The sequence below is a fragment of the Acidimicrobiales bacterium genome, assembly GCA_041394185.1.
GTDB lineage: Bacteria > Actinomycetota > Acidimicrobiia > Acidimicrobiales > Poriferisodalaceae > JAAETH01.
This window is the reverse complement of sequence record JAWKIQ010000006.1, coordinates 1-57,671: the sequence shown is the minus strand read 5'-3', so window position 1 is coordinate 57,671 and position 57,671 is coordinate 1. Positions and strand designations below refer to the sequence as shown.

Genomic DNA, 57,671 nt, shown 5'->3' with positions numbered 1-57,671 from the left:
CCCTGTGACCGTCCGCGTCGACCACCACACCCCTACCGGGCAACGATCGGTCGAGTTCGCGGCCCAGCCGCACCCCTAGCAGGTCGCCGTCGAAGTCGGGGTCTGGGCGCAACAACAACCCCAGCCGCGAGCGCCGAACCTCGGTGGTCCAGCCCGAGTAGATGGCCCTCAGGCGATCGGCTCGACCGCCCGCCAACACCAGAGCGACCGGGCCTTGTGGCCCCGCATCGGCCAGCCACGACGAGATGATGCCCGCCGGGTCGTCTACGGCATGGGCATCGTCGATCACAACCACCGCACCCGGCCCCGATGCGGCGAGAGCTTCGGCCGCGGAGCCAACGTCGCCGACCACGACAGACCCGGCGGGAAGGTCCAGCTCGGCCAGAGGAGACCTGGAACCTGCGACCACGACGACCCTGCGGCTGGTCGACAAAGCCATTGCCAGGCCACCCAGCGCGCACGACACGCCCGAACGGGGCGGCCCCGCGACCAGAACGTGCTCGCCGGGGTGGATGTCGATTCCCACCTGCGACAGGTCGGTGTCGGCCAAGCCCAACGGCACGTGCCAGGGACGGTTGTCTGTGGACGGCAAGTCGAGCTGATGCCACGAAACCGATGTGGGCAGCCGTCGCATCCGCACGGCGGCAGACGAGGTCCAGTCGGGCACCACCACCGTGTCTGGCTGGATCAGCTGCATCTCGAGGCCGTCGTCGCGCAGGGCGCGGCCCGGCACGAAAACCGGGGCCTTGCGCCTGGCGATCCGTGCGTCACCCAGGAACGAATGAAGGTCCAGCTCGTCAGCTGGCTCGAACAACCAGCGCGAGGCGAAAGCTGCCTGCCAGGCCGCTGGCATGGCGCCCAAACGCTCGACCGCAGCCACCGTGTGGATGCCAACTGCGGGGCCGAAACGAAGCACTTCGAGCAGATGGTCCATGCGCTCCAGCCAGGCGAGGTCTGTGTCGTGACCTCCGAGCACCGAACCCAGGTCGTCTATCAGCAGGACAAGGCGAGGCGCCTCGGCCGCCGACCGGCGACGCGACAGCTCGGCGATGCAATGGTCGAGAATCCGGCGAAGCATCTCCTCATCGCCAGGGCCCGCGAAACCGAACGTGTGGGGCAATGCGCTCAGCTCGCCCAGGGCGCCCGATCGGGTCGCCACCACCAGCAGGCTCACCGTGTCGGGGGCGAGTTGGGCTGCGGCCTTTCGTGCGACGCTGCGGAGTGCGTCGATGGGCCCGCCGCCCGCTCTGCCCACCAGCAACAGATTCGGCTGGTCCAATCCCCAGCCGCCCGCGACCTGGCGCTGATTGGCGGGATCGTCGACCAACGCCACTTCGAAGTGCTTGGCGTCGGGGGTTGTGGTGGTCTCGAGGTTAAGGTCCGACAGCCCGGTGGGCAGCGGATCCAACCACGGCCGCCGCGTCGCAAGCGTCGACATCCGCAGGGCCATGTTGCCGGCGAGCTCGACCAGGGCCTCCAGCTCCGATACCGACACAGAATCGTCGCGACTAGAGCCCACGACCTCGACCTTCAGGGGAATTCGCCTGAGCAGCGGTCCCGTAACCCTGGTGGTCTGCATCACCACCGGCTCGTCGGGACCGATGCGCATGACGGCTCGGCCGGGCCTGGAGCGGGCCAGCCTGGCCGCGTCGGCGACGCCGACGATGTCGAGCGAGTCGGCGTCGTCTTGCACCCGCAGCGCTACGCGGATGTTGGTGTTGGCCCTGATGTTGTCGTTGACAGCACCGGCGGGCCTTTGGGTGGCAAGCACCAGGTGGACTCCGAGGCTGCGACCACGCTGCGCCACCCCCACCAGCGAATCGAGGAACTCGGGCAACTCGTTGGCGAGGGTCGCGAACTCGTCGACCAGCACGACCAGTCGGGCCAGCACACCACGCTGCAACTCGCCCATGTCGCCTACGCGGTGACTTCGCAGGACGGTCTCGCGATGGCGCAGCTCGGCCTCCAACGACAACAAAGCCCTCTCGGCGAGGTTCTCGTCGAGGTCGGTCACCACACCGACCGTATGGGGCAGGGCCGCAGCCCGGTCGAAGGCCGCACCGCCCTTGTAGTCGATGAGGATCAGGTTCAGGTCGGCGGGCGAGCAGCCCAACGCAAGCGACGCGACCATCGAACGCAACAGCTCGCTCTTGCCCGCGCCCGTGGTGCCCGCTACCAGAACGTGCGGACCATCGGCTGCGAGGTCCAACTCGACAGGGCCCGCTGCTGAAACACCCAAGTGCACCAGCGGGCGGGGTGGTCTGGCCCAAGAGCCTGCGATGGTGTCCTCGTCGATGGGTCCGGCCAGCCGAGAAAGCGGCACCTCGGCCGGCAGAGCGGCAACCGGATCGACCGTGTCAGGATCGTCGAAGCGGGCGAGATGCCTGGCGATGCTGAGCGAACGTTCCAGTGTCGATCCGCTGGGCAGAATCCCTTCGAGATTGCGGCGCTGGGCAGGCCACCTGACGCGTGCCCGGCCCGACGGGTCGATCTGCAGTACGACGTCGCAGGCCGAGGGCAGGCGGTCTTCGCGATCGGCCACCACCACGGCGCTCCAGCGCCCACCGCCGGCCGCATCGCCGGTCATCAGGCGTCGGGCTGCGCTGTTTCGGCCCAGCACCAACTCGTCACCGTCGACCACCAGCAAGCGACAACTTCGTCGGTCGGGCACCTCGATACGGCGAGCCAGGGCGTCCTGGGCCCTGACGCCGTCGACATACCAGGGCGAACCCAGAACCTCGCCCTGGTCGGCCGGATCGGACAAGTGGGGCAGCCATCGAGCCCACGACCAATCTGGGGCCGCGTCGCCCGCGCACGCGACGATGATCGCAAGGTCGCTGGGCCCCATCATCGAAGCGGCCGAACACAGGATCGACCTGGCAACCGAGCGGGCTTGATCGGGCCGCCCGACGATGCCGATGACAGCCGGGCCTTCGTCGGCCGCGCCTGTCGCCAGATCGACCTCGACCGGGACGTCCACCAGTGACACGTCGAGAAGGTCGGCTACGTCTGGGTCGACGTTGACCTGATCGGCCACGGGCACGACCGCTTCGACGGTGGCCAGCCCGAGCGCCACCACCATCGCATCGGGGTGGCTCGGACGCCTCTCCCACAGGCTCGACGAAGCGCTGGTCGACCGTCGACCCCACTCGGCGACCGTGGGCGTCACCTGCCAACGCCGATGGCGCTCGGCCGCCACCCAGTCTTCGATGTCGGCGACAACCAGTTGGCGCCGGTGGTCGCGCTCGCCGATCCAGCGCCGCTCGGCTCGCCGCCTGCGCACCCGGTTCTCGAGCCAGCCACCCAACGCCCCAAGCGGGCTCAGCACCGCGAACAAAGCGAACCGCAGATCGCCCATCACCAGCACCAACACGGCCGCCATCAACAGCGGCGCCACCACGGCGGCGATGCTGAGCACACCTACGGGCTCGGAGGGCTCGGCAGGTGGTTGACCGACCTCTACCGGTGCGGTCGGCGTCGGGGGCGCCTCGCGAGGTGGACGGTTGAACGAGATCGTGCCTTCGCTCAAGCGTCTGTCGCCCGACGACAAGAACGCCGTGTCGACCACATCGTCCTCGACCCGAAACGCGCCAGACCCCGCCCACACCACGCTGTCTGGCATCAACGGCGACGACGCAACGACGTGACCACCCACCCTGACGCCGTTGGTCGAGCCCAGGTCGGCGACCGACACGCCTCGATCGTCCACCAGGATGCGGGCGTGGCGCCCAGACAGCGACTGATCCTCCAGCCGCAACTCGACGTCGGGGCTGCGCCCCAACACATTGGCGCCGGGCGACAGGCGACAACGCCACCCGGCGTCGGGGCCTGCGACGGCTACCAGCGAACGACCCGATTGTGTACCGGTCGAGCCGCGACCCGGACGGTCAGGACCATCGTCGGACAGCACGAACTCGATCGTGCAGCCGCGATACAGAGCTGTGTCGACGAGCGGCGTAGCGGCATCGTGGCGACGACCATCGATGGCCAGCGCCGACTGTGGCGCCCCTAGCGCGGCGGCGAGGTCGCCCACCGTTGCATCATCGGATGAAACCTCGATGGAGACCGGCGAACCGATGCCACCTCGGCGCACCACCACCGTGAAAGCCATGGTCAGCCGTCAGAGTCGCCAGCAGCCGAAACCCCAGCAGACGAGAACTGGGCATACCCGGGGTTGTCGATCGCCAGCTCGTCGGCCAGGGTGGCCATGACCGCCTCGATCACCTCGGCGCGCTTGTCGTCGAGGTCGCCACGCCTTATGGCGTCGGCCAGATCGCGATCGGACTCGAAACCCAGCCCGGCCAGCCGGGCACGGTGGGCGTTTACAGACGCACCGCCGTCGACGATCTCGCGCTGCACTATCGCCAACATGTTGGCCGCGACCCGGGCGTGGAACCGGGTGGCACCCTCGAGCTCGTACATGAGCGTCGACTCGATCCAATGGCGCACGGCCCCGACCAGCTCGTCTGAGGTCGGAAGGTCGAACGGTTCGCGGTCGGGGTGTTCGGGCAACGACTCGATCATCTGATCAGCTCCAGCAGATCCCACTCGTTCTCGGCAACCCGCCGGCCGATGGCGGCGTGCTCGTGAGTCCCGCCCGTGTCGAGCAGATAACGCGCCGCCTGGGTGACACACATGATGCCCCACTTGAGGGTGCCCACGACCATCCACCAACGAACCGATTGGGCGTCCACATCGGCGTCGACGCCCAATGTCTGGCACTCGTCGCGGTACGCGGCCACCAGCGAATCGATGTCGCCCATACCGGCCACCACACCCGGCCCGCCGAAGCGCCAAGCCCTGACACACAGCCATCCGAGGTCTTCGGCCGGGCTGCTGATGTGGGCGAGCTCCCAGTCGAGCACAGCGTTCAGGCCGTCGGGCCCAACCAGCACATTTCCCAGCCTGAAGTCGCCGTGCACGACCGTCTGGCGGCGCGCTTGCGGCCGTTGGGCCTCGAGCCAACGAAAGCCCAGTTCGAAAGCCGGCGATGGGTGGCCCAGATCGTCGAGGGCCTCGCGATAGCGCACCAGGGCGTCTTCGGGTTCGAGCACCTCGAGCACACCGGCATCGTCGATCGAGTGGATGCGGGCGAGGGCCCGGGCGCACTGTTCGGTGAAACGTGTTCTGGCGGTCGAGAATGTGTCGTCGCGCAGGATGCGCCTGGCGATGGTTTCCCCCTCGATGTGACTCATCAGCAACCACGACTCGATCGGCACCCCAGCGGGAGGGTCGACGACACGTGGAGAAGAGGCGAGCACAGGCGGCACCGGCACGCCGCGGGCGCGCGCTGCCTCTATGACCAAGGCTTGAACGGCGGCGTCGGAGTTGGCGGGCGGGTCGGGTCTGGACGCCACCTGCAGAACGGCCATGCCAGCCTCGGGTTCGGCGCCGGACCGGCCGAGTTCGACCATCCAGGTGGTGCGAGACGCCCCACCGCTGAGCCGCCTGACCTCGGCCGGGGCCGTCCCCGTCGCCTGCTGGATGATCTGAACAGCGCGCTCTGCCGACCTCGGATCGGCGGTGGGTTCGGACGCGGCCGCTGGCCCGGGGTTCGGCTCAGCCACAAGCGGCCCGCACGTACGGGGTTGGGTTGACGCTGCTGCTGCCTCCGAGCATGACCTCAAAGTGTAGGTGCGGAGACGTGTAGCGGGCATTACCGGTGTTGCCCACGGTGCCGACCACGGTGCCGGCCGATACGTAACCATCGGCGCCATACGAATCGAGGTGGGCACCGTAGTAGCGGTTGCCGTCGTCGCCATCGAGGTAGAAGCTCAGCCCGCCGAGAGAGTTGTTGCGATGCCTCACGGTGCCCGACACGGGGGCCACGACCGGTGTGCCCCGGGTTGCGAACATGTCGACACCCTTGTGTCGTCTGCCCCCGCTGCGGGCCGCACCCCATGTGTCGTAGAACGTTGTCGGGCCGCCGATCGGGCAGAGAAATCCGCCGCCAGCCGAACCGCCATCGGGGGCACCTGCGCCGTCGTCGGGGGCGCCGGTGTCGTCGGGTTCACCCGCGTCGGGCTCGGCGCCAGTGTCGTCGGGTTCACCCGCGTCGGGCTCGGCGCCGGTGTCTGGTTCGCCTCCTGCCGGTTCTTCGGGTGCGACGGTTGTCGTGGTCGTGGTGGTGGTCGTTGTGGTCGTCGTCGATGTGGCCGCGGCTGCCCGGCGGGCTTCCTCCTCGGCCGCCCGTCGAGCCGCCAGCTCGGCTCGCCTCTGCTCTTCGCGACGTCGGCGCTCTTCCTCGATCCGGCGGCGCTCTTCTTCTTCGAGCCTGGAGACCTCTCGTTGGTATTCGGCCTCGCGCTCCTCGGCGATGTCGAGTTGCCGGTTGATCTCCTCGAGCTCGATGTTGAGTTGATCGTTGCGGTTTTCGAGTTCGGCCACTGCGGCGTCCAGCTCGGCCCTCAGCGCCGCGAGTTCCTCTTCTGCGGCTGCCAAGTCGTCCAGAACGGTTCGGTAGCGATCGATGTCGTTGCCCACACCAAAGGTTGCGTAGCGAGCCAGAGCCGAAGCCCTCACCTGCTCGTCGGGGGTAACCGACGACGCGATGTCGCCCTCGACCCGCTCGACGAACACGTATTGCAGCACCAGGAGGTTTTCGACCTCGTCGTGAAGCTCGTCTCGTTCGGCCAGCGCAGCTCGTCGCCTGGCCTCGACCACCGCAACCCTCGAGTCGATGTCTTCGGCCGCGTGAACAGACTCTTCGAGCCGCTCGGCCAGCGCATCGGCACGGGCCTGGGCGTCGGCTGCGGCGTCGCGAGCGTCGTCGGCAGCCGCAGCGGCGGCCTCGGCTCGATCGCGCCTGGTCGAGCTCGGACTGTGCCGAGGCCGGAGTGCCGATCAACAAGACGGCGGCCAGAACGATCAGTGCGACACGACGGAGCACAGTTGGAGGAGCTTACGCCCTGTAGTGGCCGAGCGGTAGGTCGGCCACCCAGAGTGGTGTCACCTTCGACCCGGAAGCCTCACCCATCCCGAACGGACCCAGAAATATGCCGACACGAGCGCAGCCGCGATGTTGGCCTCGGTCGTGCGCCCTAGCCACACCGAGGCGTTGTCGAAGATCGTCCCGTCGAAGACGCCCTGCTCGAACACTTCCGAGCTAGAGATCAACGGAATGGCCAAGAGCCCCACAAACCACATTGCAGCGATGACCGCTCCGCGTGTCCTCGCCTGCCTGCGATCAGATCGAACCACAGAGCGGCGGCCAGAATCGCCCAATGGGCCTCGGCGTTGTCCCTGACCCACCCGATCTGGAAGTCGAACAACACCGCCAGCCCATAGCCGGTCAACACCAGGTACAGGATCACCCGGCGCGAGAAGCCAACCACTGCGGACCCGCCCCGAGGTGATGACCCAAACCCCAGGTATCCGCGGCTCCAAGCCAGGTAGGCAGCAATCACCGCAGACGCCAGGAAGGCTTCGGCCCAGGTCACGATGGCCGGCCCAAGTCCCAGCGCCGCTGCCGCGCATCGATCTCGAGCACCAGCGCCAAACCCAACATGGCCACGACGGTGCCGACCGGAGCAATCGCCCCACCGAAGCGAGGTGTGGCGCCCGGATCGGGAGCGTTCGGGTCGAAGTCGGGCACCAACACTTCCCAGTGCAGCGGCACCAACAGGGCCAGCACCCACGCCTCGGAGTTGCGGCCGACCCATCCCCCCAGCGAATCGCCCAGCAAGATGGTGGCAGCACCCGAGCCGGTCACAACCACCATCAACGCGAGCGCGAACCCATAGACGATCTGGAAGGTGTCTGTGGTCTCACGACCCGGCATCGGACCCGTTGTCGGCGCTCACCAGTTCGGCCAACACTCGATCGAGGCTCACCACGCCGATCGAGCGCCCATCTTCGACGACCAGTCCGAGATGGATCCTCGACCGACGCATCGCCAGAAGCACCTCCGGCAGAGACGAGCCGACGGGTACCCGCACCATGGGTCGCACATGGCGCTGCCGCAGAGGCGCCTGGCGAGACGCGGGGGTCAGATGCAGCAGGTCCTTGCCGTGAACGAAACCGCGCACCGCACCGATGTTCTCTTCGTAGACCACCAGGCGCGCGTGATTGGTGTCGACCATGGTCTGCTCGACCTCTTGGGCCGAAGCCGAGATGGGAACGGCGACGACGTCCTCTATCGGCACCATGACCTGCTCCACCGTCAACTGACCAAAGGCCACCGCTGCGCCGATCAGTGTGACGTCGTCTTCGTCTATGAGCCCTTCGGCGGCCGAGTTCTCGACCATCGAAAGCAGCTCGGCGGTGGTGGCCGCACCGTCGAGCTCGTTCTTCGGCTCGACCCTGATCAGACGCAGGAACAGGTTGGATAGTTGGGTCAGGACCGTGTTCAGAGGTCGCACCAGCCACACGAACGCCCTCATGGGCAGGGCTATGGCCACCAGCGCGCCCTCCGGTGATGCGATGGCCAGGCTCTTGGGCACCATCTCCCCGACGACCATGTGCAGATAGGCCACGATCGACAACGCGACGGCGAACGAGATCGGGTGCACCAGCGCCTCGCCCGCGCCCAAGTCGTGCAACAGCGGCTCGAGCTTGTGAGCGATGGTGGGCTCGGCGATCATGCCCAGCAGCAGCGAGGCCATCGTGATGCCCAACTGGGCACCCCCAAGTGTGGCCCCCAGGTCGGTCTGCAGACGTTGGGCTGCCAGCGCCGACCTCGCCCCAGACTCGGCCCGGCTGTCGATATCTGCGCGGCGGGCACCCAACGCTGCGAACTCGACACCCACGAAGAAGCCGTTGACCACGATCAACAGGCCGCTGATGGCCAGCATCCCGGCGGTCACCGGCTGGCTCCGGGGGTTTGTTCCGGGGCGGGGACGTGACGGATTGCGATGCGCGACACCCGGCGCCGATCGGCCTCGAGCACATCGAAGGCCCAATCGCCCCACGCCAACCTCTCACCCACCGAGGGAATACGCCCCGCCAGCCACAGGGTGAATCCGCCGATGGTCTCGTAGGGTCCGTCTGGCAGCGAATCACCGATCAACTCGCCCACATCGTCGAGGTGCAGCGAGGCGTCGACCTCGAGCAGACCGGCGCGGCGGGTGTGGGTGACGGCGACCTGGTCGTACTCGTCGTCGATCTCGCCCACCAGCTCCTCGAGCAGGTCCTCCAGAGTGACGATGCCTGCGGTGCCGCCATGCTCATCGACCACCACGGCAAATCTGGCATCTGCGGCGCGGAAGTCGTCGAGCAGGCGATCGAGTGCCCGCCCTTCCGGCACGACCAGCGGCTCGCGGGCTATCTGCTCGACGGTGGCCTCAGAACGTTCGCCCAGCTCGATCGCGAGCACATCGGTCACCTCGACCATGCCGCGCAGGTCGTCCAGATCGTCGCCAATGACCGGGAAGCGCGATCGTCCGGTCTCGATGGAAAGCGCGGTCAGGTCGGCCAGCGGCGAAACCGCCCTGACGGCCACTACGTCGGCCCGCGGGATCAAGATGTCGGCCACGTTGCGGTCGCCGAAGCGAATGACCCGCTCCAGGCGCACCAGAACGTCATCTGCCATCGTGCCTTGCACACTGCTGTTCTTGATGACGTAGGCAAGCTCCTCGCGAGACCTGGTAGACGACAACTCTTCCGCGGGCTCGACGCCCATGCGCCTGACGAGCCAGTTGGCCGACGCGTCGAACGACCGGATCACAGGGCTGGCGAACTTGCCATATGCGGCCAGGATCGGAGCCAAGAACAGCGAAACACCCTCGGGCCTGGCGATCGCCAGATTCTTCGGGATCAACTCGCCGAACAGCAACTGCGAAACGGTTGCCACCAGCAGTGCCAGCGCTGCAGTGCTGGCACCGTCGGCCTCGATGCCCGGGATGAATCCCAGGAAGCTGCCGATGGTGTCTTGGGCCACGAAACCCAGGACCAGAGACGACAAGGTGATGCCCAGCTGAGCTCCGGACAGGTGAAAGCTGAGACGCCTGCGCAGGCCGGCGACCACCCGCGCCCGCCTACCCCCCTCGGCGCCGAGCGCGTTGATACGGGCCGCATCTGCAGCCACCAGCGCGAACTCGCCTGCGACGAACAATGCGTTCACCGCGATGAGTAGCGCCACCGCCAGGAATCCGAGCCAACCGTCGATGGGCAAGGATCGTACCGGGCGGCCACTCGCGCATGCGGTGCGCTGCCGCGCCAGTGGCTACCCTTCTGGCCCATGTCGAGCGAGGACACCATGCTGCGAGCGGCCGAGGCGGGTGCCCGGTTGGCACGACACATCGAGCGCACCCTCGCCGATGCCGAGCTGACCCTCCCCCAGTTCCGCCTCTTGTTGCACCTCGAGACCACAACCGACACCGCCAGCGACCTGGCCCGCAAGGCCCAGATAAAGCCGCCGTCGCTGACCGCTCTGGTCGACGGTTTGGCCAACCGCAACCTGGTGCAGCGCATCCCGGACGACTGCGACAGGCGCCGGGTGAACCTGTACATCACAGACGAGGGTCGCGCGGCCCTCGACAACGGTCGTCGTGCCGCTGCGCAACGCCTGCAACAACTGGCCTCCGAACCCGACGGCTACTTCGACTACGAGCTGCTCGAATGGTTGGCGCGCTGGATAGGACCACTGAACCGCGCTCGAGATGCCAATGCCAGATGACTCCAGGATCGGGGCACCAGACCGCGGCTGGTTAGCCAGGCTCGGCCCCCTGCTGGCAACCCATCGCATGCGGTTGTCGCTGGCCTTGCTCGCCGCGGTGGGCTCCATGGCCATCGGAGTTTCGATACCGCTGGTGTTGCGCAGCGCCATCGACACGGCGCTAGAGAGCCAAAGCAGGGCGCTGTGGCCCTTGGTGGTGACCCTGGTCGTGCTGGGGGTCGTGCGGGCACTGTTGACCTTCGGCTATCGCTATGGCCTGTACACGATGGCGTTCAAGCTCGAGTATCAGATGCGAACGCTGATCCAGGACCACCTGTCGCGGCTGTCGTTCTCGTTCTTCGACCGGGTTCAGTCCGGCCAGATAATCAGCCGCGCCAACAGCGACATCCGTTCGATCCAGATGTTCTTTGCCTTCGCCCCGTTGATGGCCGTGCAGTTGGTCAGCTTCGCCATGGCGTTGGTCATCATGTTCAGCATCGACGTCACGCTGACGCTGATCGCTCTGGCCACGATGCCCGGCGTCTACCTGGTGGGCCGACGCCTCCGAGACATCATGTTTCCCCAGTCGTGGATAGTCCAGGGACGCATGGCCGAGATTGCGTCGATCGTCGACGAGAACGTCAACGGCGTGCGCGTGGTCAAGTCTTTCGCGGCCGAGAGGCGCCAGATCGACGCACTGGCCCGGGCGGCCGAGCGGTTGCGGTGGGCCAACCTCGAACAGCAGCGGGCCCGCGCCAACCACAACCCCATCATCGAGAACCTGCCGCGTCTGGCGCTGGCGCTGGTGTTGCTGTACGGCGGGCTGCAGGTCATCGACGGCAACCTGTCCATCGGTGACCTGGTGGCGTTCAACGTGTACATCGTCGTCCTGCAGGCGCCGTTCCGGTTCCTGGGAATGATCATCATGTTGGCCCAGCGAGCCAAGGCGTCTGCCGAGCGCATCTTCGAGATCCTCGACGAGGCTCCCACGGTGGTCGAACGCCCAGGGGCCATCGACCTGATCGACCCCAAGGGCCGCATCGAGTTCCGGTCGGTCGGGTTCTCGTATGGCACCGAGACCATCGGTGGTGCCAGCGTGGCCGAGCCGGTGAAGGTGCTGGATGGCCTCGACCTCACCATCGAGCCTGGCGAACGGGTCGCCCTGGTGGGCGCAACCGGCAGCGGAAAGTCGACGATCCCCAGGTTGTTGCTGAGGTTCTACGACGCCACCGAGGGCTCGGTGCTGGTCGACGGGCAAGATGTCAAAGACCTCACGTTCAAGAGCCTCAGGGACACCGTGGGTCTGGTGCCTGACGAACCATTCCTGTTCTCGGCCAGCGTCCACGACAACATCGCGTACGCCAGGCCAGACGCCACGCGCGAACAAGTCGTCGAGGCGGCTCGTGCTGCACAGGCCGACGGGTTCATCAGCGCTCTCACGAACGGCTACGACACCGTCGTCGGCGAGCGGGGCTATGACCTGTCAGGCGGCCAGCGCCAGCGAATCGCCATCGCGCGGGTGCTGCTGGCAAACCCTCCGGTCGTGGTTCTCGACGACGCCACCAGCGCCATCGATGTGCAGGTCGAAGCCCAGATACACACGGCGCTGGAGGCCCTGCTCGAGGCCCGCACCACCATCATCATCGCCCACCGCCTTTCGACCATCGCGTTGGCCGACCGGGTTGCCCTCCTTGGTGACGGCAAGGTCATAGCCATCGGCACCCACCAGGCTCTGCTGGAAACCGAACCGCTGTACCGTGCGGTTCTCGACAGCGAAATCGAGGTCGCCTGATGGGCATGGGACCTCCCCCCGGGTCGCCGTTCGCGGGGCCCTCCGGAACCCAGACCTCGGCCGCGGCTGGGTTGCCGTTCGCAGGTGTGCCGGCCGAGTTGGAAGCCAAGGCCAACGAGATCCTCGAGCGCGAGCCCAAACACCCCGACCCTCAAATCGACTTCGACCCGGTTCACCCTGGACCGTCGCGTCTGTCGCTCACCCAGTTGTTCCGCGATCGCTGGGGTGCGGTGGCCATCGCTCTGCTGCTGCTCGTCGTCGAGACCGTCACCATGCAACTGGGGCCGATGCTGACCCAGATCGGCATCGACAAGGGCGTGACACCGGGCGACAAGCGAGCCTTGGTGATCGTGGTCATCGTCTACATCGCGGCAGTGGCGGTGAACGCGGTGGTCAACCGAGCCCGCATCATGTTCACCTCACGACTGGGCGAAGGTGTCATGTACAGCCTGCGCATCAGGGTGTTCAGCCACTTCCAGCGCCTGTCACTCGATTGGTACACCGAGTCCAAGGCCGGCGTGCTGATGAGCCGCATGACCAGCGACATCGACGCAATCACCCAGCTGGTCATCGACGGCTTCACCAACCTGTTCGTGCAGGCGCTGACCCTGATCGTGGTCACCGGCATCCTGTTCGCCTACGACCCGGTGTTGGCTGCGGTGGTCATCTTCGTAGTGGTGCCGCCCCTGCTGGCGCTGACGCTGTGGTTTCGCCGGGTCTCAGAGCGCGGCTACGACACGGTCAGGGACCGCATCGCCGAGGTGTTGGCCGACCTGTCCGAGAACCTCGCTGGCATCAGGGTGGTCACCGCTCTCAACCGCCGCCAGCGCAACGCTGAGATTCATCGCGAGATCGTGGGTAAGTACCGCGACGCCAACTTCTACACCACCAAGGTTGGAGCCATCTATGGTCCGTCGTCGGAGGCGGTGGGTGTGGTGGCCCAGGCGGTTGTGTTGGCCATCGGCGGCAAGGCGGTGCTCGACGGCCGACTCGAGCTGGGCGAGTTGGCGGCCTTCGTGCTGTATGTGACGGTGTTCTTCGCCCCCATTCAGCAGTTGGTGCAGTTGTACAACACCTATCAACAAGGCACGGCTGCCATGCGCAAGCTGGCAGAGGTGCTCGACACCGAGCCATCGGTCGCCGAGGTCCCCGATGCCTACGAGCTGCCACCCATCGAGGGTCGCATCGAGCTGCACGGCGTCACGTTCGGTTATGACCCCGCCAAACCCGTGCTGCGCGATGTCGATCTGGTGATCGAGGCAGGCCAGACCGTGGCCCTCGTCGGCGAGACCGGTGCCGGCAAGAGCACCATCGCCAAGCTGGTCGTGCGTTTCCATGACCCCCAGTCGGGAGCCATCACCATCGACGGGCACGATCTGTCGCGGGTGACCCTGCGATCTCTGCGGAGCCAACTGGGTGTTGTGCCCCAAGAGCCGTTCCTGTTCAACGGCACCATTCGCGACAATCTGGCCTTCGCCGACCCCGACGCTTCCGACGAGCGGCTGTTGCAGGCCGTCGAGCTGGTCGGGTTGTCCGAGCTGATCGACCAGTTGGGCGACGGCCTCGACTCGCTGGTGCACGAACGTGGGCTCTCGCTGTCCGCGGGCGAGCGTCAGCTGCTGGCGCTGGGACGGGCTTTCTTGGCGGGGCCGCGAGTGCTGGTGCTCGACGAAGCCACCAGCTCGCTCGACCTTCGTTCCGAAGCCCGAATCGAAGCTGCACTCGACAAGCTGCTAGAGGGGCGGACGGCGGTGATCATCGCCCACCGGCTGGCCACCGCCCGCAAAGCGGATCGCATCGCCGTCATCGCCGACGGCGGGGTGGTCGAGTTGGGCTCGCACGACGAGTTGGTGACCCAGGGCGGGCGCTATGCCGAGATGTTCGCGATGTGGCAGTCACATTCCTAGAGTTCATCTTCGCGAAAGGTGTTCCACCACTCACGCTGAGTAACGTTTCAGCCCTGAGATCGCTTCCACCCATGAATCTCGCGGTCACGGTGGTCACCGTCCGAAGTCTGCTAAACGAATGTAGTGGTGGAAACGACATCAGGCGGCAGCGCCGGTGACGAGTGAGCCTCAACTGACAAATCGTGCAACGCGACGCAGGCGCAGGACTCATCTCGACCTGTTGGGTTCGCTCCGAAGGGAGCTGGCCCAATCGGGAGTAGAAGACCTGACCGTCGGGTCGGTGACCGACCGAGCCGATGTAGCCGTGGGCACGTTCTACAACCACTTCGACGACAAGACGTCGGCGTTGGAGTCGTTAGCTCAAATCGAAGCCGAAGCGCTCGAGATCTCGGTGCTCGACATGATCGAACGCTCGAACGACCCGTCCCCGACGCTGCCACGCCTGGTCAACGCGATGGCGTTGTCGGTGATGCATCGCGCCGCCGTCGACCCCGTTTGGCTCGACGCCATAGCTGCTCTGGTCGACGCTCGCTATCTGCCGACGCCCGATGTCGTTCTGCAGGTTCATGACATCTTGTCCAGCGCCAACCCTGGCACCGCCCGCGAGGTGTGCGCCTGGCACACCAAAGCCTTGGCCGCGGTGGGATGTGAGCTGGTGCGGTCGTTGCGCTCGGGCGACCTGCCCCAGTCGCTCGAGGGCAGGATCGACCTGGTTCTGCCCTCGCTGCTGGGTGTCATCGGCTGTGCCGAGCCCACCGTCGAAGACGAGATCACGTGGGCCAAGAACCAGCCGATACCCACCGAGTGGCCCAGCACCGAATCGATCGTGGCCGCCCACGAGGGTTCAGCTGACAAGGCCTGAACCCTGCCTTTGATGTGAGACGCTGTGGGTGTGAACCAACCCTTCAGCGCGCCATCCGCACGCCTGACCGATGTCTCGGTCGTGTACGACTCGTCGGTAGTGCTCGGTCCAATCGACCTCGAAATCGAGCCGTCGTCACGCTGGGTCGTCCTGGGCCCAAACGGCTCGGGCAAGACCTCTCTGGTGCGCATCCTGACGCTGTATCGCTACCCGAGCACCGGAACGGTCGAGGTGCTGGGCGAACGGTGGGGCCAGACCGATGTGCGAGAGCTGCGAAAGCGCATCGGGGTCGTCAGCTCGGCGTTTCGCGAACAGCTCCGCCCCGACATCAGTGCGTCCGACGTGGTCATGACGGCCAAGAACGCCGCCCTCGAGCCGTGGTGGCATTCCTATGACCTCGAAGACAAGAAGCGGGCTGTTCAGTGTTTGGCTCAGCTGGGCTGCGAGCAATTCGCCGAGCGCCAGTTCGGTTCGCTGTCGTCTGGCGAGATGCAACGGGTGCTGCTTGCCCGCACGCTGATGACCAGCCCTGGCCTGCTGGTTCTCGACGAGGCCGCTGCGGGTCTCGACCTCGCCGGACGCGAGCAGCTGGTCGACAGCCTCGGCTCGTTGGCTTCAGACCCCGCGACTCCGGCGATGGTGATGATCACCCATCACACCGACGAGATTCCGCCGGGGTTCACCCACGCTCTCATGCTGCGCAACGGCAAGCCCATCGCAAGTGGTCCGATCGAGCAGGTGATGAACGCCGAAAACCTGTCGGCCACCTTTGGTCTCGATCTCGAGCTCGAGACACGCCGTGGTAGGTACTTTGCGTTTGCCAGCGGCAGCACCCGCTGAGCAGCTGCGTCATCCGAGGCCCAGCGGCGCAAGACCCTGTTCGGCCAACTCGGCATCGCGGTCGGCCAACTGGCGCAGCAACGGGTAGGGGTTCACCGCCCTGCCTCCACCCGGGTGAACCTGTATGTGGAGGTGTGGCGGGGTGTTGATGGCGTTGCCGGTGTTGCCCACATATCCCAGTTCGGTTCCGGCTTCGACGAACTGACCCTCGGTCACGTCGGCGAACCCTGACAAGTGGGCGTAGTAATAGTGGGTTCCAGATTCGCCGATCAGCCACAGCCGCAGGCCACCCAGGCGGATCTCGCCGATGCGCACGACGATGCCCCTCTCGGTCGCCACCAGCGGGGTGCCTGCGGGGGCGAACACATCGGTTCCCTGGTGCCGGTGGGCATCTGGGGTTCCGTACATCCGCGGAGCCAGGAACGTGTCGACGAAGTTGTAGTCGCCGGCCACCGGGAACACGACGTCGTCGGGCAACGCGGCCAGGCGCTCCAGCTCGGCGGCGGTCGCTTCGGCGGTCTGCAACGCATCGAGCCGCTTGGCGCGCAGCTCGGCCAGAACGGCCTCGGCCTGGATGCGACTTTCGGCGAGCGCCTCGACGTCGACAGCAAGTTCGGTTGCGAGGTAGGCGTCCAGGACCCTCTGCTCGGATGCTGCGAAGACCGAGTCGAGCAAGATGGTGCGCCCCACGGCGTCCAGCACCGACGATCCGTCGAACTCGACCCTGCTGCGAACCGGACCTATCGCGTAGAGCGTGGCCAACTGCAGGTCCAGCACGTCCTTGGCATCGCGATACTCGTCGATCGATTCTCGGTGCTCGAATTGGATTGTGTCCAGCTCGGACCCAGCAACCTGGACATTGGCTGCCATCGAGATGAGATCGTCGTCGGCCACCAGCAGAGCCGACAGGGCCTCGGCGTCCCCGGCTTGTGCGGCCTCGACCCTCTCAGCGGCGCGGGCCTGCACAAAGGCGCGTATGTCGACGGCGGCTCGTTCGCCGGTGTTTGCGGCTTGAGCTTCGGCCGCGGGTGTCACGGCGTCGTTGGCCTCGGCCTGTTGGCCGTCGTCTGCTGCCGTGCTTGCGGTCTGTGCGGCGAACGTCAGCGGCAGTACCAGCAGCCAGAGCGCGCGTCGATGCGACTTGGAGGTCACCTGATGTCAATTCGACCGGCACCGATGCCAGATAACCGTGGGCGGTCGAAACCGCCGCGAAAGGCGGTCGGCTAAGGAGCGCACGACGCGGCGAAGGCGTCGAGACTGTCGATGGCGCTCGAGGCGACATCGCTCTCCAGCTCGTACAGCGCCACCTGCTCGTCGGTGCTGAACTGGGTTTGGGCAGCCAACAGGTCGTAGTCGGCGCGCGACACGGCCGAGCCGTACACCTCGACCGCCGCCGTCACGGTCGCGACGTCGCCTTGAAGGTCGGCGGGAGCCCAGTCAGCCAAAACGCCCAGTAGATTCTCGCTCGCCTCGACATCTGAGCGCAGCTGAGACGGGGTGGGGAGGCTGCTGCGGTGGCGCAGCCGGTCCAGCACCGACGACAGCTCGGTTGCCGCAGCACAGGTCGATGCCTCGTCTGGAGCATCTGAAGCGCCCGAACAACTGCCGGCGACCGTCGCCAACACGACGGCCAGCGCCACTAAGGCGGTCCGGGTGCTGAAAGCGTTCGTCACGGCACACACTGTGACAGATCGGAAGCGCGGTTTACACGCGGATTACCCGCCCAAACCCGTGCCGAGTAGCCACCTTTTGTGGCAATACAAAACCACCTAGGGTGGCGCCGTGCTGGATGAAATGCCGGCCTCGACCCCCATGATGTTCGAGGCGGCCACCGACGACCTGTCGCGCCCGATGGTGGTTCGCGGCGAGCCCTCGTGGACGGTGCTGTTCGACGCCGAGATCGATCGGTTCGCCAACCCTGCCTGCACCAGCACCGATGATGGCGACGACTCCGAGGTCTTGGTGCGGGCCAGTCGACACCGGACGCTCAACCTTTCCATCCACCAGGTCGCATCGGCTTCATCGGCGGCCGTGTTCGCCCCCGGCGATCTGCGCAAGGTGACCAACAGATCACGGCTGCCGACGGCGACAATCGATCGCCTGGCCTCCGACACCAGCTCGCACGAAGACTTGGCGTCCTCGGTGCGAGTACACCTCTCGCTCGAGCCGCACAATGCGACATTGCACCCTGGCGACACATTGTTCGTTCCCGCAGGGTGGTGGGTGCTGCATGCCTACGACCCCGCCAGCTGGGCCGTCAGGGCTGCGTGGTCGACCCAGGGGTCTTCGCGCCGGCTCCTGAGCCTGTTGCGCATGACCAGGCCATGACCTGGGCCAACATGTAGCGATGCAGCCCAAACCCATCAACGTCTTCCACATCAGCACGCCGCAGGCCTGGCAGCAGGCACAACTCGAAGGTGTGTATACCCACCCATCTCTCGAGGCCGAGGGGTTCATCCACATGTCGACGCGCGACGAACTGCTGGCCACGACCGAGCGCCACTATGCAGGCGTCGTGGGGCTCATTCTGCTCGAGGTCGACACCTCGGCACTGCCAGATGGGGCATTGGTGTGGGAGATGGCCCCAACCGTGGGACGCGAGTTCCCCCACAGCTACGGCCCCATCCCCACATCGGCCGTCGTCGCGGTTCACCCGTGGGACGCTGACGCGTCCGGTGGGCGCCAACTTCCGCCCGAACACCGCTCGTGACGCCCGAGCCAACGCCTCACTCGCTCGGGTCGTCCCACCTCGTCGAGATCGATTCGGTTGCGCATCTGAGCGAGGTGCTCGACGCCCGCTCCGATCTGCACGACGTGGTGGTGCAGGGGCTGGATCTCACCCCGTTTGCCAGCGCCCTCACACAACGGCATCTGGGCGGACTGGTCCTCATTGGCTGCACCATCCCTCAGAACTTGCACGCCGTGTTGCTCGATGCGGGCGCAGTCGTGTTTCCCGCACTTCCCGACAAACCCTTCGCCACCTGCCGCCACAGCCTCTATTCGGTCGACGACCTGTACGGCGGCTTCGACCCCGACGACCCGGGTACCTACGCCCAGACCTTCGACGCCCGGGTCTATCGCCACTGGGTAGACACCGGCCGATCGACGGGCGCCGACATCGTTGAAACCCTGGCCAGGCGCCTTCACGACCATTCGATGACCGACGCCTTGGCCGAGTTCGCCCAAGGACGGCGCATCGCGGCGGTCATGGGCGGCCACGGCCTGCATCGCACGACCGAACAGTTCGCCGCCGTCGCCCGGATTTCGAGGGCCCTGTCCCGGCGGGGCATCACGATGGCTTCAGGCGGCGGGCCGGGCGCCATGGAGGCCACCCACCTGGGCGCCTATCTGGCACCGATGCCAGACGAAGCCCTGTCCGAGGCTCTGGGTCTTCTGGCCGTCGCCCCCTACTTCGATCCGGCGGATCTTTGGCTGGCTGCGGCGTTTCGAGTCCGCCATCAGCTCGCATCGGCGGCGACCGGGCCCGAGGTTCACAGCATCGCCATCCCGACCTGGCTCTATGGGCACGAGCCACCGAACGCCTTCGCCTCACACGTCGCCAAGTATTTCGCCAACTCGGTGCGAGAAGATGGCCTGGTCACAATCGCCACCCACGGCATCGTGTTCACCCCCGGTTCGGCAGGAACCGTGCAGGAGGTGTTCCAGGATGCGACCCAGAACCACTACGAGACCGTCGGCGAACCGAGCCCCATGGTGTTCCTGGGTCGGCGCTTTTGGACCCGCGACGTGCCGGTGATCGATGTCCTACGAGCCGTTGGAGCGGGCCGGCGCTGGCTGGACCTGATCGTCATCACCGACGACGAACAGGAAGCGATCGAGGCCATCGCCGACCACAGCCGCGACGCCACCTAGCGCCAGGGCAGGCGGCGTCGGCTGGATGATGGCCAGTCAGACTGGCTTGCCAGTCGTTGTTGGACGCGGACACCCGGCCACTAACCGGGTCGTGTGGTTTGGCTCGGTGGTTTGCCGGCCGGTTTTCGTTGTCGTGGTGGTGGTTTGGTCCATTCGCTGATGACGGTGCCGTGGCTGTCCTCGAGTCGCCAGTGGTCCGGTGTGTCTCCCATGAACAATCGGTTGCCGTTTTGGTGGAGCCGGTCGTGGTGGTGTGGGCATAACAGCGCCAGGTTGTCGAGGTCGGTCGTTCCGCCGTGTTCGCGATGATGCAGATGATGGGCCTCACAGCGTGAGGCTTCGCTGTTGCAGTGCCACCACCTGCATGTGCCATCGCGGATGGCCAGGGCCAGCTTCTGTGTTGGTGTGGCGTACTCGACGTCATATGCCAGATCCAACAGCCGCCTGTCCGCCTGCTGAAACCAAGCATTGATCTGAGCCCTGCACAGCATCGAACGTGCGATAGATGCCGGCACCTGGGCGCCGTCGATCGTGTAGGCCAGCCCATCCGGCCTGTCGAGTTGGTCGATGTCGACAATCAGGTTCACACAACCCCTGGCCCGTTCCGTGGCCGCTGTGGCGGTGGTGGCTGGTAGGAGTCCGTCTGTGAGCATGCTTGCGATCACGTCAGCACCGCGTTGCTGGTGTGATCTGCGCTTTCGGGGGTCTGTGATGGTGCGCATGTCGTGATGGAACGCGGCACGCTCACGGCGGTCGTATTCGGCTTTCAACGCCGCACCTGTGACTGGGTCGAGGGTTGCGGTGAACCAGATCATGTCGTCACCGTCGATCCCACACGACCCTCGCCTGCGCCTGCGTTGACGCGCTAGGCGTTCTTCAGGGTCGTCGCGGGTTTGTTCGCGTTCGGCCTCACGAACCGCCGCCCTGGTCTCGTCAGCCGACTGGCCCATCGCATCTGCCAGCAGTCGGGTTTTGATGCCGTCGGCTAGGTCGGTGTTGGTCAGGTAGTCGGCTTGTTCGGAGTTGATCTCCCCGGCTTCCAACGCCTCGGCCACATCGGGATTGGCTGTCAGTCGCTGTGACCTGGCTTCGGCCTCACGCTGGGCCCTACGCGACGGCGCAGGCGGCCCAGGATCGGGTGCACCCTGGGACTCCGACCCCGAACCAGCTTCTGGGCCAGGTTCTTTGCCCTTGCGGTTCGCAGCACGCTGACGGGCCTTGGTCAGAGCGGTCAACAAACGGGCTTCGTGACCGTCCAAACGGGCACGCACACGACGAACACCACCGAGCTCGGCCTCGAGCCCGGCCACATCCATCACCTCTAGTTGCTCGGCGCCGCTAAGCACCACCCGCACCTCTGTCACGCCACAAACCCTAAACAGGGGGTGGGACACCCAACCCAGCGTCAACCCCACAACAGAACAAAAACCCCAGTTGTCGCTAAGAGCCGGACGCGAAGACCCACAAACCAGCCGCTGCCGGGTAGTGGTGCCGGGGCCCGCAACCCCTCGGACGAGGTTCAGCTGAACAAAGCGCTCTCCAAGAACGCGGCAACACCGTCCAGGTCGTTCGACGCGGTGACATGGTCTGCGATCGACTTGGTGACCTCACCTGCGTTTCCCATCGCCACACCGGTTCCCGCCCACGTAAGCATCTCGTGATCGTTGACCTCATCGCCGAACACCACACACGATCGGCTCTCGATTCCCAGGTGTTGCGCCAGCCACGCCAGGGCCGATGCCTTCGACACCCCTGGGGCCCCGATCTCGACGAACGGCAGTCCCGAGTGGGCGACCCGCAGACCGTCGGCCACCACACCCAACGCGTCGACCAGCACTGCGACCAGGTCGTGGGGGTCGATGGCGCTGTCGACGGCGATCATCTTTCGCACCGCACGGGGCGCCAGCGCCAGGAGAGCCGCCAACCCGTCCTCGGCCGGATCATCCAGCTTGCGCAAGCTCATGAAGCGCTCGAAACCTCGCTCCCAAATGAGCGATCCGTCGGCCAGGTCGAAGCCCAGCCGCACCGACGGCAGGGTCGCGCGAACGCGCGACGCAGCTGCGACGATGGCCGGGGTTTCGACCAACGAATCAAGGCAGACGACACCAGTGCGGCGATCGACCACCAGCGAACCGTTGGCGCAAGCCAGGTAGCTCATCGACGGCACCATGTCGGCGATGGGCTGTGCCAGTTCGAGCGAGCGACCTGTAGCGCCCACCACCACCCAGCCCATGTCGGCGGCCAGATCGAGCGCGGCGTTGGTTCGCTCTGACACGGTGCGATCCGATCGCAGCAGGGTGCCGTCGAAGTCGAGGCCTATCAACCCGAGCATGGGGGGCAACACTATCCAGAGGTGGGTGCAACCCCGCTGGTTTGGGCCACGGGTTCGGCCAGCCCATCGACCACCACCATCGGGCCCTCCACCGTCGAGCCGTTCCAACCGAAGAACATGATGTCGGCCGCGCAGATAGCGGTGGGGTTGGTCCCGCACGCGATCTCGCCGGCCGAGATGGGGTTTGGTGCCCGCACATCGCGAGCCGCCGACAGATCTCCGCCCGAACGGTCGAGGGTTTGGGTGAGCCTGGTTCCCACCAGCCAGCCTCGAATGGCAAGCGGGTCATCGACCAGTACCGGGTCGTACTGCAGCAGCACCTGGTTGGCCAGCTCGTAGCCGGCCCGCAACTCGGAGTTGACGAAGTCGAGCAGGCGCGGCTCGATCAACTCGAATGCAACGGTGTCATCCATCATGAGATCGCCGTAGTTGTCCAACACCGCCGGTGTGGTGCACCCGGTGCCCCAGATCACAGGTGTTGTCACGCCGAAGTGGCGCCGCGACGCTGCGATGGCCCCGCACGACCTCGTGCTGGTGGCCACCAGCCAAGCCTCACCTAATTCGACGGAGGCCGCGGCAACCACGCCGGTTGCGTCTGTGGTGTTTGGCGGGACCTCGACAAAGGCAGCGACGATGCCGGCGTCCTGCAGAACCGGCCGGGTGAATCGGTTGATCAGCTCGCGCGACACGTCGCTGGCGTCGTGCAGCACGACCACGCTGGTCAATTGTCTGTCCGCCGCCAGCGCGGCGAGAGCAGCGTGAGCAGCTGGCGGACCGCCGATGTCCAAACCCGCATTGCCGGCGTCGGCATCGACAGCCCGAACGGCGACACCTCCCAGAACTGGTAGGCCCGACGCTTCGATGACGGGCAGCGACAGATCCGAATAGAGGTCGACGCCGTGCACCAGAGCGGTGTTCGTCTGGACGAGCTCATCCGCGCATGCGATGGTCGACACCTCGTCGGTGGGCGCACACGAGTCCAGCGCTATCTGCCTCTTGCCCGAAGCTGCTGCCGTGTAGTTCCACCACTCGACTGCAGCTTCTACACCCAACCGGAACGCCTCGTACGAGCCCGAGGCGCTGGCCTCGGTGTTCAACAGTCCGATCTTCCACGGCGGCGGACCGACGAACGTGGTGGTCGGTTGGGCGGTCGTGGAAGAAACCGGTGCTGTAGACGGGGTCGTCACCGCCGTGGTCGTCGGCGCAGCGGTGGTGGTCGACCGGGGCACCTCCGTCGTAGGCTCTGGCCGTGTCGTCGATGTCCTTGCCGGAGGCTGTGTAGATGTCGACAGCGAGCCGAGCAGGTCCGACGATGCACCGGCGCGCGCCGGGTCGTCTGGACTCAGCTGGGTGGTGACCAGCTCGATGTCTGCTCCGTCTTGCGAGGTGCCGCTGGCCGAGGAGGTGCACGCGGGCGCCACCAACGCAATCGCTGCACACACGGCAGCTAGCGCGTTCAGACGATGGCGGTTCATGCGTTGTCGGTCGACCGTGGGTCTGGCGGCTGAACCGGTTGTGCCCGCCATGCTCGACAAGAACTGAAGCCGAACCCTCGTCGGTCGACACTCTCACAAGCGACCGTCCGGCGCGGGGAGGCACCACAGATGACCACGACAGCAACCAGCACCAGCTCGGCCGATCGGGCCTGGGTTGCGCTGCGCATAGTCGACGTCTTGAGATCGGCCGGTATCGACGCGTACTTCGACGCCGGCAAGGTCCACACCGGCGCCGAACTGATCGACGTCGACTCATTGCTTCCTCACCTGGCTCGCACAGACCGAGCCGCGTGGCCATCGGCGGTCCAGCAATACGCCACAGGGGTTGCGGCACGCCTGACCGAACGCAGTACCCAGCCGTCTTCACCGCTGGGTCGCCTGGTCGTCGAAGATGTGGTTCGCTCGCAGCGCAACTCTTCGCCCTCAACCTCGCTGGCCGCCGCCCTCGGTGTCACGCCCCGCAAGGCCTCGCCGATCAGCTCCGGACGCCTCGACCTGTCACCTGCGCCAAACCCGACGCCAGCCCGTCGGCCGGCGACCCCCACAGCGCCGCAGGCGCCCGCCGCCCCGCCTGCACACCAGCCGCCGTTGAGCATCGCCGACGCGCCAACGCCCCGCATCATCGTCAACCCGGCGGCCGGGCCGGGGTACGACCTCGCCGAGCTCGAACGAGCCCTCGAAACGCTGTCGGTGCGAGTTGTGTCGAGCGACATGACCAAGGGCATCCCCGCAGAAGCCCTCGGTCCATCGGCGATCCCGGGCACCGTGACCGCACTGACGCTGGGCGGAAACGACTGGGTCACGACCTCACACCTCGACAGGTGGCGGATCGATCGCGACATCGCCGAGGCGATGGCCGAGGGACGAATCCGCGACGCTTGCCGGCCCGATGTCGACTTGGTGCTGGTCGATTCGACCAGCCGGGTGTTCGTTCTCGAATCAGACCTTCCCGAGATCGGGGCGGCGTTGGCGTACCTGGAACTGCATGTACCGCTTCGTCCCGGCGAGACAGCCCTTATCGCCACCGGTGGCGAGCACGTCGCCATCGTCTCGTTGGGCGACACCCCGACCAAGGCTGCGTTGGCCGCCCTGGTCGACAGCGCCGTTGGTGAACATGCCAAGCGGCCTGGTCGGCTGCGCCCCGCCCTCTACAGGTGGGAGCCCGAAGGCCGCATAAGTCTTGTTGCCGACGACCTCGACACGGCCGCCGGTCGACTGGCGGTTCGCGCCCTCGTCCGTACAGCGGAGCCTTCCGAGCTGTAACGTCGACCCGATGTTGATCGTCGGGTTGACCGGAGGAATCGGGGCGGGCAAGTCGACCGTCGCAGAAGCGCTTGCGCGGCGTGGCGCCGTGGTGATCGATGTCGATGGCCTGGGCCGTCAGATCATCGGCCATGGTGGATCTGCGGTGGAAGAGGTCGTCGCCCGATTTGGCGAACAGGTTCGCAGCTCGGCCGGCGACATCGACAGGGCGGCCCTGGCTTCCATCGTTTTCAGCGACTCGCAGGCGCTTGCCGATCTCAACGCCATCAGCCATCCGCGCATCAACGAACTCATCGACTCGACCGTCGATCGGTTGCCTGGTGATTCGATCGTGGTGCTCGAGATGGCGGTGTTGGTCGAAAGCACCCTCGGCTGGGACAACCGGCACCGATATGAGGTCGTGGTTGTGGTCGAGGCGCCCGTCGAAGTTCGTGTTTCGCGCCTATTGGGGCGGGGAATGTCGACCGAAGACGCAAGGGCCCGTATCGAGAGCCAGGTCTCAGACGAAGAGCGCCGTGCCGTGGCCAACTATGTCATCGGAAACATCGGCACCGTCGACGATCTGTCGCACTCGGTCGGCGAACTCTGGTCTGAGCTGCAGCGCCTGCACGCCGAGAAGATGGGGTGAGCCGCGTTGGATAACCGCCAGGTCGCAACCCTCGCCGCCATTCTGGTGGCCGCCCTGATCGGCCTCGTGGTGGTGGTCAACCTGACCGGCGACGACGAGCCGCCGACGTCGACCACCACGTCGTCGACGTCTTCCACGACCACTCCGACCACCGCCGACACCTCACCCAGCACCACCGTGCCGGCCGACCTCGGCGACCGGGTGTTGGCCCAGCTGGCCGCCCGCACTGCCGACTCGACCGAACGGGCCCGCAGCCTGGCTGCGCCGGGTTCGCCGGCCGAAGCCTATTTCTTGCACCAGGTGGCCGCCCTGTCGATCGTGGGCGACCAGCCGGTCGCCCGCCTCGAGGGAAGCGAGCCCTGGAGGGTCTGCGACCAGGTCGACGGCGGAGCGAGGTGTCGCACCTTCGATGCTTTGACCACCGACGCCGACGGTCGCCTGTTCTCGTTCGAAATCGACGGTCGCTCCATCGAAGGACGCCTGGTCGTCGACGGATACACGGTCTCCGACGGCGGCGTGACCGTGTCGTTGGTTTCGGCCTATCGCACCATCCCAGACGACTCGATGGTCGTGATCGTCGAGATAGAGAACGGCCGCAGCGACGGCATCATCGCGAACGGCTTCGCTGCTGTTTACAGCGATCCGACATTGGGCGACTTCGAGGTCGCCAGTTCGGTGGGCCTGGACGCAATCGCCGGCGGTGGCAGTGCGCGCATGCTGTTCGTGTTCGATGGCGGCGACATCGCCGGCGATCTGGTGCTGCCGTTCACGTCGGACGACTTCACCGAATCGTTCCAGATCACCCTCACGGCAGCAACGCCGTGACTATGGCGTAACCCTCAGCCAAGGCTGCCCGGCGCCACCTCTGCAACGGTGCCGGTGGCTGGGGCTTCGTCCAGCCGCGCCACCCTGATGGTCGCCTGCCGGCCGAGCAACCTGGTTTCGAGAGCCTCGATGAGACGCGAGACACCCAGCGGCTCAGACGTGGCAGCCAGGTCGACAGTCACCGAGCGAGGCGTGGCTGCGGCTGCCACCAAGGTCACCGAATGGCGTGGCCCGATCCATGCCTCGACCAACTCGGCCGCGATGACCTCGGGATCTGCCGAGCCGCCCACGCCCAACCGTTGAACCCACTGCACCGACAGGTTGACCTCTCCGCCTACCGCCAGACCGACCTGCTCGGCCAGCGCCGCGGTCGCCTGGGGTGCCGTCGGCCCCGCTATTTCGAGCACGACCTCACCCCCGGCTGCGTCGATGCCCAGCAGCTCGTAGCCCTCGCCGTACTCGGCGCTGAGCCATGAGGTGACCACCGGATCGACTCGCTCGCTGGTGCTCAGCGAGTCTTCGGCGCTCTGCCCCGCCAAGGCCAGCCCCAGCGACTGCTCGGACCATCTGACCGCAACATCGGTGTCGCTGCCCAGCAGGGGCTCGAGGCTGGTGCGCAGGTCGAAGGCCCTGGGCGGCGAGTCCGGACCGATCAGGTCGACGGTCACGTTTGCGCCATCGATGGTGATGTCGTCGATGATCAGCTCGGCATCGCCGAGCCAGGCCTCGGTTGCAGACCTGACCTCGGAGCGGCGCTGGGCATCCTCGACCGCCGACGCCGACCTGGCCGCCAGCGGCACGAAGATGGCGAAGAAGGCCACCACCACCAGGGCCACCACCGCAGAAACGGCCGGATGCCTGGTGACGAGCTTGATGGTGGGCACCACTCCGGTGGCGAACAACACGCCCATCGAAACCACGACGATGGCCACCAGGTTGGTCAGGTACAGCAACAGTGCACCCGACGCCAGGTCGGTCTCGCCGGCCTGCAATGTGATGCCGACCGCCGCCAACGGAGGCACCAGGGCCACCGCGACTGCAACGCCGGGCAGCGAGGTCGACAACTCTTCGCGCGCCGTTGCATAGGCGCCCGCAGCACCAGCTGCCACCGCCACGACGAAGTCCTTCACGTCTGGCGCCGTGCGGCTGGTCACCTCGCTCTGCAGCTCGAAGTCGGGCAACACCCAGGCCAGGAAGACCGACAGCAGAATCGACCCCAACGTGCTGACCACCACGACAATTCCCGCCCTTGCCATCCGCTGCGGAAGGCCAAGAGCACACGCCGTGGCGAAGGTCATGATTGGCGTCATCAAAGGAGCGACCAGCATGGCGCCGATCACCACGGCCGCCGAGTTGGCGGCCAACCCCACGGCGGCGATGGTCACCGACAACATCAGCATCACGCCATAGCGCAGCAAGGCCCCGCGCCCTTCGCGAGGCAGCAGGCGGCTCATGACAGCGCGCCGCTCGGCGGGGCTGAAGCGGCCGTCGGTGAGGGCCTCTTCGATTATTGCGTCGAGTCGCCTCGTGTCGGTGAGCGGATCGGTCACAGCACAGAAGGTAGCGCCCGGATGGTTGGTGTGGTCGGCGTCGGGCGCATGTACGAACAGCCCCGAGGCCGATAAGTTGCGGTCGATGCCGTCTGCCCAGCACCAGCCGCCGGGACGAGTTGCCGTTCGCGCCGCCGAGCGTTCGTCTGGGCGCGCCGGTCCTCTGGCCCGCATGCAGGCGGTTCTGGTGCTGATCATCGCCGCGGCACCGCTGACGGCCTCAGGGCACTATTTCGCGAACCGGGTCACTGGTCACGGCGGCAGCGCCGGCGTTGCGAGCTTGTTGTGGCTTCCGGTGTTCACAGCCATCGGTCTGGGCCTGGTCGCCGCCGGGCTTGCCGCTCTGGCTCCCGGCTGGCATCGGTCTGGCACCCGCACGACAGTTGCCATGCTGGCCGTGGGCCTCATAGCTGCGACCACCGATTGGATGCGCCTCGTCGGGTCTCGCACCGGAATGGCACTCAACGCCGCCGGCGCAGGGGTTGCCATGGCCTGCCTGCTCGGAGCCGTGGCCAGGCGGCGGGCCGAAACCACACGGATTGCACCTCGTAACAGCGAGCTTGTTCTCGAATGGTTCGGCTCTCTGTTGGTCTTCGGCGCTGCCTTGGCGCTGGTGCTGCCCCACACGGTTTCGATACATGGCGTCCAGAACGATTGCTCACCCATGTGGGCGATACTCGAGACACGCTGCTGGAATCCCGACACGCCATGGTGGCCGCTGCCGGTGGCCGCAGCGGTGATGGGTTTGACCACCCTTGCCATCGTCAGGTCGGCTCCTGTCACCCGCTGAGCTTGACAAGGGCGGCCCAGCGGACGATAGGTCCCCTGTGGGCTTTACTCTCGACGCGAGGGCAAAGGGCGGCCCGCGTGACCGACGAACGGAGACTTGTCAGTGAATTCCAAGCGAGTGGTGGTCGTTGGCCAGGGTTATGTTGGACTGCCCCTGGCCATGTTGGCCATCGAAAAGGGCCATCAGGTCGTCGGATATGACGTAGACAAGGTCCGCGTCGAGGCACTGGCGCGGGGCGAGTCGTTCGTCGAGGACATCTCCGATCAGGAGGTGGCAGACGCTCTCGCCAGCGGCAGGTACCAGGCCACCACAGATTCCGATCTGCTCAGCGGGTTCGACGTGATCGTCATCACGGTTCCGACGCCGCTGCGCGAGACACTTCCGGACCTCTCCTACGTCGAGGCCGCAACCCGCACGCTGGCACAGCACCTTCGCCCCGGTGCAACCGTGATTCTCGAGTCGACGACCTACCCAGGCACGACCGAGGAGATGCTCGGCATAGGTCTCGAGACCATGACCGGCCTCGTCGCCGGCAAGGACTTCCACCTCGGTTTCAGCCCCGAACGGATCGACCCCGGCAACAAGAGGTTCGGCCTGCGCAACACGCCCAAGGTGGTTTCTGGCGTCAACGAGTCTTCGCTGGCCGCGGTCAAGGAGTTCTACGACTCGGTTCTGGACACTGATGCCGAGGGCAATCCGATAACGGTGCCGGTGTCGAGCCCCAAAGAGGCCGAGCTGGCAAAGCTGCTCGAGAACACCTTCCGCCATGTGAACATCGCCCTGGTGAACGAGTTGGCGATGTTCGGGCACGACCTGGGCATCAACGTCTGGGAGGCCATCAACGCCGCCGCCACCAAACCGTTCGGATACATGAAGTTCACGCCAGGTCCTGGTGTGGGCGGGCACTGTCTGCCGATCGACCCTTCCTATCTGTCGTGGCAGGTCCGGCGTCGGCTCGGGCGGTCGTTCCGGTTCGTCGAGTTGGCAAACGACATCAACGAGCACATGCCCGACTATGTGGTGTCTCGGCTCGTCTATGCCCTCAACGAGCGATCGCTCGCGTTGAAAGGATCGCGACTGCTGCTGCTCGGCCTGACCTATAAGGCCAACACCAGCGACGCTCGCGAGTCACCTGCCATCGCGGTAGCCGAACTGCTGCTGAAGCTGGGCGCCGACGTTCGAGCTGCCGACCCTTATCTCAGCGAGGCACACCGACTCGATCCCGCGATCACGTTGGTCGAGCTGAACGACGACGAGTTGCACAGTGCCGATGCCGTCGTGCTGCTCACCGATCACGATGCGTTCGATCTCGACCACATTGCAGCAACGGCTGCGTACGTGCTCGACACCCGCAACAAGATGAGCGGCGAATCGGTCGACCTGTTGTGACCCAGGGCGTGCGGCCCCACGCCAGAGTCCGGGATTATTCGGCATCCAACCGTTGAGCTAGGCTCGCATTGAGCGGCCATCCGTTAACACCGGGTGGTCAGCGAACACGTTTGGAGTGGGTCAATGGTGGAACCTCTCGGCACCCCGGATGTCGGCGACTTGCGGTCGGTTGTGGTCGCGAGCCAACGCGATCTACATCCCAAAGTGGCGCGTTGCTGTGGTTATGAGTTCGAGGACACCATCGCCGAGATCGAGGGCGCTGCCTTCGTCACCGCCAGACACAGCGCGGTCTCCAAGTTCTCGCCCCACGGCCACTTGACCGACCACCTGACACGGCACGTCAGGGCTGCGAGTCATTTCAACCTCGGTCTGCGCCGTCACCACTTGGCCGATGAAGCATCGCTGTTCTTTGCCCAGTTCCAGTTCGGCAAGGACCTCGTCAGCCTGAAAGCCCTGGGACCCTGGCGCTCCAGGAGCACAGCGGCCGTGGCTCTGGTCGAGGAGGTCTGGCCGGGCTACGCACGCAAGCACTGGCGCCAGTTCCGTCCCCTTCGCGATTTCGACCACATCTTTCTCGAGTGTGCCGCCTCTACGCAGATCGTCGAAGAGATCACAGGCGTGCCGACCTCATATGTCCCGCCCGGCGTCGATGCGTTGCGGTTCGCTCCTACCGATCTGCTGGCAGAGCGCCCGATCGACATGACGTGGATCGGGCGACGTTCGGCACCCACCCACGGGGCGCTGATGACCGCGGCCGAGCGAGGCGAGATCTTCTACTACTACGACTCGATCTGGGAAACCTCTGTGCGCTCGGCCCGAGAGCACAGAATCGGTCTGGCCAACCTGCTCAAGAGGTCCCGCTACTTCATGGCGAACACCGCCAAGTTCAACGACGCCAGGGCCGACTCCGAAGAGATCGGCTTCCGGTTCTTCGAGGGTGCTGCGGCGGGCACGGTCATGATCGGTACGCCGCCTCGCACGCCCTACTGGGACGAACTCTTCGGCTGGGAGGACTCGATCTTCCGCCTGCCCTATCACAGCGAAGACGTGCTGGACCTGATGGCCGAGCTCGACGCGCAGCCCGAGCGCATCGAGGCAGCAAGGCGCCGCAACATCGCCTTTTCGATGCTGCGCCACGATTGGGTACATCGGTGGGAGACGATCCTGTCTTCGGTGGGGCTCGACCTGAACCCAGCAGGAATCGCGCGCAAGCGCGAACTACACCGAAGGGCGGCCGAACTGCTCAGCGGCAGTGTCAGTGCCTCGACGCCGGCAGCTGCAGCTGCTGCCAGCTGAGCATCCCCGCGACCGCCTGTGGCTCAGGCGTCCAGGCCCAGGGTTTCCAGAGCGCCAGCCCGGTCGGGCTCGAAACCGGGCGTGTCTCGGCACAACTCGACCATCACCCCGCTGGGGTCCAGGAAGTACACCGAGTGACACCAGCCGTGGTCCAGGTCCATCACCGGCAATATGCCCTCGGCGGCCATGGCGGCCTTGACCTGGTCCTGCTTTTCAGCGGTGGCCCCGAACGCGCAGTGGTTGACCCAGAACGGCAGGCCGACGGCCTCGGAGACGTTGGTCGAATAGTCAGCGGTTTCGCCCACCCCGTTCACCTCGAAGAATGCGATGCAGGCTCCGTTGCCCGCATCGAAGAACAGGTGCTTCAGGCCCGCACTGCCGCTTTGTTGCACCTCGGAGTAGACCAGCGGGAAGCCCATCAGGTCTTCGTAGAAGTGCCTGGTGGCCTCGATGTCGCGTGTCGCGTATGCGACGTGGTGCACTCCGCTGGTTGCCATATTCGCCCCCGCTGTCCGTATGCCTGGCGTACGTTGATGGCCCGATGGCTAGACACCCAACCCACCAGGCGCTCATCCTCGACTTCGATGGCACCATAATCGACACCGAGTGGCCCGGTTATGCGGCGTTCCAGCGGCTCCACGACGAGCTGGGCCTGCCGCCCATTCCCCTGGTTCGTTGGCAGTCGACCATCGGGTTGGCCGACGACGCCGTGCCCATCGACTTCTTTGCCGAGCTGATGAGTCAGCTGCCAGACGCAGACCCGGCCGAGATCACCAATAAACGGCGTCGCTACCGCGACGAGTACGTCGGGGCCGAGCAGGTTCGGCCAGGAATCATCGAGTGGGTGAACCACGCCCGAGATCTGGGATTGCCCGTGGGTGTGGCGTCATCCAGCTCGCCCGGTTGGGTCGTCGGTCACCTCGAACGCCTGTCGTTGCTGCACCTGTTCGACCACATCGAGGGCACATCGGCCGGACAGGTCGGAAAGCCGGCCCCCGATGTGTACCTGCGCTGCGCAGCAGCGTTGGGTGTCGATCCGCGCCGGGCGGTGGCGGTCGAAGACTCCGAGCACGGTGTCACAGCGGCTACGGCCGCTGGTATGTCGTGTGTGGCCGTACCCAACCGGCTTACGGCCGGCTCGACCTTTGCCGACGCAACGCTGCTGGCGCTGTCGTTGGCAGACGTCGACCCCGCGGCCTGGCTCTGCGCCTGAACCTCGTAGCCGGGGCCGGCCCGATGGTCAGACCAGCGCGTCGATGATGTCGTCGATGTCGGCTTCGGTGGTGCGCGGGTTGACGAAGCAGAATCGATACACGGGTCGGCCCAGGTGCCGTGATGGCACCACGAAGGCCCGCTGGGCGTTCATCATCTCGACCGAACGGTCCTGGTATTGCTGCGCGTCCCAACCGACCCGCTCGAACACCACGACCGACAGCGACGGCTCGACGACCAGTTCGAGGTGGTCGGCGGCCCTGATTTTTTGCGCCGCGGCCGCCGCCAGGTCGAGCGTTACCTGCACCGCTTCGGCGTAGGCGTCGGTTCCGTGGGTCGCCAACGAGAACCAGAACGGAAGCCCCCTGACCCGGCGGGTCAGGTGTATGGCGAAGTCGCTGGGGTTCCAGTCGCCCCAGGCGTCGAGGAACTCGAGATAGCCGGCGTGCTGAGCGTGCACCGCCCTGGCGTCGTCGGGGTTGCGATACAGCAGCGCACACGAGTCGAAGGGCGCGAACAACCACTTGTGGGGGTCGACGATGTAGCTGTCGCACAGTTCGATGCCGTCGAACAGCGGCCGGGTAGACGGTGCAGCCATGGCCGCACCGCCATAGGCACAATCGACGTGGAACCACACTCCCCGCTCGCGACACACGCGGCCGATGTCGGCCAGGTGATCTATGCGCCCCAGGTTCGTGGTGCCGCCTGTCGCGACCACACCGGCCACACGGTGACCCTCGGCATCCAACGCGTCGGCCACCGCCTGGCCCGTCATGCGAAAATCATCGTCGACCGGCACGGTTATGACGTCGGCGTCCATCACTTGAGCGGCCGACACCACCGACGAGTGAGCGCCCGCCGACGCCAGGAAGGCCCACCGCTGCGGGCGACTGCCTGCGCTGCGTTCGGCCCTGCCCCTGGCCGCAACCATCGCAGACAGGTTGCCTATGGTGCCTCCCGACACGAACACGCCACCCGAACCCTCCGGCATTCCGGCCAGGTCGATCAGCCAGCCCAGGGCCTCGTTCTCGGCGTGCACCGCGCCGGCTCCCTCCAGCCAACTGCCGCCATAGATCGAAGCTGCTCCAACCAGAACGTCGAACAACACCGCAGCCTCGGTTGGTGCGGCCGGCACGAACGACAGGTACTTCGTGTAGTCCACCGACAGGCAGTTGGGATGCAGGATGTCTTCGAAGATCCGCAGCGCCTCGTGCCCGCCGATGCCCGCTGGGGTGATGGTGGGACCGGCCGCCGCCTCCAACTGCGCCTCGGTGGCCGTCGAGTCCAGCGGCACCGGTTCTTCGCTGATGCGCTTGCGCGCGGCACCGAAGATCGCATCGGCCAGCCGGTCGGTGGCCTCGCTGTAGTGGTGCATGCGGTACTCGGGCCCCGTCGGTGTCACTCGCCCTCCCCGATGATCGACGCAAATCGTTCCTCGACCGCCAACTCGTCGACCTCGGGCATCGAGCCCCACGTGTACAACCGCTGCCTGGTGGTCGAGTCGGGAAACAGAATCGGGTTGTCGGCCAGTTGGGCGGATTCTCCGCCCAGCGCCACCAGTTCGTCACGCACCCCGATGACGGGCGAGATGTACTGCACCCAGGTGGTCAGCTGCGCTGCGTTGGCCGGGTCGTACACGAAGTTCATCCACTCGCCCGCGGCCGCCACGTTGGCTGCGCCTTTGGGAATGACCATGGTGTCGAACCACTGAATCGCACCCTCGTCGGGTATCACGAACTCGATGTCGGGGCGTTCGCGCTGAAGCTGCACGATGTCGCCAGACCACGCCATCGCGGCGGCCAGTTCGCCCGAAGCCAACCCGTCGGCGAACTGGAAGCTGGTGAATCGGTTCACCTGCCCAGACGTCGCCGCGGCCTCGATTCGGTCCAGGGCTTGCATCGCAGCGTCGAGCGTGGGTCGGGTGGGGTCGTTGCCGTCGACCAGCATCGCCAGGCCCACGGTCTCGCGCATTTCTCGAACCATGCCGATGCCGGCGTCGAAACGTGTGGTGAACAGGTCGGCAACCGTAGGCACCCGACCGCCGGTCAGCTCTGGGTTGTAGGCGATGCCCGTGATGCCCGCCTGCCACGGCATGTTGAACCGAGCCCCCCTGTCCCACGACGGCGTCAGGAACGACGGATCGATGTTGACGTGATTGGGCACGATCTCCAGAGGTATGGGCTCGAGCCAGTTGCGGTCCAGCATCCGCGCCGCCAACCAGTAGGTCGGAACGATGATGTCGTAGCCGACCCGCCCTCCCCCGCCCAGAGCCGGGGCGATGACGTCGTCGAACGCGGCCGCGTTGTCTTCGTACGAATCGTCGTAGGAGACGCGTATGCCTGTGTCGGCAGCGAACCGGTCGACCGATCCGACCGCGCCGTCTTCGGTGGGGTCGACGTAGTCAGCCCAGTTCCAGATCGACAGCTCCGAACGCCCGCCCAGGTCGAAGGTGCGTCGATCGTTGGCACATGCGGCCAGCAGCAGCGCAGACGCGGTGGCGATGAAGGTTCGTCGCGACACCGGGCGGCCGGACGTTGAGAGATTCTGCTTCACGAGTACTCACCTATCCGGGCCTGGAAGCCGAACCACGCGGCCAAGGCCGCTGCTGCGGCCAGCACCACCGATGCGACCCTGAGATACCCCAGCGCTGCAGTTGCGGCCTGCACCCCTTCGGCGAATTGGGTCCGGTTGTCCAGCAGCACGCTCTCGACCGCTGTGTTGAACCCATTGAACGCCGAGTTGCCCTCGCCCGATGCGACAACACGGGCCCCTGATGCGTCGCCCGATGCCAACAGCTGCTCGACGCGATCGCTGACCTCGAGGTAGCGATCCCAGCGCACCACCAGTTCGGCAACTGCGGCGTCTTCCCGGTCGGAGTCGGCCAAGGCCCCCGCCTCTGCCAACAGTGCCTGTACCTCGGCGGCCTGGGCGTCGAGGCCTGGGTCGGAGCGACCGTCGACTATCGACACCGCTTCGGCGGTCTTGTAGCTGAACCCGGCCTGTTGGATACGCGCAGTCGCCGCGATGGTGTCGAACCCTCCGGTTTCGGCGTTGTCCAGCTCGGCGCTGCGGCTGGCCGAGGCCACCGCAACCCACAGGGCAAACACCAACAGCATCAGACCGGCTACGACCAGGCCGGGGTTCAACAGCCGGTTGGTGCGCCTGCGGACCACGCCGTTCGCCGCCAGCATGACCACGCCGGCCATTGCGGCCGCCACCACGGCCAGCACCGTGGGCACCAGTCCGCGGCCGTCGTCGGCCAGCTGGGTGTCGGCACGGGCAGCAACCACATCGATCTGGGGGAAGATGTCGTCTCGAACGGTGGCCAGAGCGGCACGCAACAAATCGTCGGCCCCGGCCTCGGCGTTCAGGTTGGCGCCTCGTGCCGCCTCGACCTGGCCTGCGTATCGAACCAGATTCGCAGCGACGTCTTTCAACGACAGGTGGGCCGTGTCGTCGTCGCCAATCAGCCTGGCCACCTCCTCGACCTGCGAGATGGATCTGGCCAATGCCTCTTCGTACAGCAGGCGTTGCGAGCGGTCCTGGTCCTGGCCGGACAAGAAGACGGCGGTGGACGCGGCATCGGCTTCGGCGACGCTGGCGATGACGTCCTGGGTGGCCACCAGTACTGGGCCCGAGTTGTCGCGGATACGTTCGGTCGACGACACCAGGCTCGAGGTGGCGATGAACCCCACCACGCCCGCGACTGCAGCGGCCAGCACACATAGCACCGCCCACAGCCGGAACAGCCGTGGCGTCGAGAGGGTCGGCTTCGACGACATCAAGGCCGAACTCTACTCATCACGGTTAACATCGGCCGCGCCATGAACGGTGACGAGCTGGACGCACTACTCGAGCGCTACCGCGTCGCCCACAGCCGCATCGCCGCGAACCTGGTCGACCTAGACAACCATCGGGCGTACGAGATCTTGTCGAACGGTGATGTCGGCCCCGCCACCGTGGGCCGCGTAGGAGCTGCGCTCGAGGCCGCCCCGTTGTTGTGGCGGTGGTTGACGCAGCTGGGCGACATCGTCGATCGCGCCGGAGAGTTGCGTCAGCAGGGTCGGCCCAGGGGCGAGCGGGCCCAACAACTTCGCGAGCTGCTGGCCGGCCGGTCGGTAGTGCTGTCGACCGACGACGTGCCCCTGGGCGAACGAGGGATGCTCGACCCCAAGACAACCACGAGGTCGATAACCGTCGAAGAGTTGATCGAGCGCATGGGTGCGGTTTATGGCCCGCTTCGAGACGCCGTGGCCGAGATCGACTCGATCTGGTCTGGGGTGCTGCCCAGGCTCGATGCGGCACGCCGTTCGCTCGCGTCGATGGGGCAGCACCTTCAAGAGGCCGGCGTGGGCGAACCAGCCGAAATGGCGGCGGCTCGCCTGGCACTCGAAGAACTCGACCGCATCGTGCTGACCGACCCTTTGGCGGTGGGCCCAAACGCCGGGCGCGACCTCGACGCCGCCGTCGAAGACGCCGCCGATCGGGTCGACGCGCTCATGGCCGAGGCCGCCAGTCTCAGCGCAGAGCTGGCGGGCATCGACAAGCGTCTGGCGTCGCTGAGGTTGCTGCGAGCCCAAGCCGCGGCAGCCTATTCCGAGGCCAAGGCCAAGATCGCCGCCCCCGGCGAGTTGATAAAGCCACCAGGCCCGCAGATCATCGACGGAGTGGGTGGCTTGGCCGAACAGGCCACCTCGATCGCGACGATGGGCCCGGTGGCATTGGCCGAGTTCCGCCGCTGGAATCGCACCGCTCAGGCGGTCGCCGACCAGCTCGAACGGGCGCTGTCCGCCAACCGCGCCGGCCTCGATCGCCGCGACGAGCTCCGCGGCCGCCTTGCCGCATACCGGGCCAAGGCCAGAGCGATGGGAATCGCCGCGGTCACCCACCCAGACCTAGCCGACTTGGCCGACTCGGCACACAACGAACTGTTCACCGCGCCCGTAGATGTGGCGCGAGCATCAAGCCTCGTGGAACGCTACGGCGACGGCCTGCGCAAGGCTTCGGATGGAGGCTCGACGTGAGCACCGCATGCACCATGGCCGGATGCACCGGCACAGTTCTCGACGACGGCTACTGCGACACCTGCGGCAGCCCCGGACCTGTGGTGGGCTCCAGCGCCCCCAGCCCGCCGCAAGCGCCGCCGTCTGTCGTGCCCGCGTCGCCGACTTCGCCCATCGCAGTTAGTGGTGGTGGCGGGTGCACCGTCGCCGGATGCACCGGCACGGTTCTCGACGACGGCTACTGCGACACCTGCGGCACGCTCGCCCCTCAGCCGGTGCCATCGGGCGGCGCGGCCGGCGGCACGGGTGCGCCGGGCTCGTCCTCGACCACCTCGTCCATCGCCCTGGCATCGGCGCCTTCGGTTTCGGCGACCGTTGCGGGCAGCCGGCGCCGCACCGGGTCTTCGCGCACCACCAGCGCTCGCACCAGCCTCGGCGTGGGTCTGGTCTCGGTGGCCCCCACACCCGGTGGCGATCCGGCGGCTGCGGTGATGACCCCCGATGAGATCGCCGAGGTCGTCGAGGTAACCCCCGAAGACGAGCGGTTCTGCCGCTCGTGCGACAGCCAGGTAGGCCGGTCCAGCGATGGCCGCGAGGGCCGTATCAAGGGTTTCTGTTCCAATTGTCGGGCCCCTTTCGACTTTGCGTCCAACGCGCCGGCTCTCGTCGCCGGCGAGTTGGTGGCCGGCCAGTACGAGGTGCTGGGGCCCATCGCCCACGGCGGCATGGGCTGGATATATCTGGGTCGAGACAAGGCCGTGTCAGACCGATGGGTGGTGCTGAAGGGCCTGATCGATTCGTCCGATCCCGACGCGGCGCTGGCCGCAGTGGCCGAGCGCCAGTTCCTCGCCCAGATCGAACACGGCGCCATCGTCAACATCTACAACTTCGTGACCCACGCCGGGTCGGGCTACATCGTCATGGAGTATGTGGGCGGCGAGTCGTTGAACTCGAAGCTGAAAGCCCGCAGGCGGTCGAACGGCGGGGTTCCCCTGCCGCTGGAAGTGCCCGAAGCCATCGCCTACATCCTCGGCATCCTGCCCGCGTTCGGATACCTGCACGACCGCGGCCTGGTTTACAACGACCTCAAGCCCGCCAACATCATGGCGGTGGACGATGGTGTCAAGCTCATCGATGTGGGTGCGGTCATGCGGGCCGACGACCACGATGCGGCCATATTCGGCACCCAGGGCTTCCAAGCTCCAGAGGTGGCTTCGGCCGGACCTTCTGTGCAGTCAGACCTGTACACAGTGGGCCGCACGCTCGCCGTGTTGATCCTCAACTTCGTGTTCCACAGCGGGCCCTACATGCATGCGCTGCCCGGCCCCGCAGACGAGCCGTTGTTCGCCCGGTGGGAGTCTCTTCATCGCTTCTTGCTGAAGGCAACAGCGCCGCATCCAGACGACCGATTCCAAACCGCAGGCGAGATGAGCCAGCAGCTCATCGGCGTGCTCAGGGAAATCGTTGCGGTCGAGACGTCGTCACCGAAGCCGACACCGAGCACCCTGTTCGGGCCCGACCGCGCCCCAGCCCTGTTGCACGAGGGGTCGAACGCTGTGGTCCACGATGTCGAGTGGAGGGCCCTGCCCCGCACGCTGGTCGACCCGGCCGATCCGTCGGCGGCGGCTCTCATCGAGATGGACGAGGTCGAGGGCTCGCAGGCGCTCGACCTCATAGACCAGGGCATCGCCAGCGGTCAGCTGGGCTCGTCCAGAGAGGTCGAGCTGCGCCGAGCTCGGGCCCTGGTAGAGGCCGGACGCGACCCCGGTCCGGTGCTGGATTCGATCGTCGAGGCTGACCCCTGGGAGTGGCGCGTCGATTGGTACAGGGGCCTGTTCGAATTGTCCCAGCAGCGTGCGGTGGTGGCAGCCGAGCGGTTCTCGAACGTCTGGACAGCGGTGCCCGGCGAGTTGGCACCCCAGCTGGCGGTGGCCATGGCCGCTGAAGCCGCCGGCGAAGTGGTGCGTGCCGCCCAGCTGTACGAACGGGTCGTGTCGGTCGACCCCACCGACGTGTCGGCCGCGTTCGGCCTGGCCCGCTGCCTGGCAGCCGGTGGCGACCGGGCGGGAGGGGCCGCCGCACTCGATCGGGTTCCACGCAGCTCGGCCGCCTACGGCGCGGCCCAATCCGAGGTCGCCAGGTTGCTGGCCGCCGTCGATCACGACACAGCGCCGACTCCTGCCGAGCTGGCCCGAGCCGCCGCCACGGTCGAACGTCTGCAGATCGATGCCGCAGAGCGTGCAGCTCTCACCACAGACATCCTCGAGCGTGCCCTGGCACTGGCCGACACCGATCCAGACGCGCTTTCCCGCGGCAGCCAGAACGTCACGCTGTTCGGCCGTCCCCTCGACCGCCGCGAACTGAAGCGAGGGCTCGAGGCCGCCTACCGCGAACGGGCAAGGCTGGCCTCAGATCCAGATCTGCGGATCGAGTTGGTCGACAGGGCCAACAGCATCCGACCAAGGACCCTCTTTTGACCACTTCGACCGGTGCCGACGCCTGCCCTGCATGTGGCGAGCCCGCTGTTGGGGCTGCGTCGTGGTGCGAGGCGTGCGGGGCCGATCTAGACGGGCCTGCGCCGTCACCGCCATGTGCCGATTGTGGTGCGCCGGGCGAAGGCATCGTCGACGGTTATTGCGGTTCGTGCGGCGCCAGACAGCCCGGCGAGCACGATCACGTGGTGGTCGACCTCGGCTGGGTTGCCGCGGTCACCCACAAGGGGTCCAGGCGCGCGGGCAACGAGGACGCGTTCTCGGTCACCGATGCAAACGGCACTGCGGTGATAGCCGTGTGCGATGGGGTGGGCAGTACAGACTCGCCGGCCGCTGCGGCCAGGGCTGCGGCCACCGCGGCCAGCGACGCGTTGTCCGACGACTTGCGTGCGGTGGCGGTCGTCGCCGATGTCGACCTCACCAAGGCAGCGGCGGCGGCCCAGCACCAGGTGATAGCCATCACCCAGGCCGATCCGCCCCGGGCGGGAGACCTTCCGCCCTCCGCCACCCTGGTGGTCGCCGTCGCTCGTGCCGACTCAGACGGTGTTTCGGGAGTGGTCGGCTGGCTGGGCGACAGCCGCGCCTACTGGGTGGGTGCCGAGGCGCTGCGCCTGACCGCTGACCACGTGTACGACGGTCCACCGGGTGACGAACAGTCGGGTTCTATCACCCGCTGGCTGGGCCTCGACGCCGCCGATGTCACCCCATCCAGCGTCGACTTTCGCGCTCAGGCGCCGGGCTTGCTCATCGTGTGCACCGACGGGTTGTGGCGCTATCTGGACGAACCCCAGGCGCTGGCGGCCACCGTCGCCCGGTTGCGAACCGACAACCCCCAACCGGTTCAGCTGGCACAGGCCCTGGTCGATTACGCAAACAGCAGCGGCGGACATGACAACATCACCGTTGCGATCGCCGAGTTCGGGCCCAATCCCGGAGGAGACGCCACATGACCACCAACTTCGCCGCATCGGTATTCCAGAACGAGTACTTGCCCGCGGGCGCCACGTCGGTCGATGCCATCATCACCGTGTCCTCGGGCGAGCTGGGCGCTGCAGGCGGCGCCAACGCCACCGCCCAACCGGTGGGTGGCCGGGTCGAGGTCATCGTCATCGACACGTCCGGTTCGATGATGGGTGACAACGGCGCCAAGATCGAAGCGGCCCGCCAGGCCACCATGGCGGCCATCAACGTGTTGGCCGACGGCACAGAGTTCGCCGTGGTCATGGGCAACCACGAGGCCCGCATGTTGTACCCCTACCAGGGCCTGGCCGTGGCCGACGACCGCACCAGAGAAGCGGCTTGCGACGCGGTAGCCAGGGTTCGTGCCGATGGCGGCACAGCCATCGGGTCGTGGTTGCTGGCAGCGGCGGCCCTGTTCAGCTTGTCGCCCGGCGGTGTGGCGCACTGCACGCTGCTGACCGATGGAAAGAACGAGCACGAGAAGCCGTGGCAGCTCGACCAGGCCATCGCCGCGTCGGTGGGCAAGTTCCAGTGTGATGCCCGGGGCCTCGGCACCGACTGGGAGGTCGATGAGCTGCGCAAGGTCGCCAACGCCCTGCTCGGCACCGTCGACATCGTCCCATCACCCGACGAGCTCGAGGCCGAGTTCAGGGCGCTCACAATGGCTTCGATGTCCAAACAGATCGGGTCGGTCGCTCTGCGGCTGTGGTCGCCGAAGGGGTCACAGCTGGGGTTCGTCAAGCAGGTGTCGCCCAACCTCGAGGACCTTTCCGACAAGGGGGACGTGGTCAGCCCGCTCATCACCGACTATCCGCTCGGGGCGTGGGGTCCTGGCGAGGAGCGCGACTATCACCTGCGTATCGACATCCCGGTCGGCAACGTCGGCCAGGAGCGCCTGGCGGCCAGGGTCATGCTGGTCGTCGACGGGCAAGAGCAACCGGCTGCCCTGGTGAAGGCGGTCTGGACCGACGACGAGGTGCTGTCGACCCGCATCAACGGCGAGGTGGCCCACTACACGGGTCAGGCAGAGCTGGCCGACGCCATCGCCGAGGGCCTCGCTGCCCGTCAGGCGGGCGATCACGACACGGCGACGGTTCGGCTGGGTCGAGCGGTACAGCTGGCCCACGAAGCAGGTAACGACGACACGGTCAAGCTGCTGGCCAAGGTCGTCGAGGTCGAAGATCCCGAGACCGGCACCGTACGTTTGCGCAGGTCGGTCGAGCAGGCCGATGCGATGGCGCTCGATGTGCGCTCGACACGCACGGTCAGGGTCAATCGCAGGCGCGAACCGGGGGCTTCGTCGTGAGCGTCACGCCTTCGCAGTGTCCGGGTTGTGGCTCGGTGCCCGAGCCCGACCATCTGTTTTGCGAGAAGTGCGGTTTCGACTTCATCACGTCCACAGCGGCCGAAGCGCCAGAGGTCGAGGTCGAGGTCGCGGCCGCCGAGCCGGGTGCCGTTTCGCCACCGTCCACGGTTGTAGTCTCGGTCGACCCGCAGCACCACGCGTTCATCGACCCCGACGGGCAGCTCGAATTGCCCGACCCGGTCCCCGAACCCACCCAGGTCACGTTGGCGCCGGCGTCGTTGGTAGGCCGACGCAGCGACAGTCGTGCCGTATACCCCGAGGTGGACGTGGCTGCGCTCACCGGCGACCCTGCGGTGTCTGCTCGTCAGGCGATGCTGCGCCGCCGCGACGACGGGTCGTGGGTCATCTCCGACCTCGAGTCGACCAACGGCACCTACCTGCGACGACCCGGCACCCAGCCGGTGATGCTCGACCCAGGCATCGAGGTGCCCGTCGAACCAGACGCCACCATCCTCGTTGGCGCTTGGACGGCCCTGCGTCTCACCTAGAGCCCGGTCCTGAGCCACCCGGCGCAATTGCCGGTGGGGTTGGTGCGTGTGCGTTCGGGTATGTCTGCGTCCGGCTCTTAGCGACAATCTCGTGTGCTGCCGCCGTCGGAGCTCGGGGGACGAGCCACCGAGGTTCAGTTGTCGCTAAGACCTGGACGCGGGCATGGGGCCGATAGCGGAGCAGCTGATTCGCCATCCAGGCTCTTGGCAGACCAAACTGCGGAGATGCCGACCGGATCCGACATCATGTTCCAGACCGCCCTTGCGGCGGGAATCGACACCTGCTTTGCCAACCCGGGCACGACCGAGATGGCGATGGTGGCCTCCCTCGACCGCGTACCTGGCATGCGTGCTGTGCTGACGATGTTCGAGGGTGTAGCTTCCGGAGCGGCCGACGGCTACTGGCGTGCCAGCGGCAAGCCGGCGCTCGGCCTGTTCCACCTGGGCCCCGGGTTCGCCAACGCCCTGGCCAACAACCACAACGCCCGGCGCGGCTTCTCACCCGTGGTCAACCTGATCGGCGACCAGACGACGTCGCACCTCCCCTACGACGCTCCCTTGACCTCAGACACCGAGAAGGTCGCCACCTGGGCCGGTTGGCACCGCTATGTGCGGTCGACCAACGACATCTCCGCCGACACGGCCGCCGCGATCGAGGCCGCCACCACCGGCCAGCGGGGCCCAGCGTCGCTGGTCATCCCCGCCGACGTCACCTGGGAACAGGCTCCCGACGACATCACCATGCCAACGATCGGCGCCCTCAGCCCGGTGGCCGACGACGTCATAGCCGAGGCGGCCGAGCTTCTGCGACGCCCCGGCACCGCCTTGATCGTGGGCGGCGCCTGGCTCACTGCCGACATGGCGCTCGACGCCACCGCCATCGCGCACGCCACCGGCTGTCAGCTGTTCAGCTACCGGGTGCCCAACGCCGATGTCGGCCAGGGAGTACCTCGAATCATCGAGGTGCCTTACTTCCCCGAACAGGCCATGCAGGCGCTGGCCGATGTCGAGACCGCCGTGATGCTTGGCACCACCGAACCGGTGACCTTCTTCGGCTATCCCGATACCCCCAGCGAAACGCTGCCCGCAGGCTCGCGACGCTTCTCGATGGGCGGTCCCGAAGCCGACGTGGCGGCCGCGCTGGGCGCTCTCGCCCAGACCCTCGGCGCAGCCCGCCAGCCGGTCAGCACACCTGCCCGCCCCGACAAGCCCACCGGCCCGCTGAACGTCGACACCCTGGGCGCGGCGGTCATCGCCGGCATGCCCGACGGCGCCATGATGGTCCAGGAAGGCATCACGTCGGCTGCGGGGCTTCGCCGCTATTCGCTCAGCGCCCCTACCCACCCCAGCTTCTCGCCCACGGGCGGGGCAATCGGCGGCGGGCTTCCGCTGGCGGTCGGAGCTGCCTGTGCCCAACCCGACCGTCGTGTCATCGCCTTCCAGGCCGATGGCTCGTCGATGTACACCATCCAGTCACTGTGGACGATGGCGCGTGAGAACCTCGACGTGACCGTGGTTCTGTGCAACAACCAGCGCTACGCCATTCTCGAGGTCGAGTTGTTGCGCGCCGGCATCGAGAAGCCGGGGCCCAAGGCGGCCTCGCTGACGTCGCTGGGCAATCCGGTCATCGACTTCGCCACCGTCGCCAAGGGAATGGGCGTAGACGCGACCAGGGCCACCACAGCCGACGAATTCGTCGCTGCATTCGACCGGGCAAACGCAGAGCCGGGGCCCCACCTCATCGAGGCCCTCCTCTGACCGCAACGGCCCGCCACCCGGCCCGCGAACTGCTGTCGCGGCCCCTGTTTCGGCGGTTTCTGGCCGCCAACTTCTTGATCATGACCGTGGGCGGCAGCCTGCGATTCCAGTTCGTGTGGCTGACAGAGGAGCTCACAGACTGGGACGGCGCGCCCGGTCTGGTCATCCTGGGGTTTGGGTTGCCCGCCATGATGCTGAGCCTGCAGGCCGGCTCGCTCAGCGACCGGGTCAGCCAGCGCAATCTCATCATCGCCATGGCACTGGCCGCTGCGTGCGTGATGATCACCACGGCCGTCCTCGTGGCCACCGACATCGCCACCCCCCGGTGGGCGGCTGCGGTGGCGATCTTGGCCGGGGCCGCCATCGCCATGATGAGCCCGGCGTTGCAGGCCGCCATTCCCAGGTTGGTCGAACCCGAGTTGTTGATGAGCGGTGTGGCCCTGGGGTCGATGGCGATGAACGTTTCGTTGATGGCCGGAGCCGTCGTCGGTGGTGTGGTGATCGAGGTATTCGACATCCAGACCTCGTTCGCCGTGATGGCGGTGTTCCTGGTGCTGGCCGCCTACTTGATGCGACCGGTCATCATCGCCCAAGCGTCCGGGCAACCGCCTGCTCGTGCCGGTGCAATACGCGATGGGCTGCGGCTGGTACGCAGGCTCGAACCCGTGCGCAGCCTCGTCGCCTGCGGTTTGGTGATGTCGACCGCAGGTGCGCTGGTGCAGATCTCGACGCCCGACATCGTTCGCGACGAGATGGGTCTGGGCGCTGGGCCCGCCAGCTTGCTGAACCTGTTCCTGGGCGTGGGAATGTTTGCCACCACGGCATTCATCGCCAGCCGCAAGACCATCTCGCGCCGGGGTCTTTGGATGGCGCTGGCGTTCTCCAGCATTTCGGGCTCGATGATGGTGGTGCTGGGGTTCAGCAAGGTCTATGCACTGTCTGCGGTTGCGATGTTGGCCTGGGGCCTGGGCGGCGGAATCGTCGTCACCATGCAGCGGACCTTGATCCAAGAGCACACACCCGGCGAGTACATGGGCCGGGTGATGGGCCTGCTGATGTTGACCATGACCGGAAGCCTGCCGTTGGCCGCAGCGCTGGCCAGCTGGCTCAACGCCACCATCGGGCCGCCCAACACGCTGGTGATCACCGGTTTCGTCGTGTCGTGCGCGGCTGCCACCATCAGCCTGCGACCTGCCATTCGCACCGTCGAGTGACCGCGGGCGACACAGATACGGCTTCGGTGACCCAACCGAGGTTGCTATTTGGGGCAGACTCTCTCGGGTGAGTATTCGTTGGCTGTGGTTTCCGGCAGCTGTCGCGGTGGCTGTGGTGGTCGGTGTGGCGCTGGGTCTGTTGACAGACACCGACTCTGACTCTGAGGTTCAGAGTTCTGCCTCGTCCACCTCGACAACGGTCTCAAACGACCCGACGTCTACGACCACCGCCTCGCCGACCACGACCGTCACCACCGACGACACCGCCGGCACAACGACCACCACCGAGGGCAACAGTGTTCCCGTCGGGTTCTCGACCCAGTGGGGCTGGTTCCACACCGGCACGTCGACTGGCGAGCTTCCCGCCATGCAGCCAATCCCAGAGCAGACCGCCCTGGTCGTGGCCGACTTCGATGGCGACGGCAGCGACGACATCATCGTTGGTGGCAGGCGCGGCGAGAACGCTCTGCAACTGATGCGCCTGACCCCGTCTGGCTGGTCCACAGCAGTGATCGAGCCAGACGAACTCAGCATCGAGGCCGGCGGGGCAGCACACGACATCGACGGCGACGGCGACCTGGATCTGGCGATGGGTGGCGACTTCTCCAGCCAGGATGTGTGGTGGTGGGAGAACCCCGGAGCCGACAACATCGAACAGCGCTGGACGCGCCGCACCATCAAGACGAACGGCGGTCCCAAGCACCACGACATGGTGTTCGCCGACATCGACGGCGACGGCCCGGCCGAGCTGATCTTCTGGAATCAGAGGTCCGAGACCCCGACTCTGTGGGCGGCGACGATTCCTGCCGATCCGACTTCGGCCGGCCAATGGAACCGCGACAGCATCTTCTTCGGCACCGACGCCAGCGAGGGCCTCGATGCCGGTGATGTCGACGGCGACGGCGACATAGACCTTCTGGCGGGCGGCAATCTGCTGGTCAACGACGGATCCGGCGGCTTCTCCGCCACCGAAATCGCCGCCGATCTGGTCGGTGGACGAGCGCTCATGGCCCAGCTGGTCGCAGGCGATGCCGCCGAGCTGATCTTCGACTCCGGCGAGGCAGCGGGGCCGACGGTGTGGTTCCAGTGGGACGGCTCGCAGTGGGTCCGTAACGAGCTGCGTTCGGTCACGAACCAGGGCCACAGTCTCGACGCCGGCGATGTAGACGGCGACGGCGACGTCGACATCTTGAGCGGTGAGATGCGTCTGGAGGTCGGCGACGCCGCAAGGCTCACCGTGTTCCTGAACGACGGCGCGGGCTCGTTCGAAACGCGAGACATCTCGTTTGGTATGGACAACCATGCCTCGTCGTTCGGCGACGTCGACGGCGACGGCGACCTCGACATCGTCTCGAAGCCGTTCAACTGGGACACCCCCAGGCTCGATGTGTGGATCAACAGCGAGGCGACCGCGCTGGCCAACGGTTGGCAGCGCACCGTCATCGATCCCAACCGCCCCGACCGGGCCGTGTTCTTGCGTGCCGGCGACCTCGACGGCGATGGCGATGCCGACCTCGCTGCCGGACCGTGGTGGTATCAGAACCCAGGCGACACGACCGGCGAGTGGGTTCGCAACAGCTTCGGCGAGCCTCTCAACCAGGTTGTCCTGCTTTACGACCTCGATCTCGATGGCGACCTCGACGCCTTCGGCACCGAGGGGGTTGGCTCAGAGCCCAACGCCGACATGGTGTGGGCGCGCAACGATGGTGGTGGCCAGTTCACCGTCATCCCCGGCATCGCCGAGGGTGATGGCGACTTCGTGCAGGGCGCCACCGCCGGAGCATTCGGAGATACCGAGAGGCTGCGGGTGCTCATCAGCTGGCACGAGGCGGGCAAGGGAATCCAGTCGTTCTCGCCCGTCGTGGGCGAAGAGTCGACGCGCCGGTGGGATTACGAGGTCATCATCGACGAGAGCCAGGACGAAGACCTCAGCTCGCCCGATGTCGACGGTGACGGCGACCTCGACGTGATGATGGGCACCATGTGGCTGCCCAACCGTCCGGGCGGTTCGCCCACCGTCACCCTTCATCAGCCTGCAACCGGAACACCCGACAGGCATCGCTCGGTCGACATGGACGGCGACGGCGACATAGACGTCGTGGTTTCCTATGAAGACTCCCAGAACGGCAGGGTCGCCTGGTACGAGCAGGGCGACAACCCCGAAGACCCTTGGACCGAGCACCCGATCGGTGATGTGACGTTGGGTCTGTCGATGGACGTGGGCGACATAGACCGCGACGGCGACATCGACGTGGTCGTGGGCGAACACTCGACCACCGACCCCAACTCGATGTCGCTCCTGCTGTTTGAGAACGGCGGCGACAGCCGCTCGTGGCTGCGCGGTCGCATCTCCACCGGCGACGAACACCACGACGCCACGGTCTTGGTCGATCTCGACGGCGACAACGACCTCGACATAGCCTCTCTGGGTTGGACTCACGGCCGTGTGGTCGTGTTCGAGAACCCGGGGGTCTAGTGGACGAACCCAGCAGCAACGTCGCTGATGCACCGCGCCGCCGGTCGGCTGCCCGCCGGCAAAAGTCGGGCCGCAACCGCGCCATCGCTCTTGGGTTGACCCCCCTGGTGGTGGGAGCCGTCGTGTTCGCGGCTGCTTTTGTGGTGCGTTCTGCCACCGCCGACCGCTTCGCTCACGAGACCACCGTTCTCGGCCTGCGCGACAGCGCCAACGGAGCTTGGGACAATCGCAACGCCCTGGCCGAGGTTCTCACGACAGAGGCCGACGCCAGGATGGCCTCGACCAGTGGCCTCCAGATCGAGGTGATCTCGCGTTTCAACAACCTGCTCGACATCGTTGTCGAAGCCGACGATCAAGCGACGGCCACGTCCGTCGCAGACGAGATCGTCGGCCTGGGCATAGACGAGCGGGCTGCGGCAGCCACGCTGGTGCTGCGTACGAGGGTCGAGGCCCTCGAAGACCAGTTGGTCGAAACCAAGGCTGCCCTCGCCGAGGCCGAAGCTGTTCGCGATGCTGCAGGCGACCAGGCCGAGGCCGCGGTCCGCGACGAGCTTCAGCGCAACGTCAACAGCCTGGTCGAGTCGCGCAACTACCTCGAACGCCAGATCGAGCAACTCGGCGCCGAGATCGAGGGAACGATCGTGCCCGTCGACGTAGTCTCGTCGTCTGCGCTGGGGGTTGTTGCGCCCAAGCCGGCCCGCGACGCCGCTCTTGCAGGCGCGGTGGCAGCCATAGTGGCCGCCGTGTTGCTGGCCGCGCTCGCCACCCGACCAAGCTGACCCGATGAGCCGTCTCGGTCGCATCTTGCCCGTCATCGCGGTGGCGATGCTGGGCGTCGCCGATCTTCAGGTCGCCGGCTGGGGCTGGACGGCCTCGGCCACCGGCCCGTCCAACAGAACGCTGGCACTGGTTGTGGTGTGGACGTTCGCGGCGGCGGTGGGCATCTTCACCATCGCCAGAGCCCCAAGGGACCGCCTTGCGCGCCTGTGGCCGCTGGCCGCGCTGGTCGGTTGGGCGGCGATCAGCGGCCTGTTTGGCATCGACCCAGCCCGTTCGGTGTTTGCGGCGTTGGGTCTTGCTGCGGTGGCCCTTGCGGCGGTCGCGGCCGCGCTTGGGCCAGGCCGTGGGTTCTTGGGTGTTGCTGTAGGCACGGGCGTGTTCACCTATGCCTCCCTCGTGGGCGACGCGATCAGCCCGGCCGACGACAGCTTGTTCCTGGGCCGGTTCGGGGGTTACGCGTCCGAGCCGAACGTCATGGCCTACATCGCTGGGCTGTTCATCGTTTGTGGTGCCATCAGCGCCGCTGGCACCAAGCGTCGGGCGGCCAGTGCCGCCATCATTGCGATATCGCTGCCCGCGGGCCTCTATGCCGTGGTCGAGTCCGATACCCGAACAGCGTTTGGGGCACTTGCCGTCGCAGGCCTGGTCGCCGCGTTCGACCGGGCCCCCATGCCGTTGATCGTCGCCGGGTTCGTGGCGGCGGTGCTGGTGTACCCGCAGGTGGATCTGGCCGATGCCACCAGCGCCGTCAGACGTGACAGCACCGAGCAACTGTCCGAGCTCAATGGCCGCACCCCCATCTGGCGGCTTTCGTTCAACGCGATCGAGCAAGATCCTTTGACTGGTGCTGGCCTGGCGTCGGGCGAACCCCAGATACGTGCGGCCGCCCACGGCGAAGGCATCGCCGTGTTCAGCGCAAGCTCGCACAATCATGCGATCGAGATAGCCCGCGAGCTCGGGTTGGTGGGCCTGGGGTTGGCCTTGGTGGCCCTGGTCAGGGCCGCGCCATGGAAGAGCCGTCGCCTCCGGCCGTTGCTCGCCTATCTGTTGGTGATGTCGGTCACCATGCCCACGTCGGGGCTACCCGGCTTGATAACCGCTGCATGGTTCGTGGTGATCGCAACAGGGTCCACGAGTTCACCCGGAGTTCACTCGACCGCGCTGGGCGAGGGTCGACAGGAGTCTGTAGGTTCAATCCGAGGCACCGATGGACGACGACTTCCCCTACATCAACCGTGAGCTGAGCTGGCTCGACTTCAACGATCGCGTGCTGGCGATCGCCGACGACGAAACGGTTCCTCTGCTAGAGCGCGCCAAGTTCTTGGCGATTCACAGCTCCAACCTCGACGAGTTCTTTCAGGTGCGCGTTGCCGGCGTGGTCAACCAATTGGCCGCGGGCGTAGGCAAGCTGGCACCCGACGCCATGAATCGTTCGCAGATCCTGGCCGGCATTCGCGAGAAGGTGCAGCAGCAGCACGAGCGTGCCGAGCGCATCTTCCACACCGAGCTGGTTCCGGCGCTTGCCACCGAGGGCATCGCTTACAGCAACTGGCAGAGCCTCGACGACGACGACCGCGAATTTCTCGACGTCATGTTCCGCGACCGGATGTTCCCGGTGCTGACGCCGCTGGCCGTAGACCCGGCCCACCCGTTTCCCTACATCTCCAACAAGTCGCTGAACCTGGCCGTGTTCCTTCGCCATCCCGAGGGTGGCGCCTTGCAGTTCGCCAGGGTGAAGGTTCCGCCCATCCTCCCCCGCTTCGTCGTGATGCCAGACGGCGAGCGGTTCGTGCCGCTCGAGCAGGTCATCGCCGTACATCTGGGCGAGCTGTTCCCCGGCATGGATGTGGTCAGCCACGTGCCGTTCCGCGTCACCCGCGATACCGACATCGAGATCGACGACGACACCGCCGCCGACTTGATGGAAGAGATCGAGAGCCAGCTCGCCCGCCGTCGTTTCGGCGGCGCCGTGCGCCTCGAGGTCGAACAACACGTCGAGGACGAGGCGCTCGAGTTGCTGCAGCGCGAGCTGCGCATAGACCCCCAGCACATCTACCTACTCGACGGCCCACTCGACATGACCGGCCTGTGGTCGCTGTACAACCTCGATCGTCCCGAGCTCAAGTACGAGACCTACACCCCGCAAATTCCCCCCGCCTTCTTGCGGGCCCGCGCCGCGGGCCGCTCCATCTGGGCGACCCTTCGCGACCAGGACGTGCTGGTTCACCACCCCTACGAGTCGTTCGTGTCCTCGGTAGAAGAGTTCGTGGCCCGCGCAGCCAAAGACCCCTGGACGTTGGCCATCAAGATGACGCTCTATCGCACCGCGTCCGATTCGACCATCGTCGACTCGTTGATAGAGGCCGCCCAGGCCGGCAAGCAGGTGGTGGTGCTGGTCGAGCTGAAGGCCCGCTTCGACGAAGAGGCCAACATCGGTTTCGCCAGACGCCTCGAGCGCGCTGGTGTGCACGTGGCCTATGGCCTCGTGGGTCTAAAGACCCACAGCAAGACGGCCCTGGTTGTGCGCCAGGAGGGCGACACCATCCGCCGCTATGGCCACATCGGTACCGGCAACTACAACGCCCAGACCGCGCGTATCTACGAAGACCTGGGCGTGTTCACCTCCGACCCCGAAGTCGGCGCAGACCTGACCTATCTGTTCAACTCGCTCACTGGATACAGCGCAGACGACAAGTTCAACCGTCTGGTCATCGCGCCCCAAAGCGTTCGCCCCGCCATCCTCGAGCTGATCGACATCGAGAGCCACTACGACGATGGCCACATCGTCATGAAGATGAACTCGCTGGTCGATCCCGAGATCATCCAGGCGTTGTACGAGGCCAGCCGCCGCGGCACGCGCGTCGATCTGATAGTGCGTGGCATCTGCTGCTTGGTGCCAGACATCGAAGGGGTGTCCGAGAACATCAATGTGGTCAGCATCGTCGGCCGCTACCTGGAACACAGCCGCATCTATCGCTTCGGGTCGGCGGCCCGTGGCTATCACCATCTGATCGGTTCGGCCGACATGATGCAGCGCAACCTCGACGGCCGCGTCGAGTGTTTGGCCCCCGTCAGCTCGCCCAACGATGTCGACCGGCTCAACCGCATGATCGACCTCTATCTCGACGAGGACGCCATCGCGTGGCATCTCGATAACGAGGGTGTGTGGAGCCTGCACCGCGACGAGCACAGCTTCGACGTGCAGGAAGCGATGGAGCAGGGTGCCGCTGCGGCCTACCTGTACGGCCGCCAGGAGACCATCTGACCCGGGCGGCTATTCGCCACCGCCGCCATACGAGTAGCCATAGCCGTAGTACGACTCGGCTTTCTCGGTCGAGTGTGTGGTGACTATTCCGGCCAGGCGCACGCCGGCTTGTTCGCACTGGATCAGGGCGTTGTCGAGCTCGCGACGGCTGGTCTTGCCCATGCGTACGACCAGGATGGCCACGTCGGCTTCCTTGGCAAGCACCAGCGCGTCGCTGACGGCCAGTGCGGGCGGGCAGTCGACCACCACGGTGTTCCAGCTGGTTTCGAGCTTGCCGTACACGGCGTTGACGTGACTCGACGCCAGCTCATAACGGCTGGCCGAGTTCTTGGCCTTTGGCGACACCAGAAGGGTCACGGGCTCGCCGCTGGTCGGGTATTCGAACCACTGTTCCGTGGTGGGGTCGACATTGCCGTGCATAACGGCGGCGAATGCGTTCTGGCCTTCGGCGTCGAACAGCTCGGACACGGTCGAGTTCAGCAGGTCGCCGTCCAGCACCACCGTCGACCGGCCAGAGCGTGCCATGGCCAGGGCATAGTTGCCGGCCGTCACGCTCTTGCCTTCGTTCGGGTTGGCGCTGGTGAACGCCACCACCAATGGGGTCTGGCCTTCGGTGGCGACCTCGATCGCGGTGCGCATGTAGCGGAACGCCTCGGCTTCGCGCCTGGCGTTGCGTCGGCCCACTACCAATGCAGCGCTGCCGTCGGAGAACTTCTTGCGGAACTTCGGAATCGTCGCCAGGATCGGCACGTCGGGGCCGGCGACGGCGCGTACGTCGTCAAGCAGGTTCAGCTTTCCCCGAACACGCGAGATCACCACGGCGGCGATCAGGGTCAGCACCAACGCCAACACGGCGATCTGCACGGGCCTCATGATCGAACTCTGGGCTGACTCGACAGCTGGCGTTGCCCGGTTGATCACGCGAACCTCGCCGGCCGAGCTGGCGATCAGGAACTCGCGCTCTTGAATGGCCTTGTCATAGTCGCCAAGGCGGTCCAGCGCCTGGCCGGTGCGGTTCTCGAGGATCGAGATCTCGTCCTGGGTGGCGCCGTTGGCCCGGGCCTCGTCCAGTTGGGCTCGAAGGGCGTCGATGTCGGCCAGCACCTGGTCGCGCTGTTCGCGAAGTGGAGTCAGCTCGCGGCTGAGGTTCTCGTTCGACTCGACCACGCGTTGGGCGACGAATTCGTCGACGGCGGCGTCTACGCCCAGTTGGGCGGCCTGGGCGTTGGTGGCCTCGGCGGTGATGACGATGACGGGCGTTTCTTCGCTGTTCGTCCCGAAGAAGCGAATCAGGTCGTCGCCCTGGTCGCCCATCCGCTCGGCCACCGCCACCTCGAACTCGGCAGACTCCAGGCGCAGCAGCTGGGCGGCGATCTCTTGCAAAGCGTCGTTGCGGGTTCTCGACGCACCGATGCCCGCTGCGGCCTCGTCGGTCAGTTCCACCGATGCTTTCGAGCTATAGGTGGGGTCGCTGACGGTCTGGGTCAGGAAGGCAGCCAGCCCGGCTGCGATGGCCACCAGGACGGCGATTGGCGCCGCCTTGCGCAGGGAACGAAGCGCACGGCGAGTTATCAGTTCGTCTTCGTCCAAGTATCGACTGTCGGCCACCGGTGTCCAATCGTTTCGTCGCACGCGCCCAACCCGACTGCGGACACATTAGGGGTCAGGGTTGCACCCTGTAAACGACCTGGTTACCATACTTCCCGTGAGCCATTTCTCCGCGTCGCTTCTCCTCCTCATGTAGGTGGGTGCCCACATACCGGCACCCGCCGAACCTCCTGTGCCCACGGGCCGGGGGGTTCTTTTGGTTTTCGGGTTCGATTCGCAGTCCCTGGTTCACACAGCAGCCAACGATTCACAGAGGTCAACATCATGAAGACGTCAGCTCAGCAGCCGAGCCGAATGCCCTTCGACAAGTACGTTCCGTACGCCTACGCCCCCAATCTGACCGACCGCACCTGGCCAGATGCCCGCATCACCAAGGCCCCCACCTGGTGTTCGGTAGACCTGCGCGACGGCAACCAGGCCCTCATCGACCCCATGGATGTTGCCCGCAAGCACGAGATGTTCGAGCTGCTGGTCGAGATGGGCTACAAGGAGATCGAGGTCGGGTTTCCGGCGGCATCCCAGCCCGACTTCGACTTCCTGCGCGAGCTGATCGAGGGCAACAAGATCCCCGACGACGTCACCATCCAGGTGCTGACCCAGTCTCGTCCTGAAATCATCGAGCGCACCTTCGAGAGCCTGGCCGGCTGCAACCGGGCAATCGTTCACCTCTACAACTCCACTTCCACCCTCCAGCGACGCGTCGTGTTCGGCCTCGACTACGACGGCATCATCGACATCGCTGTGCAGGGCGCCGAGCTGTGCACCAGGCTGCGCGAGCAGAGCGGCAACCCCAACATCCGCTTCGAGTACTCGCCAGAGAGCTTCACCGGCACCGAGATCGATTTCGCAATCGAGATCTCCGAGCGGGTCATGGACACCTTCGGCTCGTCGGCCGACGATCCGTGCATCATCAACCTGCCGGCAACGGTCGAGATGTCTACGCCCAACCTGTACGCCGACATGATCGAGTACTGCCACCGCAACTTCAGCGACCGCGATCGGGTCATCTTGTCGCTGCACCCGCACAACGACCGCGGCACCGCTGTGGCGGCCGCCGAGATGGGCCTCATGGCAGGCGCAGACCGCATCGAGGGCACCTTGTTCGGCAACGGCGAGCGCACGGGCAACGTCGACATCGTCACCTTGGGCATCAACATGTTCACCCAGGGCGTCGATCCCGAGATCGACTTCAGCCGCATCGACCATGCCCGCCGGGTGTCCGAATACTGCAACCAGATCGAGGTGCATCCGCGGCATCCATGGGTTGGCGACCTGGTCTACACCGCCTTCAGCGGCAGCCATCAAGACGCCATCAAGAAGGGCTTCGAGGCCATCGGCGACGAGTACGGCGAGTGGGAGGTCCCCTACCTGCCGGTCGACCCCGCCCACCTGGGTCGCACCTATCAGGACATCATCAGGGTCAACTCGCAGAGCGGCAAGGGTGGTGTCGCCTATGTGTTGAAGAACGACTACGGCATCGACATGCCCCGCCGCCTGCAGATCGAGTTCGCCCGAGTCATCCAGAAGATCACCGACGACGGCGGCGAGATCTTGCCAGACGCCATCTACAAGACCTTCGAGGAGACCTACCTCAACACCACCAGGCCCCTCACCTACGTCGGCCACAAGTCCAGCTACGACTCCAACGCATCAGACGAGGTCGAGGTCGAGGCGACCGTCATGCTCAACGGCGATCAGCGCATCATCAAGGGCACCGGCAACGGCCCCCTCTCGGCGTTCAAGCACGCCATAGAAAAGGAGTGCGGCATCGAGTGTGTCCTTGTCGACTACACCGAACACTCCATGGGCACCTCTGCCGACGCCAGCGCAGCCGCGTATGTCGAAATCGAGAACCCCAACGGCGACGTCTTCTGGGGCGTCGGCGTACACCCCAACATCGTCACCGCCTCGATGAAAGCACTCGTCAGCGCCATCAACCGCACCTAGAACCCGGTGTAGCTACAGCAGAGCGCCCGCGGCGATGATCAGTGCGGCAAGAGAATCTCGCTCGCCTCGGGGCCGATTGCCGGAACGAGCCGGTCGTGAAGGTGTCGGCGGTTCGCATCAGAAATCATGGTAACCCTCGGGTTGTTGTCACATCGAGGGGAAGGTGCGAAGAACCCATCCAAGCGGTGGGACAGCGCCTGTCGCGTCGGGGAGCGCCCCGATCAGAGCTCAGCTCTGCATCAGGCCGTGCAGGCGGCGAGCCACTTGCGACACCTCGTCGAGTCCGGTGGCCACGTCGATCACCAGGTCATAGACGTCGTCGTTGGACGCCGCCGCTATGTCGACATCGTTCAACTCGAGCATGGCAGCCGCACACATCCAGCCGAGACGCTTGTTTCCGTCCACCAACGGGTGGTTCACCACGACCGAGATCAACAGTGCCGCCGCCCTGTGCCACAGATCCGGGTAGAGGTCGACGCCACCGAACGAGGCCCTGGGCCGGGCGATAGCAGAATCGAGCAACCCCAGGTCGCGCACTGGCAGCGGATCGCCGAGCAAATGGGTTGCGAGCCGCACCGCGTGACGCAGTTCGAGATAGACGATCAACGTCCCAGCCGGTCCAGCGCTTCACCGTGGACCGTCATCACTTTGGCCGCTATTGCGTCGAGACGCTCGAGCATCTGCTGGTCTGCAAGTGCGTCGCACGCAGCGTTGACCGCATCGTCCATCGTCGCGTCGGGAAACATGGCGCGGAGCCGATCGCGAGTTTCGGTCGAGACTTTGATCGTGGTCATCGAGGCCATCCCCCGAGTATACCGATCGGGATACCGAGGGTAGAGAGAGCGATGGGACCAAAGAATCTGCCTACCGTGGTATCCGTTCGGATACCATGACGGTATGGATGCAGCGAGTCTGATTAGAGAGGCCCGATTGGGTTCGGGACTGACGCTTCGAGAGCTTGCCGCCGCGGCCGCAACATCACATTCGACGATCGCGGCCTACGAGTCGGGCAGGAAGTCGCCCAACGTCGCCACGCTCGACCGGATTCTTCGCGCCTGCGGGTATGCCTCCGACGTTCAGCTGACACGCCGACACCGCAGCGGCCTGGGTGGCAGCAAAGGCGACGAGCTTGCCGCTGTGCTCGAGCTCGCCGCCCAGTTCCCGGCCCGCCACTCTCCCACCCTGCAGGCTCCAGTGTTCGCCAGGGCCCGATGACGCTCGTCGAACAAATCATCACGCTTCACCGCCACCTTTCTGACGGCGGTATTGCCCATGCGTTCGGCGGAGCGCTTGCCCTGGCCTGGTGCACAGAGCGGGCCAGGGCGACCATCGACATCGACGTCAACCTATTCGTAGAAGCCGCCGCCGCCGACTTGGCCCTGCGGTGCCTCCCAGCCGACATCGAGATCACCGAAGAAGACCGCGCAGCAATCTCTAGGGATGGCCAGACCCGGCTGTGGTGGGGCGAGACACCGGTCGATGTGTTCTTCAACACCACACCGTTCCACGACCAAGCGAGTCGCCGAGCCAGGCTCGAGCGCTTCGGCGGCGCCGACGTTCCCTTCTTGGCCTGCAGCGACCTGGCCGTGTTCAAGGCATTCTTCAACCGAACCAAGGACTGGGCCGACCTCGAAGAGATGGCAGTAGCCGGTTCGCTCGACACAC

The 57,671-nt window shown here is 66.2% G+C and carries 51 protein-coding genes (1 of these 51 running past the window's edge); 30 read left to right on the top strand and 21 right to left on the bottom strand.

Features of this window, described 5'->3' with window-relative positions; translation table 11 throughout:
• The 8 genes from R2770_21950 to R2770_21915 all read right to left on the bottom strand — a co-directional run.
• On the bottom strand, positions 1-4,111 hold the 5' portion of the coding sequence (locus R2770_21950; protein MEZ5283130.1) for an FtsK/SpoIIIE domain-containing protein. The gene continues 23 nt to the left of window position 1, outside the view; the window shows 4,111 of its 4,134 coding nt (coding positions 1-4,111); the start codon lies at positions 4,109-4,111; its stop codon lies beyond the left edge, outside the window.
• Positions 4,112-4,113: 2 nt separating this feature from the next.
• Positions 4,114-4,524, bottom strand: coding sequence for a DUF6285 domain-containing protein (locus R2770_21945; GenBank protein ID MEZ5283129.1), 411 nt, complete (start codon positions 4,522-4,524; stop codon positions 4,114-4,116).
• Positions 4,521-5,567, bottom strand: coding sequence for a phosphotransferase family protein (locus R2770_21940; GenBank protein ID MEZ5283128.1), 1,047 nt, complete (start codon positions 5,565-5,567; stop codon positions 4,521-4,523). Before R2770_21940 ends, R2770_21945 begins: the two co-directional genes overlap by 4 nt.
• Positions 5,560-6,663: a M23 family metallopeptidase gene (locus R2770_21935; protein MEZ5283127.1), complete on the bottom strand. Its 1,104-nt coding sequence runs from the start codon at positions 6,661-6,663 to the stop codon at positions 5,560-5,562. The genes R2770_21940 and R2770_21935 overlap by 8 nt, the downstream gene beginning before the upstream one ends.
• 449 nt (positions 6,664-7,112) lie before the next feature.
• Complete coding sequence (locus tag R2770_21930) at positions 7,113-7,439, bottom strand: hypothetical protein (protein ID MEZ5283126.1); 327 nt, start codon at positions 7,437-7,439, stop codon at positions 7,113-7,115.
• Positions 7,436-7,780: a hypothetical protein gene (locus R2770_21925; GenBank protein MEZ5283125.1), complete on the bottom strand. Its 345-nt coding sequence runs from the start codon at positions 7,778-7,780 to the stop codon at positions 7,436-7,438. Before R2770_21925 ends, R2770_21930 begins: the two co-directional genes overlap by 4 nt.
• Positions 7,767-8,804 carry a hemolysin family protein gene (locus R2770_21920; GenBank protein ID MEZ5283124.1) on the bottom strand — a complete coding sequence of 346 codons (1,038 nt, stop codon included), beginning with the start codon at positions 8,802-8,804 and terminating at the stop codon, positions 7,767-7,769. The genes R2770_21925 and R2770_21920 overlap by 14 nt, the downstream gene beginning before the upstream one ends.
• On the bottom strand, positions 8,801-10,111 hold the full coding sequence (locus R2770_21915; protein MEZ5283123.1) for a hemolysin family protein: 1,311 nt from the start codon (positions 10,109-10,111) through the stop codon (positions 8,801-8,803). The genes R2770_21920 and R2770_21915 overlap by 4 nt, the downstream gene beginning before the upstream one ends.
• A gap of 66 nt (positions 10,112-10,177) precedes the next feature.
• On the opposite strand from R2770_21915, the gene R2770_21910 reads away from it, so the two are divergent.
• The 5 genes from R2770_21910 (at position 10,178) to R2770_21890 (ending at position 15,995) form a co-directional block, all read left to right on the top strand.
• Positions 10,178-10,615 (top strand): MarR family transcriptional regulator, encoded by a 438-nt coding sequence (locus R2770_21910; GenBank protein ID MEZ5283122.1) that lies wholly within the window; start codon positions 10,178-10,180, stop codon positions 10,613-10,615.
• Positions 10,605-12,386: an ABC transporter ATP-binding protein gene (locus R2770_21905; protein MEZ5283121.1), complete on the top strand. Its 1,782-nt coding sequence runs from the start codon at positions 10,605-10,607 to the stop codon at positions 12,384-12,386. The genes R2770_21910 and R2770_21905 overlap by 11 nt, the downstream gene beginning before the upstream one ends.
• A 5-nt stretch (positions 12,387-12,391) precedes the next feature.
• Positions 12,392-14,293 carry an ABC transporter ATP-binding protein gene (locus R2770_21900; GenBank protein ID MEZ5283120.1) on the top strand — a complete coding sequence of 634 codons (1,902 nt, stop codon included), beginning with the start codon at positions 12,392-12,394 and terminating at the stop codon, positions 14,291-14,293.
• A 154-nt stretch (positions 14,294-14,447) separates the two neighbouring features.
• Entirely contained in the window at positions 14,448-15,155 is a 708-nt protein-coding gene (locus tag R2770_21895; GenBank protein MEZ5283119.1) for a TetR/AcrR family transcriptional regulator, read from the top strand.
• A 30-nt stretch (positions 15,156-15,185) separates the two neighbouring features.
• Positions 15,186-15,995, top strand: a complete 810-nt coding sequence (locus R2770_21890) for an ATP-binding cassette domain-containing protein (protein MEZ5283118.1) — start codon at positions 15,186-15,188, stop codon at positions 15,993-15,995.
• A 9-nt stretch (positions 15,996-16,004) separates the two neighbouring features.
• On the opposite strand, the gene R2770_21885 is transcribed toward R2770_21890, so the two are convergent.
• The gene (locus R2770_21885) at positions 16,005-17,147 is read right to left on the bottom strand and encodes a M23 family metallopeptidase (protein MEZ5283117.1); all 1,143 of its coding nucleotides are present in this window, start codon (positions 17,145-17,147) and stop codon (positions 16,005-16,007) included.
• 71 nt (positions 17,148-17,218) lie between these two features.
• The gene (locus tag R2770_21880; protein MEZ5283116.1) at positions 17,219-17,668 is read right to left on the bottom strand and encodes a hypothetical protein; all 450 of its coding nucleotides are present in this window, start codon (positions 17,666-17,668) and stop codon (positions 17,219-17,221) included.
• Positions 17,669-17,777: 109 nt separating this feature from the next.
• Between R2770_21880 and R2770_21875 the strand changes: the two genes are divergently transcribed.
• The 3 genes from R2770_21875 to R2770_21865 are packed head-to-tail and all read left to right on the top strand — an operon-like array spanning position 17,778 to position 19,868.
• A complete protein-coding gene (locus tag R2770_21875; GenBank protein MEZ5283115.1) occupies positions 17,778-18,323 on the top strand; it encodes a hypothetical protein in 546 nt (181 codons plus the stop codon).
• Between the two features lie 19 nt (positions 18,324-18,342).
• Positions 18,343-18,705 (top strand): DUF952 domain-containing protein, encoded by a 363-nt coding sequence (locus tag R2770_21870; GenBank protein ID MEZ5283114.1) that lies wholly within the window; start codon positions 18,343-18,345, stop codon positions 18,703-18,705.
• A complete protein-coding gene (locus R2770_21865; protein ID MEZ5283113.1) occupies positions 18,702-19,868 on the top strand; it encodes a hypothetical protein in 1,167 nt (388 codons plus the stop codon). The genes R2770_21870 and R2770_21865 overlap by 4 nt, the downstream gene beginning before the upstream one ends.
• An 80-nt stretch (positions 19,869-19,948) precedes the next feature.
• Here the strand turns inward: R2770_21865 and R2770_21860 are convergent, their stop codons facing one another.
• The 3 genes from R2770_21860 to R2770_21850 form a co-directional block, all read right to left on the bottom strand.
• Positions 19,949-21,232: a hypothetical protein gene (locus R2770_21860; GenBank protein ID MEZ5283112.1), complete on the bottom strand. Its 1,284-nt coding sequence runs from the start codon at positions 21,230-21,232 to the stop codon at positions 19,949-19,951.
• 155 nt (positions 21,233-21,387) lie between these two features.
• A complete protein-coding gene (locus R2770_21855; GenBank protein ID MEZ5283111.1) occupies positions 21,388-22,200 on the bottom strand; it encodes a Cof-type HAD-IIB family hydrolase in 813 nt (270 codons plus the stop codon).
• A gap of 11 nt (positions 22,201-22,211) precedes the next feature.
• Positions 22,212-23,297, bottom strand: a complete 1,086-nt coding sequence (locus tag R2770_21850; GenBank protein MEZ5283110.1) for a hypothetical protein — start codon at positions 23,295-23,297, stop codon at positions 22,212-22,214.
• On the opposite strand from R2770_21850, the gene R2770_21845 reads away from it, so the two are divergent.
• From R2770_21845 to R2770_21830, 4 genes are all read left to right on the top strand, one after another.
• Positions 23,290-23,742 (top strand): hypothetical protein, encoded by a 453-nt coding sequence (locus R2770_21845; GenBank protein ID MEZ5283109.1) that lies wholly within the window; start codon positions 23,290-23,292, stop codon positions 23,740-23,742. The two genes, R2770_21850 and R2770_21845, sit on opposite strands and share 8 nt — an antisense overlap.
• A gap of 62 nt (positions 23,743-23,804) precedes the next feature.
• Complete coding sequence (locus tag R2770_21840; GenBank protein ID MEZ5283108.1) at positions 23,805-24,959, top strand: hypothetical protein; 1,155 nt, start codon at positions 23,805-23,807, stop codon at positions 24,957-24,959.
• Positions 24,960-24,969: 10 nt separating this feature from the next.
• On the top strand, positions 24,970-25,587 hold the full coding sequence (gene coaE, locus R2770_21835; GenBank protein MEZ5283107.1) for a dephospho-CoA kinase: 618 nt from the start codon (positions 24,970-24,972) through the stop codon (positions 25,585-25,587).
• 6 nt (positions 25,588-25,593) lie between these two features.
• Positions 25,594-26,412 carry a hypothetical protein gene (locus tag R2770_21830; GenBank protein ID MEZ5283106.1) on the top strand — a complete coding sequence of 273 codons (819 nt, stop codon included), beginning with the start codon at positions 25,594-25,596 and terminating at the stop codon, positions 26,410-26,412.
• Between the two features lie 14 nt (positions 26,413-26,426).
• On the opposite strand, the gene R2770_21825 is transcribed toward R2770_21830, so the two are convergent.
• Positions 26,427-27,962: a DUF389 domain-containing protein gene (locus R2770_21825; GenBank protein MEZ5283105.1), complete on the bottom strand. Its 1,536-nt coding sequence runs from the start codon at positions 27,960-27,962 to the stop codon at positions 26,427-26,429.
• Between the two features lie 85 nt (positions 27,963-28,047).
• Between R2770_21825 and R2770_21820 the strand changes: the two genes are divergently transcribed.
• From R2770_21820 to R2770_21810, 3 genes are all read left to right on the top strand, one after another.
• The gene (locus R2770_21820; GenBank protein ID MEZ5283104.1) at positions 28,048-28,752 is read left to right on the top strand and encodes a hypothetical protein; all 705 of its coding nucleotides are present in this window, start codon (positions 28,048-28,050) and stop codon (positions 28,750-28,752) included.
• A 102-nt stretch (positions 28,753-28,854) separates the two neighbouring features.
• Positions 28,855-30,141: a nucleotide sugar dehydrogenase gene (locus R2770_21815; protein ID MEZ5283103.1), complete on the top strand. Its 1,287-nt coding sequence runs from the start codon at positions 28,855-28,857 to the stop codon at positions 30,139-30,141.
• A gap of 123 nt (positions 30,142-30,264) precedes the next feature.
• Positions 30,265-31,437: a glycosyltransferase gene (locus tag R2770_21810; protein MEZ5283102.1), complete on the top strand. Its 1,173-nt coding sequence runs from the start codon at positions 30,265-30,267 to the stop codon at positions 31,435-31,437.
• Between the two features lie 23 nt (positions 31,438-31,460).
• Here the strand turns inward: R2770_21810 and R2770_21805 are convergent, their stop codons facing one another.
• Positions 31,461-31,934, bottom strand: coding sequence for a VOC family protein (locus R2770_21805; protein ID MEZ5283101.1), 474 nt, complete (start codon positions 31,932-31,934; stop codon positions 31,461-31,463).
• A 44-nt stretch (positions 31,935-31,978) separates the two neighbouring features.
• On the opposite strand from R2770_21805, the gene R2770_21800 reads away from it, so the two are divergent.
• Positions 31,979-32,650, top strand: coding sequence for an HAD family phosphatase (locus R2770_21800; protein MEZ5283100.1), 672 nt, complete (start codon positions 31,979-31,981; stop codon positions 32,648-32,650).
• Positions 32,651-32,677: 27 nt separating this feature from the next.
• On the opposite strand, the gene R2770_21795 is transcribed toward R2770_21800, so the two are convergent.
• The 3 genes from R2770_21795 to R2770_21785 are packed head-to-tail and all read right to left on the bottom strand — an operon-like array spanning position 32,678 to position 36,431.
• A complete protein-coding gene (locus tag R2770_21795; protein MEZ5283099.1) occupies positions 32,678-34,051 on the bottom strand; it encodes an aminotransferase class V-fold PLP-dependent enzyme in 1,374 nt (457 codons plus the stop codon).
• A complete protein-coding gene (locus tag R2770_21790; protein ID MEZ5283098.1) occupies positions 34,048-35,202 on the bottom strand; it encodes a spermidine/putrescine ABC transporter substrate-binding protein in 1,155 nt (384 codons plus the stop codon). Before R2770_21790 ends, R2770_21795 begins: the two co-directional genes overlap by 4 nt.
• On the bottom strand, positions 35,199-36,431 hold the full coding sequence (locus R2770_21785; protein ID MEZ5283097.1) for a hypothetical protein: 1,233 nt from the start codon (positions 36,429-36,431) through the stop codon (positions 35,199-35,201). The genes R2770_21790 and R2770_21785 overlap by 4 nt, the downstream gene beginning before the upstream one ends.
• A gap of 42 nt (positions 36,432-36,473) precedes the next feature.
• On the opposite strand from R2770_21785, the gene R2770_21780 reads away from it, so the two are divergent.
• From R2770_21780 to ppk1, 11 genes are all read left to right on the top strand, one after another.
• Complete coding sequence (locus R2770_21780) at positions 36,474-37,673, top strand: hypothetical protein (protein MEZ5283096.1); 1,200 nt, start codon at positions 36,474-36,476, stop codon at positions 37,671-37,673.
• Positions 37,670-40,129, top strand: coding sequence for a tetratricopeptide repeat protein (locus R2770_21775; protein MEZ5283095.1), 2,460 nt, complete (start codon positions 37,670-37,672; stop codon positions 40,127-40,129). The genes R2770_21780 and R2770_21775 overlap by 4 nt, the downstream gene beginning before the upstream one ends.
• A complete protein-coding gene (locus R2770_21770) occupies positions 40,126-41,094 on the top strand; it encodes a protein phosphatase 2C domain-containing protein (protein ID MEZ5283094.1) in 969 nt (322 codons plus the stop codon). Before R2770_21775 ends, R2770_21770 begins: the two co-directional genes overlap by 4 nt.
• Positions 41,091-42,410 carry a VWA domain-containing protein gene (locus R2770_21765; GenBank protein ID MEZ5283093.1) on the top strand — a complete coding sequence of 440 codons (1,320 nt, stop codon included), beginning with the start codon at positions 41,091-41,093 and terminating at the stop codon, positions 42,408-42,410. Before R2770_21770 ends, R2770_21765 begins: the two co-directional genes overlap by 4 nt.
• Positions 42,407-42,958, top strand: coding sequence for an FHA domain-containing protein (locus R2770_21760; protein MEZ5283092.1), 552 nt, complete (start codon positions 42,407-42,409; stop codon positions 42,956-42,958). Before R2770_21765 ends, R2770_21760 begins: the two co-directional genes overlap by 4 nt.
• Positions 42,959-43,183: 225 nt before the next feature.
• A complete protein-coding gene (locus R2770_21755; protein MEZ5283091.1) occupies positions 43,184-44,716 on the top strand; it encodes an acetolactate synthase large subunit in 1,533 nt (510 codons plus the stop codon).
• A gap of 74 nt (positions 44,717-44,790) precedes the next feature.
• Positions 44,791-45,930 carry an MFS transporter gene (locus R2770_21750; GenBank protein ID MEZ5283090.1) on the top strand — a complete coding sequence of 380 codons (1,140 nt, stop codon included), beginning with the start codon at positions 44,791-44,793 and terminating at the stop codon, positions 45,928-45,930.
• Between the two features lie 67 nt (positions 45,931-45,997).
• Entirely contained in the window at positions 45,998-48,406 is a 2,409-nt protein-coding gene (locus tag R2770_21745; GenBank protein MEZ5283089.1) for an FG-GAP-like repeat-containing protein, read from the top strand.
• On the top strand, positions 48,406-49,185 hold the full coding sequence (locus tag R2770_21740) for a hypothetical protein (protein MEZ5283088.1): 780 nt from the start codon (positions 48,406-48,408) through the stop codon (positions 49,183-49,185). Before R2770_21745 ends, R2770_21740 begins: the two co-directional genes overlap by 1 nt.
• 4 nt (positions 49,186-49,189) lie before the next feature.
• Complete coding sequence (locus tag R2770_21735; protein MEZ5283087.1) at positions 49,190-50,425, top strand: O-antigen ligase family protein; 1,236 nt, start codon at positions 49,190-49,192, stop codon at positions 50,423-50,425.
• Entirely contained in the window at positions 50,394-52,451 is a 2,058-nt protein-coding gene (ppk1, locus tag R2770_21730) for a polyphosphate kinase 1 (protein ID MEZ5283086.1), read from the top strand. The genes R2770_21735 and ppk1 overlap by 32 nt, the downstream gene beginning before the upstream one ends.
• 9 nt (positions 52,452-52,460) lie before the next feature.
• On the opposite strand, the gene R2770_21725 is transcribed toward ppk1, so the two are convergent.
• Positions 52,461-54,041 (bottom strand): CpsD/CapB family tyrosine-protein kinase, encoded by a 1,581-nt coding sequence (locus tag R2770_21725; protein ID MEZ5283085.1) that lies wholly within the window; start codon positions 54,039-54,041, stop codon positions 52,461-52,463.
• A gap of 282 nt (positions 54,042-54,323) precedes the next feature.
• Between R2770_21725 and leuA the strand changes: the two genes are divergently transcribed.
• Positions 54,324-56,006, top strand: a complete 1,683-nt coding sequence (gene leuA, locus R2770_21720; GenBank protein MEZ5283084.1) for a 2-isopropylmalate synthase — start codon at positions 54,324-54,326, stop codon at positions 56,004-56,006.
• A gap of 228 nt (positions 56,007-56,234) precedes the next feature.
• On the opposite strand, the gene R2770_21715 is transcribed toward leuA, so the two are convergent.
• Positions 56,235-56,612 (bottom strand): type II toxin-antitoxin system death-on-curing family toxin, encoded by a 378-nt coding sequence (locus tag R2770_21715; protein ID MEZ5283083.1) that lies wholly within the window; start codon positions 56,610-56,612, stop codon positions 56,235-56,237.
• The gene (locus R2770_21710) at positions 56,609-56,800 is read right to left on the bottom strand and encodes a hypothetical protein (GenBank protein MEZ5283082.1); all 192 of its coding nucleotides are present in this window, start codon (positions 56,798-56,800) and stop codon (positions 56,609-56,611) included. Before R2770_21710 ends, R2770_21715 begins: the two co-directional genes overlap by 4 nt.
• Positions 56,801-56,903: 103 nt before the next feature.
• Between R2770_21710 and R2770_21705 the strand changes: the two genes are divergently transcribed.
• Both R2770_21705 and R2770_21700 read left to right on the top strand, forming a co-directional pair.
• On the top strand, positions 56,904-57,221 hold the full coding sequence (locus R2770_21705; protein ID MEZ5283081.1) for a helix-turn-helix transcriptional regulator: 318 nt from the start codon (positions 56,904-56,906) through the stop codon (positions 57,219-57,221).
• Positions 57,218-57,671, top strand: a 454-nt coding sequence (locus tag R2770_21700) for a hypothetical protein (GenBank protein ID MEZ5283080.1), incomplete at its 3' end; no start/stop codon positions are given. The genes R2770_21705 and R2770_21700, both read left to right, overlap by 4 nt.

Coding starts and splice junctions, on each gene's coding strand:
- R2770_21945 (MEZ5283129.1), bottom strand. CDS start 4,524: ATGATCGAGTCGTTGCCCGAACACCCCGACCGCGAACCGTTCGACCTT.
- R2770_21925 (MEZ5283125.1), bottom strand. CDS start 7,780: ATGCCGGGTCGTGAGACCACAGACACCTTCCAGATCGTCTATGGGTTC.
- R2770_21910 (MEZ5283122.1), top strand. CDS start 10,178: ATGTCGAGCGAGGACACCATGCTGCGAGCGGCCGAGGCGGGTGCCCGG.
- R2770_21905 (MEZ5283121.1), top strand. CDS start 10,605: ATGCCAGATGACTCCAGGATCGGGGCACCAGACCGCGGCTGGTTAGCC.
- R2770_21900 (MEZ5283120.1), top strand. CDS start 12,392: ATGGGACCTCCCCCCGGGTCGCCGTTCGCGGGGCCCTCCGGAACCCAG.
- R2770_21870 (MEZ5283114.1), top strand. CDS start 18,343: ATGCAGCCCAAACCCATCAACGTCTTCCACATCAGCACGCCGCAGGCC.
- R2770_21855 (MEZ5283111.1), bottom strand. CDS start 22,200: ATGCTCGGGTTGATAGGCCTCGACTTCGACGGCACCCTGCTGCGATCG.
- R2770_21840 (MEZ5283108.1), top strand. CDS start 23,805: ATGACCACGACAGCAACCAGCACCAGCTCGGCCGATCGGGCCTGGGTT.
- coaE (MEZ5283107.1), top strand. CDS start 24,970: ATGTTGATCGTCGGGTTGACCGGAGGAATCGGGGCGGGCAAGTCGACC.
- R2770_21820 (MEZ5283104.1), top strand. CDS start 28,048: ATGCCGTCTGCCCAGCACCAGCCGCCGGGACGAGTTGCCGTTCGCGCC.
- R2770_21810 (MEZ5283102.1), top strand. CDS start 30,265: ATGGTGGAACCTCTCGGCACCCCGGATGTCGGCGACTTGCGGTCGGTT.
- R2770_21805 (MEZ5283101.1), bottom strand. CDS start 31,934: ATGGCAACCAGCGGAGTGCACCACGTCGCATACGCGACACGCGACATC.
- R2770_21800 (MEZ5283100.1), top strand. CDS start 31,979: ATGGCTAGACACCCAACCCACCAGGCGCTCATCCTCGACTTCGATGGC.
- R2770_21785 (MEZ5283097.1), bottom strand. CDS start 36,431: ATGTCGTCGAAGCCGACCCTCTCGACGCCACGGCTGTTCCGGCTGTGG.
- R2770_21780 (MEZ5283096.1), top strand. CDS start 36,474: ATGAACGGTGACGAGCTGGACGCACTACTCGAGCGCTACCGCGTCGCC.
- R2770_21765 (MEZ5283093.1), top strand. CDS start 41,091: ATGACCACCAACTTCGCCGCATCGGTATTCCAGAACGAGTACTTGCCC.
- R2770_21755 (MEZ5283091.1), top strand. CDS start 43,184: ATGCCGACCGGATCCGACATCATGTTCCAGACCGCCCTTGCGGCGGGA.
- R2770_21735 (MEZ5283087.1), top strand. CDS start 49,190: ATGAGCCGTCTCGGTCGCATCTTGCCCGTCATCGCGGTGGCGATGCTG.
- ppk1 (MEZ5283086.1), top strand. CDS start 50,394: ATGGACGACGACTTCCCCTACATCAACCGTGAGCTGAGCTGGCTCGAC.
- leuA (MEZ5283084.1), top strand. CDS start 54,324: ATGAAGACGTCAGCTCAGCAGCCGAGCCGAATGCCCTTCGACAAGTAC.
- R2770_21710 (MEZ5283082.1), bottom strand. CDS start 56,800: ATGACCACGATCAAAGTCTCGACCGAAACTCGCGATCGGCTCCGCGCC.
- R2770_21705 (MEZ5283081.1), top strand. CDS start 56,904: ATGGATGCAGCGAGTCTGATTAGAGAGGCCCGATTGGGTTCGGGACTG.